We start from the raw sequence: 48,538 nt of genomic DNA on the forward strand, positions 1-48,538 counted from the left end.
GGAGACCGAGCTGACCGGGCACGTCGCCGGCGCCTGCGGAACCGACCTGGGCGGGCGCACCACCTTCCGCGAGCTGGCCGGGGTCCTGGCCGGTGCCGGCGCGGTCGTCGTCGGCAACACCGGGCCCGCCCACCTCGCGGCCGCCGTCGGCACGCCGGTCGTGTCGCTCTTCGCCCCGGTCGTTCCCGCGAAGCGCTGGGCGCCGCACGGTGAGCACGTGCTCCTCGGCGACCAGAACGCGCCCTGCCGTGACACCAGAGCCCGTGAATGTCCTGTGCCCGGCCACCCGTGCCTCGACCAGGTCGACCCGGCGGAGGTCGTGGCAGCGGTCGCGGAGGTGACAGCGTGAGGATTTTGCTGTGGCACGTCCACGGTTCGTGGACGCATGCGTTCGTGCAAGGAGAGCACGAGTACTTGATCCCCGGGCCACCACACGGGATCGGCCTGGCCGGCCGGCCGTGGCGGGCCACCGAGGTCGATCTGTCCGAAGTGGACGACGTCGACGTCGTGGTGGTGCAGCGGGTGGAGGAGCTCTCGCAGGTGCCGCCGGGGGTGCCGGTGATCTACCTGGAGCACAACACGCCGAAGTACCCGGCGCAGGAGCACCCGCTCGCCGACTGGGACGGCACCCTGGTCCACGTCACGCACTTCAACAGCCTGATGTGGGACTGCGGCAGCACCCGGACCGTCGTGATCGAGCACGGCGTCGTCGATCCGGGACCGCTCTACACCGGCGAGCTCCCGCGCGTGGCGGCGGTGATCAACGAACCGGTCCGGCGGGGCCGGATCGTCGGCTCCGACCTGTTGCCGCGGTTCGACCCGATCGACGTCTTCGGCATCGCCACCGAGGAGATCGGCGGGCAGGGCGACCACGAGCTCGGCCGTCTGCACCGCGAGCTGGCCCGCCGCCGCGTGTACCTGCACCCGGCGCGCTGGACCTCCCTGGGGTTGTCGTTGCTGGAGGCCATGCACCTCGGCATGCCGGTCGTCGCGCTGGCGTGCACGGAGGCGGTCAGGGCCGTGCCACCGGAGGCCGGCGCCATCTCGGCCGACGTGGACGAGCTGGTGCGGGCGGCACGGGAGCTGATCGCCGACCCCGCTCTGGCACAGGAGAAAGGACGGCGGGCCCGCGAGTTCGCGCTGGCTCACTACGGACTCGACGCGTTCCTGCGCAACTGGGACGTGCTGTTGAAGGAGGTGACCGGATGAGGATCGCGATGGTGTCGGAACACGCCAGCCCGCTCGCGGCTCTGGGAGGTGCCGACGCGGGAGGGCAGAACGTGCACGTGGCCGCGTTGGCGGCGGCACTCGTGCGCAGAGGTCATGAAGTCGCGGTGTACACGAGGCGGGACGCCCGTGGGCTCGCGGATCGCGTTGGCACCTCTGACGGCTACGAGGTCGTGCACGTGCCGGCGGGGCCCGCGGAGCAGGTGCCCAAGGACGACCTGCTGCCGCACATGAACGCGTTCTCGGACTTCCTGACGCAGGACTGGCGCGACGCGCCACCGGACGTGGTGCACAGCCACTTCTGGATGTCCGGTCTGGCCTCGGTGCAGGCCGCGCGGCAGGACCGCGTCCCGGTCGTGCACACCTACCACGCGCTCGGCACGGTGAAGCGCCGCCATCAAGGAGCGCGGGACACGAGCCCGCCCGACCGGATCGCGGTGGAACGGCTCGTCGGCAACGAGGCGGCCGCGATCGCCGCCACCTGTGAGGACGAGGTCCAGGAGCTGCTGCGCATCGGGCTGAGGAGGCAGAAGATCTCGGTGGTGCCCTGCGGCGTGGACACGAAGTTCTTCTCCGGCGTGGGTGCGGTCGCGCCGCGAACGGCGCAGCGGCGGATCGTCTCGGTCGGCAGACTGGTGCGGCGCAAGGGATTCGACGACCTGATCGCCGCGATGCCGCTGGTGCCCGACGCCGAGTTGGTGATCGCGGGAGGCCCGCCGGAGGTGGAGGACGACCCCGAGGCCCAACGGCTGCTCGCCTGTGCGCAGGCCCGTGGCGTCGCGGACCGGGTGCACCTGATCGGACAGGTGAACCGCGCCGACATGCCCGCGCTGCTCCGCTCGGCGGACGTCGTGGCGTGCGTGCCGTGGTACGAGCCGTTCGGCATCGTTCCGTTGGAGGCGATGGCATGTGGCGTGCCCGTCGTCGCGTCCGCGGTCGGCGGGCTCACCGACACCGTGGTGCACGGCGTCACCGGTCTGCTGGTGCCGCCGCGCGACCCGAGGAGCCTCGGGCGCGCGTTGCGCAAGCTGCTCGCGAACCCGTCGCGGGCCATGGCCTTCGGCATGGCGGGGCAGGACCGGGTGGACGTCCGCTACACGTGGGACGAGGTCGCCACCCGCACCGAGGCCGTCTACCGGCGGGTGCTCGCGACCAACGGCTTGGCGGTGGCGCAGTGACGGTCGAAAGCCACCTCGCCGGCCTGGCCGAGACCCTGGACGGGCTGCGCGCCCAAGCCTCGCGCGTGCACCACTGGGGCACGCTGCTCGCCCGCCTGCTGCTCAACGGCGGCAGGCTGCTCGCGGCGGGCAACGGCGGGTCCGCAGCCGAGGCCCAGCACCTCACCGCCGAGCTCGTCGGCCGCTACCGGCACGACCGGGCGCCGTTCTCCGCGCTGGCGCTGTGCTCCGAGACCTCCAGCCTCACCGCGATCGCCAACGACTACGGCTACGACCAGGTGTTCGCCCGCCAAGTGGTGGCCCACGCCCGTGCCGGCGACATCGTGGTCCTGCTGTCCACGAGCGGCAGCAGCCAGAACCTGCTGGAGGCGGCGCACGCCGCCAAGAAGGTCGGCGCGACCGTGTGGGCGCTGACCGGCCCGCTGCCGAACCCGCTGGCATCGCTGGCCGACGACACCCTCGCGCTGCCCGGCGAACCGTGCAACGTGCAGGAGGCGCAGCTCGTGGCGGTGCACGCGTTGTGCGAGGCGTTCGAGGCGGCGCTGCCCTCGGCCTTCCGGAGGGCGTCGTGAAACTGGTCGTGGTGGGTGACGCCCTGCTCGACGTCGACGTGGAGGGCACCGTCGACCGGCTCTGCCCGGACGCTCCCGCCCCTGTGCTGGACGTCGTGGCCGAGCACCCGCGGGCGGGAGGAGCGGCGCTGGCGGCGACCATGGCCGCGCGCGACGGCGTGGACGTGACGCTCGTCAGCGCGTTGTCCGACGACTCCGACGGGGAGCGGTTGCGGTCGCTGGTCGGCGTTCCCGGCGTTTTCGGCCACGTGGACTCCGTGCCGGTGAAGACCCGGTTGCGCAGCGCCGGGACGTCGTTGGCCCGCATGGACCGCGGCGGCAGCTCCACGCCGCCGCGGGTCACCGACGACATGCTCGACGTCGTGCTGTCCGCCGACGTCGTGCTGGCGTCCGACTACGGCCGCGGCCTGCTCCGCGACGAACGGCTGAGGTCCGTGCTCACGCGCGTACCGGTGGTGTGGGATCCGCATCCCCGCGGTCCGGCCCCCGTGCCGGGGGCGCGGCTCGTGACCCCGAACCTGTCCGAGGCCACGGCGTTCAGCGGCACGTCCGATCCGGACGAGGCGGCGAGGACGTTGCTGGCGAACTGGCAGGCGCGGGCCGTCGTGGTCACCATGGGCGGCGACGGCGCGGTGCTCCACTGTGGAGGGACACCGATCGCCGTGCCCGCACCGGCCGTGGCGGTCGCCGACCCGTGCGGTGCGGGGGACCGGTTCGCCGTGACGGCGGCGGTGCGGCTGGCCGGTGGCGCGGCGCCGGACGACGCGGTGGCCGACGCCGTCGCGGCGGCGGCGGAGTTCCTCGCCCGCGGCGGTGTCTCCGGCATGCGCGCCCCGCTGCCGTCCACTGTGGACGAGGTGCGCCGGCGTGGCGGGGTGGTCGTGGCCACCGGAGGGTGCTTCGACGTCCTGCACACCGGGCACGTGCGGATGCTGGCCGCCGCGCGGGCGCTGGGGGACTGCCTGGTGGTGTGCCTCAACTCCGACCAGTCGGTGCGGCGCCTGAAGGGCGAGGGACGGCCGGTCAACCGCCAGGAGGAGCGCATCGAGGTGCTGCGGGCGCTCGAGTCCGTGGACGACGTGATCGTGTTCGGGGAGGACACCCCGGAGAACGTCCTGGGCCGGTTGCGGCCGGACGTGTGGGTGAAGGGCGGGGACTACACCGCCGAACTGCTGCCGGAGAACGCCGTCGTGCGGCGCTGGGGTGGGCGGACCGTCGTGGTCCCCTACCACCGCGGGCGCTCGACGACCGAGATCCTCGCGAGGAGGGGTTGATGCTGGGCAACGTGCTGGTGACCGGAGGTGCCGCCGGACTCGGAGCGGCCGTGGCGGACGCGGTGGAGCAGGCCGGCGGGACGCCGCTGGTCCTGGACAAGTCGGCGCCGTCGCGGGGTGACTTCGAACTGGTCGACCTCGCGGACGGCCGTGCCGCCGAAGCCGCCGTCCACGAGCTGGCGAAACGGCACGGCGGTTTCAGCGCCGTGGTCACCGCCGCCGGCATGGACCGGTGCGGAACGCTCGCGGAGGTACCGGCCGAGGAGTGGGAACAGGTCGTCAAGGTGAACCTGTTCGGCACGGCGTCGGTCATCCGGGCCGCGTTGCCGCACCTCGAGAACGGGCGTGTCGTGACGGTCGCGTCGACGCTCGGCCTGCGCGCCGTGAGCGACGCGACCGCCTACTGCGCCTCGAAGTTCGGCGTCGTCGGCTTCACCCGCGCGCTGGCGGCCGAGACCGCGGGGCAGATCGGTGTCACGCTGGTCGTGCCCGGTGGGATGCGCACGAACTTCTTCGACGACCGGACCGAGCAGTACCGGCCCAAGGACTTCGACAAGCTGAACCCGCCGGACCGGGTGGCCGCGGCGATCCTGTTCGCGCTGAGCCAGCCGAAGGACTGCGAGATCAGGGAGCTCGTCATCGCCCACGGCGAGGAGCCGTCCTGGCCCTGAGCACGCGACGCACCGCGCCGCCCCGCGTTCCGCACGGGAACGCGGGGCGGCGCCGTCCTGGTGCACCGGGGTTCCGGCATCGCGGCCGGCGTGACCGCGCGTGGAGGCCTACTGTGGCTACCGATCCCGGGCGTTCTCGCGCTGTGCGGGAGGAAGAGGGCCGCGCGACGGGCGCTCACCGCCGCCGCCCTCCCCATGCCGGTCGGCCACCTGGTCAGCCTGGTCGTGCACCGGCGAAGACCGCCGGTGGCGGACATGCCCGCGCCGGGCGTTGCCGGAACACCCGGCCTCCTCGTCGTTCCCGTCCAAGCACGCGGTGACGGCCGCCGCGTTCGGCACCGCCACCGCGCTGGCTCAGGCCGGGATCGGGCGCTCGGCGCGGGCCGGGGCCGCGGTCTCGAGCTGCTCCCCGTGGATGCGCGGCCACTCGTGATCCCGCCGGTCTCGGAGCAACCGGGCGGCTTCCCCGGGGTGCGGTTCAGCACACGGCACGCGTCAGGGCTGCCTCCACCCCTCGTCGGCGAGGAGCTGGCTCGCCTGCGGGCCCATCAGGGACATCCCGCCGTCCACGACGAACGACGCCCCGGTCACGTAGGACGAGGCGGGGGAGGCGAGGAACGCGACGACGGCCGCGACCTCGTGCGCGCTGCCCGGCCGCCCGAGCGGCACGCCGGGACGGGGCTGGGTGCGCGGGTCGACGTCCTCCTGACCGGTCATCGGCGTGGAGATCTCGCCGGGCGCCACGGAGTTGACGGTGATGCCGTGTTCGGACAGCTCGAGCGCGAGCACCTCGGTCAGGGCGCCGAGACCGGCCTTCGCGGCGCAGTAGGGCGCGGCGCCCACCCGTGGCAGGTGCTCGTGGACCGAGGTGATGTTGATGATCCGGCCGCCGCGCCCGGCGGCGATCATGCGCTTGGCCGCGCGCTGGCTGCACAGGAAAGCGCCGTCCAGGTCGACCGAGAGCACCTCGCGCCAGGTGTCGAACGACATGTCCACGACCTTCTCGCTGCTGCCGGTGCCGGCGCAGTTGACCAGGACGTCGACCCCGCCCAGCTCCTCGGCCAGCTCGTCCACGACGGCGGCCGCGGCGGGCAGGCCGGTGAGGTCGAGCTGCCGCACGGCGCACCGCGCTCCGGCTGCCCGCACCTGCTCGGCCGTGTCCGCGGCTCCGTCGGCGTCCCGGTGGTAGGTGATGCCCACGTCGAGGCCACCGCCCGCCAGTGCGACGGCGATGGCCTTGCCGATGCCGGAGTCCGCTCCGGTCACGAGGGCGTGGAGAGGTGCGTTCATGAGACGCGGGTACCCGTGCGCGTCGCCTGCAAGCGGAGCGAGAAGTGGTTCAGCGTCCTCGGCAGCGGGGCGTCGACGACCCGGAACGACAGGTGCTCGCCCAGCGCGTCGAGCATGGCGCCGCCGGTGGCGAGCACCAAGTCGCGGCCGGGGCACACGCCGGGACCGCCGCTGAACGGCACGATCGCCGGGTCGAGTGGCCGGTCCCAGATCTCCGGGGCGTACCGGTCGGCGTACGGCAGCCGCTCGGGGTCGCGGTGGAAGAACGGCGAGAACACGATGAACTCGGTGTTCTTCGGCAGCCACGTGCCGTGCCAGCGCGTCGGTTCCGTGCTCTCCCGCAGGATCACCGGGGTCGTCGGCCAGAGCCGCGCGGACTCGAGCACGCCGCGCGTGCCGCGGGCGCCGATGGCCAGCGCTCGCATCGTCACGATCCCGGCGGAGTCGAACGCGAACAGCCAGTGCGGCACCTGGCCGGAGAGGTCGCCCGGCTGGGCGGCCAGGCTGCCGTCCTCACGCCGCCGCAGGTGCTCGTCCAGCCGGTGCTGGAAGCGATCCCGCAGGCCGCGCCGCTTCGGGTGCAGGAACGCCCAGTTGGCGTTCTGGCGCAGTGCTTTGAGGTCGTCGACGAGCTGGTCGTCGCCGCGGGCGCCGTCGCCGAGCACGATCCTGCGCACGATCCGCCACCAGGTCTGGGCGAAGCCGTCCCAGGTGAGTTCCCCGGTGCTCATCACGTGCCGGATGAGCAGGTCGGCCTCGTCCCGCACGACCGCCTCCACCGGCACGTTCTCCGGGCGCAGCGCGCCTTCGTTGAGCTCGCGCAGCCGACGCCGCTCCTCGCCCTCGGAGATGAGCACCCCGTGCGGCTGGAAGTGCTCGAGCGCCGACTTCTTCTCCCTGGTGGCCAACGAGAACGGTGCCGGCGACTCCGCGAGCAGCCGGCCGACGTCGGCGGGGTCGACCAGCACGGCCACGCTGCGGCCGGTGATCCGCAGCCGCACCGGTTCCGGCCCGTAGCGGTCGCGCAGGTGCCGCAGGGTGTCGATCGCGGCCGAGTCGGACCGGGTCTTCTCGGCGAGAGCCATCACGCCCGGCCGGCGGACGATGACGCCTTTGGCGAGGGTGGGCAGCAGCACCGTCGCCAGCACGCGGGCGGTGTCGAGTCGTGAAGAAATCGCCATGCCCACGGCTACCCGGTGATCCGGGTGTGAACCACCCCGGCCGAGGGTACTCGCGGGTCAGCTCGAACCAGGAGGTCGTGATGCCAGCGGGATCGAACGCCAAGCGTGAACGCCAGTACGAGCACATCAAGGACTCGGCCGGCAGCCGGGGCGCCTCGCCCGAGCGGGCGAAGGAGATCGCCGCGCGCACGGTGAACAAGAACCGCGCTCAGTCCGGGGAGTCGAAGACCGCCAGCAGGTCGTCCACGAAGGACACGTCGCCGCAGAAGCGCGGCGGTCAGCGGTCCGGCACGAACCGGCCCAAGGGCCTCACGAAGGAACAGCTCTACAACGAGGCCAAGAAGAAGAACGTCAGGGGCCGCTCGACGATGACGAAGAAGGAGCTCGCGGACGTGCTGGGACGCTGACGTGCCGGAAGTGGACAAGACCTCGGCGCTGACGATCCTCACCACCGAGCACTACACGTTGCAGATGGTGCGCACCGCGACGATCACGGACGCGGCCAGCCGGGCGGGTCACCTGCTCACCACCATCTCCGCGTCGATGATCGCGCTCGGGTTCGTCGCCCAGGTCGTGCCGCCGCGCGTGCTGCTGACGCTGACGCTGGTCATCTGCGCCGGCCTGTTCCTGATCGGGCTCGCGACGCTCTTCCGCACCGTCGAGCTCACGATCGAGGACGTGCAGGCGGGCCTGGGGATCAACCGGATCCGGCACGTCTACGGCGACCTCGAACCGTCCACGAGGGACGTGTTCGTCCGGCAGATGCACGACGACACGACCGGTGTCGAGCTCGACGCCGGGCAGACCGGCTGGCGCAAGGCCAAGCGGCCCCGGCTGATCGGCACCGCGCTGGGCGTGTCCGGTCTCGTGAACCTCGTCAACGGGCTCGTCGCCGGCGTCACCGCCGGCGCGGCGGCGGGACTGCTCGGCACCGGCGTGACCTGGTCCATCACCATCGGCGCCGTCGTCGCCCTCGCTGTGATCAGCGGGTTCGGCGTGGCGCTCGCCCGCATCGGACGGCGCGGCCTCGCACCCATCACCACGCGCTACCCGAGGAACAACCCGAACTGAAGGAGAACCACCACCGTGAAGTACGACGTCGTTGACCTGATCATGCAGGACCACCGCGAGGTCGAGCGCCTGTTCGACGAGCTGACGAACCACCCGGAGAAGAGGCCGCTGCTGACGCCGGTCCTGTGCGGTCTGCTCGTCGCCCACAGCCGGGCGGAGGAGTCCGAGGTCTACCCGGCCGCGAAGCAGGAGGCCGACGAGTCCGACGAGGTCGAGCACAGCCAGGAAGAGCACGCCGAGGCCGAGCGCCTGCTCGCCGAGCTGCTCGACTGCGAGTACGACTCCCCGCAGTACGACGCCAAGCTGCGCGAGGTCGTCGAGGCGGTCACGCACCACGTCGAGGAGGAGGAGCAGAGCGTCCTGCCGGGCATGCGGACCCGCCTGAGCGACGAGCGCCGCCACGAGCTCGGCGAGAAGTTCGCGCACGTCCGCGCCGACCACCTCGGCGACATCCCCGGCCAGGCGAGCCGCGAGGAGCTGCTGACGCAGGCCCGCAACCTCGGCCTGGAGAACGCCTCCTCGATGACGAAGGCGCAGCTTCAGCGGGAGCTGCAGAAGGCCGGCTCCTAGGAGACCTCAGGCATCGTCGGTGCGGACCGTCTGGATGTGGACGGTCCGCACTCCTGTGTGCGCGTCCCTGCCGTGCCAGCAGCGGTAGTTGTCGAGCACCAGGACGTCCCCTTCGCCGAGGCTGAACCTCGGCACCGTCTCCTGCACCGCGGCCACCTCGTCGTCGAACCGGGCCAGCATCGCGATGACGTGCTCGCTGTCCGGGTCGCGGTGCAGGGGCGCGGCGCCGTCCGTGCGGCGGGTGATGCGCCTGCCGGTCCGCGTGTGCTCGATGTGCCTGCCCACCCGCGGCGCCGCAGGCAGCCCGCGGGTTCCCGCCCACCGCCCGTAGAGGTCGACGTCGGACCCGGCGAGGAACTCCCGCAGGTCCGGGGCGAGCGAGTCGGTGAAGGCGTGCGCGTCCAGCACGAACGACTCGCCGCCGCCCGGCGCCGCCGCGGCGAGCAGCACCAGGACGTAGTCCTCGTCGGGGTGCCTGCGCCGCACCGGTTTGCCCGCGATGTCGACGACGACGTCGAAGCTGTCCGCGTGCAGTCCCACCACGCCGCCGTCGACGGAGCGGCGGGTCCGGTACGGGTACAGCTCCCGCAACGACGTGCCGAAGAGCGACGCCGCGGCGACCGGGAGCGAACCGGGGGAGTTCGGCAGCCCGGTCAGGACCACCGCACCCGTCCCGGTGAGCGCCTCGCGTGCGGCGGGGTCGAAAGCGGGTACGCGCGCCACGGTCATCGGCGCGGCCCGAAGTCGCGGGACGACGGCACCACCGCGGCCAACGCCGGTGCGGCGAAGCAGATCACCGCGCAGGAGGCCAGCACCGCGGTCGCGCCGAACGCCGAGATCGCCGGGGCGATCAACGCCAGGCCGACCGGCGCCAGGCCGTACGACAGCAGGAAGTCCAAAGAGGACACCCGAGCCAGCTTCGAGGGCTCGACCTCGCGCTGCGTCGCGGTGAACCACGGCACGTTGAAGAGCTCGATCCCCAGTCCCGCGACGGCGTAGGCGGCGATCACGATGAACGGGTGCACCGGCAGCAGCAGGCTCAGCGGCGCGAACCCGTACAGGGCGAGGCCGAAGAGCGCGGTCCACCCGGCGGCGCGCGGCCGCCACCGCGCGATCAGCAGCGCGCCGGCCAGCGCGCCGAGCGTGTAGGCCGTCAGCGCGCCCGCGAGCACGGCCTCGGTGCCGTAGCGGTCGCGGCTCACGAGGGGCAGCACCACCCCGGTCGCCGAGTAGCCGGTGGCGATCACCGCGGTCAGCGCGCCCAGCCCGGCCAGGAACCACGGGTGCCGGCGGGCTTCGCGGACCCCCTCCCAGAAGTCGGCCACGAAGCCGGAGCCGCCGCCGGGCGCCGTGAGACCCGTCCCCGCGGGCGGCACGAGAGCGGCCACGAGCCACAGCACGCCGATGCCCAGCAGGAGGGCCCTGGTGTCGGCCACCATCGCGAGCAGCGCCGTCAGGCCTGGTGCGACCAGCGTGGTGACGCGCACCGAGAGGGTCATCGCGGCGTTGGCCTGCTGGCGCTGGCCGCCATCGACCACCTCGGCCGTCAGCGCCTGGAACGCGGGACGGCACGCGCCCTGGCCCGCGCCCATCGCCACCGCGGCGAGCGCCGCCACCACGAGCGAGCCGCCGACGAACGCGGCGAGGACGGGGGCGGCGAGGGCCGAGGTCAGGCCGGACCACAGGACGACCTGGCGGCGGGCGTAGCGGTCGGCCAGGACGCCGCTGACGGGCACGGCGGCGAGGAACCCGGCGGTGCGCGCGGCGAGCAGGACGCCCAGCTCCACGGCGGTGATCGACCGGGACAGCACCGCGAGACCGAGGACGAACGGCAGCGCCCAGGTCGCCATGCCGGAGGCGGTCGTCGCCGCCCACAGCCGGAGGAACACCGGGCTGCGCAACACCGATCGCGGCTTCGCGTCCGGGCGGACCGTGTCGTGGACCACGCTCGTCACCTTCCAAGAAGGGCTTGATTTGAAAATGGTTGTCGTTACAGTAGCGGACGCCGAAGTCGTCACGCACTGGAGGATCCGATGTCACACCCCGCCCGGCTCGGTCTGGCGCTCGTCGCCGCAGCGCTCGCCGCGGGCTGCGCCGCACCGGGAGGCGCTCAGGCGCCCTCCGCCCAGACGGTGGCGGTGGACAGCTGTGGCAAGCGGCTCACGTTCGCCGGCACGCCGCAGCGGGCGGTGGCGCTGGACCAGAACTCCACGGAGACGATGCTGGCCCTGGGACTGCAGGACCGGATGGTGGGCACGGCGAACCTGAAGACCAAGGTGGCGCCCGAATACGCGGCGGCCTACGCGAAGGTCCCGGTGCTCTCGCCGAAGGTCCTCACCTCGGAGCCGTTGCGCGCGGCGAACCCGGACGTGGTGGTGTCGAGCTTCCGCGAGCACTTCACGCCGGACCGCGCCGGGACGCGCGACGAGCTGGAATCCCTCGGCGTGCCCACGTTCGTGAGCGCGGTGAACTGCCCGGACGGCACGACACCGCCGTTCGAGCGGCTCTTCCGCGACTACGAGAACCTCGGCAAGATCTTCGGCGCGACCGACAGGGCGGACCGGCTCGCCGCCGAGCAGCGCGCGGCCGTCAAGGAGGTCGAGGCCACCAAGCGCGAGCCCGTCGAGGTCGTGTGGATCTACTCGGTCTTCAAGGGCGTCCCGTACGTGGCCGGCCGCGACGGCATGCCCAGCCAGATGAGCAAGATCGCCGGCGCCGTCAACGTCTTCGACGACCTCGGCCAGGAGTGGCCGGAGGCGTCGTGGGAGGAGATCGCCCGCCGCGACCCCGACGTCATCGTCATCGGTGACCTCTCCGAACGCGGCAACCCCGGCGACAAGGCGAGCGAGAAGCTCGCCATGATGCGCGAGCACCCCGTCGTCTCGCAGCTCACGGCGTTGCGGGAGAACAAGGTGATCGAGCTGCCCGGTATCGAGATGGACCCGTCGGTGCGCACCGTCAACGCGCTGCGCTCGTTCGGTGCCGGTCTCGACAAGATCGCCGGCCGTGGCTGAGTCGGCCCTCCTCGACCCCGTCGCGCTCGAAGCTCCGCCGCCCCGCCGCCGCGGCAGGAACGCGCTCGTCGTCACGGTGAGCCTCGTCGTCCTCGTGGTGTCGCTGGTGGTCGCCGTCCGCATCGGCGTCGGCGCGACCTGGGCGGAGATCGGCAGGGCCGCGGGTGCGCGGCTCGGGTTGCCGGTGGTTCCGCTGCCGCGGCTGCTCGACTCGCTGATCTGGAACCTGCGGCTGCCGCGGGTGCTGCTCGCGGCACTCGTCGGTGCCGCGCTGGCGGTGTGCGGTGCGGCGCTGCAGAGCGTCACCCGCAACTCGCTCGCGGACCCCTACCTGCTCGGGGTGTCGAGCGGTGCCTCGACCGGCGCGGTGGTCGTCGTGGTGCTCGGGTTCGCCGGTTCGCAGCTCGGCGTGACCGGCGGGGCGCTCGCCGGCGCGCTGGCCGCGTTCGGGTTGCTGATGCTGCTGTTGCGGCGCACCGGCTTGGACTCCATGCGGATCGTGCTCACCGGTGTGGTCGTGGGGCAGCTGTTCGCTGCACTCACGTCGTTGATCCTGCTGTCGTCCGGGGACGCGGACAGCATCCGCGCGCTCACGCACTGGCTGCTGGGATCGCTCGCGTCCGCCCGGTGGACGTCCGTGGTGGTGTGCGCGGTGGTGCTGGCGGCGGGTCTGCTCGTGGTGTGGCTGTGCTCGTCCGCGCTGGACGGGTTCGCCTTCGGCGCCGACACCGCGTCCTCGCTCGGCATCGACGTCCGCACGACGAGGGCCGTCCTGCTCGTGACGACGTCGGTGCTGACCGCCGTGGCGGTGGCCGCGGTGGGAGCGGTCGGGTTCGTCGGGCTGATCGTCCCGCACGGCGTGAGGTTCCTCGTAGGACCGTTGCACCGCAGGCTGTTGCCGCTCTCGGCCGTGGTCGGCGCGGTGTTCCTGGTGTGGACCGACGCCCTCACCAGGGTGGTCTTCGCGCCGCTGGAGGTGCCGGTGGGCGTGTTCACCGCGCTGCTCGGCGTGCCGCTCTTCCTCCTGGTGCTGCGCAGGAGGGGAGAGCTGTGAGGATCCAGGTGGAGCACCTGAGCTGGGGCGTGCCGGGCAAGACCATCGTCAACGGCGTGGACCTGGTGGTCGGCGACGGTGAGACCGTCGGGCTGATCGGGCCGAACGGCTCCGGCAAGTCGTCGCTGCTGCGGTGCATCGCCGGTCTGCGCACGCCGACCGGTGGCGTGGTGCGCTACGACGGCGCGGACATCGCGTCCTGGTCCGCTCGCGAGAAGGCGCGCCAACTCGCGTTCGTCGAGCAGACCGCCGACACCGACAGCGATCTGCGGGTGTCGGAGGTGGTGATGCTCGGCCGCACGGCCCACCGGTCGCGGTGGCGTGGCCCGGACGCCGCCGACCACGAGGTCGTGGCGGCCGCGCTCGACAGGCTCGGCCTCACCGCGCTGGCGGACCGGCCGTGGAAGCAGTTGTCGGGTGGTGAGCGCCAGCGCACCCACCTCGCCCGCGCCCTGGCGCAACGCACGTCCGCGCTGCTGCTGGACGAGCCGACGAACCACCTGGACGTGCGGCACCAACTGGAACTGATGGAACTGGCGAGCAGCACGCCGCAGACGGTCGTGGTCGCGCTGCACGACCTGGCGCTGGCCGCGCGGTACTGCGACCGGCTGGTCCTGATGCACGGCGGAACCGTCGTCGCCGACGGACCGGCCGCCGACGTGCTGACCGCGCCGCTGCTGCGCGCCGTGTTCGACGTGGAAGCCGAGATCGGTCGCGACAGCCTCGGCCACCTGGCCGTCGGCTACCGCGAGCCGGTCCGCTGAGAAGGGGGATTTCGTGACCACTGTGGACGACCTGATAGCCGAGGTGCTGGCGGGACGGCACGGACCCGACCCGCGGACCGTGCCCGCCACCAGCGTCTTCTGGGTGCACCACGGCACCCGGCTGGCCGGTGGCGGCACCACCTACCGCAACCAGTACGTGCTGGCCCGCACCGGGACCGCGTTCGGCGCGTGCGCGTTCGCGGAAGGCGAGGCCGACGCGGCGGTCTGCGCCGAGTACTCCGGAGCACCGATCGCCCGCCTGCTCACCGAGGCCCCCGCGCCGGTGCGGGTGGCGGCACTCGACGCCTACCTCGGCCACGTCCGTCCACATCGGACGGCCGAGGCCGAGCGCGTCGTGCTGCCGACGGGGACGCCGGAGGAACGGGCGCGAGCCCGCGACGCCGCGGTCGCCGGCCTGCTCGACGTCGCGCCCGGTGCGAAGGTCGCGCTGATCGGTGTGGTGAACCCCCTGGTGGCCGCCATCCGCGAGCGCGGCGCCGAGTGCCTGCCCTGTGACCTGTCGCTGCGCACCACCCAGTGGGGCGACCCGGTGACGCCGGACATGCGCGACGTCCTCGACGTCGCGGACGCCGTCGTCGCCACCGGCATGACGATCGGCAACGGCACGTTCGACGAAATCCTGCGCACGTGCCGTGAACGCGGTATCGGGCTGGTCGTCTACGCCCAGACCGCCGCCGCTGTCGCCCGCCACTTCCTCGGTGCGGGAGTCACCGCGCTGTCCGCGGAACCGTTCCCGTTCTCGCAGTTCAGCGCCGACGAGACAGCGCTGTACCGCTACCGGGCCCGAGCATGAGAGAAGACGTGGACCACCACATCGCCGACGCCCTCAGCCGACCAGCCCTGGTGCGCCTCGACTCCCGCACCGTCTGCCTGCGCTTCGAGACCATGAAGGTCGCCTCCGCCCTCGAAGCCGTCCGGTACCTCCTCGAACGCGGCACCATCGCGCACGGGGACACGCTGGTCGACAGCTCCAGCGGCATCTACGCCCACGCGTTGGCGCTGGCCTGCCACCGCTACGGCCTGCACTGCCACATCGTGGCCTCCACGACCGTCGACACGACGCTGCGCACGCAGTTGGAGATCCTCGGCGCGACCGTGGAACCGATGCCGCCGTCCGCGAGCCTGAAGCTCGACCAGAGCCGCCGGGTGGCGCGGGTGCGGGAGATCCTGCGCGACCACCCGCGGCACCACTGGATGCGGCAGTACCACGACGACGTCCACTACCGGGGCTACCGGCCGATCGCGGACATGGTGCGCGAGCACGTCGGCTGCGACCGGCTCAGCGTGGTCGGCGGCGTCGGCACCGGTGCGTCGACCGGCGCGCTGACGACGTTCCTGCGCGAGACCGACCCGAGCGTGGAGCTGGTCGGCGTGCAACCGTTCGACAGCGTCACGTTCGGTAGCGAGCACGTGCACGACCCGGAGATCATCATCGCCGGGATCGGCAGCTCCATCCCGTTCGGCAACGTCGACCACACGCTCTACGACACGGTGCACTGGTTCGGCTTCGACGCGGCGCTGAGCGGCAGCGTGGCGCTGTTGCGCGAGCACGCGATCTTCGCGGGGCTGTCGGCGGGAGCGGCCTACCTGGCGGCCCGCTGGGAGCAGCGGCTGGACCCCGACCGGCACGTGGTGGTGCTGGCGCCGGACACGGGGCACCGGTACGTCGACGCGGCCTACGCCCGGCACGCGCAGGCCCCGGCGCCGGAAGACCTGCGGCCACGCCAGATCAGCAGGCTCGCGGACATGGACCTGCCGTGGTCGCGCATGCGCTGGAACCGCGCGGAAGCGCCACCGAAGGCGGTGGTGACCCAACCGGTCCCGGTGGCGTCCTGAGGGGTCAGGGCGGCGGTTCGGTCCCGGTGGTCATGCCGCCGTGGTCCGGCTCGCCGCCCTGCTCGCCCGTCACGTCGGTGCTCTCGTGTTCGCTCGCGAGGTCGGCGTCCTGCTCCTCGCTCTCCGCGGTGACGGGGTCGATCTTCGGATCAGGCATCACGGCTCCTCGACACGTGCAGGCAGGCGGCGACGGTGAGCGCCAGCACCCCGGCGAGGGCGAAGGTCGTGCTCACCAGCAGAACGCCGAGACCGACGAGCAACGCCCCGGCCATCGCGCTCACGACGGCGGCCTCGTGCCGCCGCCGGGCGCCGTGCACCCGCGGCCCCTCGCGCAGCGCGCTGGCGAGGTCGGGCTCGGCGGCGTGGAACCGCCGCTCGATGTCGGCGAGCCGCTGCTGTTCCTCACGACTGAGCATGGGCAGCTCCCAGGTCGGTCCGGCTGTCGCCAGCGGCGAGTACCCGCCGTGGCACGCGCGCAAACGGCCGGTCGTCGCAGGTCTGGAGGGGTCAGAGCGGGTCAGGGCCGGGGCCGGGAGGCTGCGGTTGGTTCGGGTGGGGCTGGTTCGGACCGGGGGTCGGCGGGAGCAGATCGGGGTCCGGGCCGGGTGGCCTGGGCTGGTCGGGGCCAGGGGTGGTCGGCACGGGATCCGGTGGGGGTACTGGCTGGCTCATGCCTGCGGGGTACCCGCTGGTCGGTCCCGGCTCACCACGGTCTGTGGGCCGTCGCGTCCCCTCGGGATTCCCCGCCTCGGCTAACCCGGTCGAGCGGGGACCTCGCCTCCCGCCCGCGGTTCGCCACCGGCAGCGGGTCAGCGTTCGGCGGCGGGTCAGCGTTCGGCACCCAGCACCGGCTTGACGTCCACGACCGGTGTGCCGTCGAGGGCCTCCAGGCGGGCCACGCGCACCTTGAGCCCCTCCACGGCGAGGATCGTCACGCGGTGCACGCCGATGGGGTTCGGCCGGTCCGGTGAGCGGGTGGCGAACACGCCCGTCTCCGGCCGCCGCGGGTGCACGGCGAGCACCGACCGGTCCGCGCGGTCGAGCCAGGTGAGGACCAGGACGTCCTGGCCGGGCGCCAGCTCCCGCATCCCGCGCGCGTACTCCGGGGCGAAGACCAGCCAGGCTTCCGGCGCGCCCTCGTCGCCCTGCCGGGGCGCGGACGCGCGGTCGGTGAGGGGCGACTCGACGTGGCCGATCGGCTGCAGCTCCATCAGGTCCCGCAGAAGGTCTGGTACGTGGCGCTGAAGTCCTGCGGTGCCGGAGCCGCGTAGTGCTCCAGACCGGCACGCTCACCGTAGGGGGACGTCACGGCGTCCACCAGTCGTTCGAACGGGCCGAGGTCGCCGTCGGAGCCCGCTCGCAGGGCTTCCTCGACGAGGTGGTTGCGCGGGATGTAGACGGGGTTGACCCGGCTCATCGCGTCGGCGTCCGGGTTTTGCTCCCGCCACCGCGCGAGCCACGCGTCGATCCCGGCGAGGTCGAGGAACAGCGACCGGGCGGGCTCGGGGTCGCCGGCCGCCGCCTTGCCGAGGAGGTGGAAGAAGCTCGTGAAGTCGACGTGGTTGTCGTGCATGAGCGTGAAGAGGTCCTTGACCAGTGGCTTCACGTCACCCGACACCCCGAGCTTCGCTCGCAGGCCGTCGATCCAGGCCTGTTCGAACCGCTCCTGGAACGTGCCGAGCGCCTCCATGGCCAGTGCGACCGCCTTCTCCTCGTCGTCGGAGAACAACGGCAGGAGCGCCTCGGCGAGACGGGCGAGGTTCCACTCGGCGACGATCGGCTGGTTGCCGTAGGCGTAACGGCCGCGGTGGTCGATGGAGCTGTACTTCGTCGCCGGGTCGTAGGCCTCCATGAACGCGCAGGGGCCGTAGTCGATGGTCTCGCCGGAGATCGTCATGTTGTCCGTGTTCATGACGCCGTGGATGAACCCGACGAGCATCCAGCGGGCCACCAGGGACGCCTGCGCGGCCACGACCTCCTCGAACAGTCCCAGGTGGGTGCTGCCGGGGTGGTGGCGGGCGATGGCGTGGTCCGCGAGGCGGCGCAGCAGGTCGACGTCACCGGTGTTGCGGGCGTACTGGAAGCTGCCGACCCGCAGGTGGCTCGCGGCGACCCTGGCGAGGACGGCGCCCGCCAGCGGTTCCTCGCGGTGCACCGTCGCGCCGGTGGAGACGACGGCCAGCGAGCGCGTCGTGGGGATGCCCAGGGCGTGCATGGCCTCGCTGACGACGTACTCGCGCAGCATCGGGCCGACCGCGGCCAGCCCGTCGCCGCCGCGGGCGAACGGGGTGCGCCCGGATCCCTTGAGGTGCAGGTCGCGCAGGCGGCCCTCGGCGTCGGTCAGCTCGCCCAGCAACAGGGCCCTGCCGTCGCCGAGCCTGGGGGAGTAGCCGCCGAACTGGTGACCGGCGTAGGCCTGGGCGACGCCGGGGGCGTGGTTGCCGACGAGGAACCGCAGTCCGCCGGACCGCAGCCACGCCGGATCGAGGCCCAGTTCCTCCGCCAGCGGCTCGTTGAGGACGAGAAGCCGGGGCTCGGCGACCTCCGCCGCCTCCCACGGCACGGCCATCTCCGGGACGGCGGTGGCGAATTCGCTGCTCAGGCTGATGCTCACGCCTCCAACGGTACCGCGCGGCTCCGCGCGCCGGTGTGACCGCGCTCTCACATCGAACTCTTCTGAACCGTTTCGAGGGCTCCGCACGTGACAGGGGTGAACAGGTTGACGGAAGTCCACTCAGGAGTGAAACCCCATGCGTCGCAAGCAAGTTGGGATCGTTGCTGCCCTCATCGCGGCCGGAGCCGTTGCTCTGACCGCCTGTGGCCAGCCGGCCGCGCAGCCCGGCACCGCCACGCCGGCCCCGGAGCAGTCCCGGGTGCAGGAGACCGAGCGGGCTCCGGCCGGTGAGTCCGAAGTGGACTTCCTGCGCGGGTCGGCGAACTCCAACAACGCCGACAAGAACGCCGGTGACCGCGCCCCGGCGAACGCGGCGCCCGAGGTGAAGGTCAAGTGGGTGGAGCTGCGGGTCGCGAACGCGGGCGGCCTCGAACCCGCTGTGGTGAACGGGAAGGGGCTCAGCGTCTACTGGTTCAGCGACGACCCGGTGAACGGCGGGGTGTCCAACTGCAACGGTGACTGCGAGAAGACCTGGCCGCCGATCAAGGTCGCCAAGGGCACCAAGCTGTTCTTCCCCGGCATCAAGCGGGACAACATCGGCTTCATCAAGCGCAAGGACGGCAGCACCCAGGTCACGCTCGGCGGCCGCCCGATCTACCTGTTCTCCAAGGACGAGAAGGCGGGCGACATCAAGGGCCAGAACGTCGGCAACAAGTGGTTCGTGATCAACCCCGAGGGCAAGCGCGCCGTCGCCCCGGCCGAGGCCCCGGTCACCAAGCCCGTGGAGCCGGCCCCCGGCGTCCAGCCCGCCACCTCCGTCACCTTCTTCAGCGGCAAGAACTTCGACGACTTCAACGGCAACAACTTCTCCACCGGCGTCCGCGTCGAGGCCGCGTGCGGTGACCTGCGCGGCGGCTTCCAGTCGCTGTCCCCCGGCGGTGCGGTGAAGATCTGGTCCGAGCCGGGCTGCAAGGGCAAGTCGGCCGTCGTGAGCGACGACGTCCGCGACACGGCCGAGCTGGGCTTCCCGAACGGTGCGCGGTCCTACATCCGCCCCTGAGCCCTTCCCGTCCGACGAGCCGGGCCGCCACCGCGGCCCGGCTCGAACGCGTGCCGGAGACACCCGATCAGGTCAAAGAACCGGAACTGCCGTCACTTCGGCCGGGACGTGCCCGGTGGAGGGCTAGGGTGTCGGGACGTGCGCTACTCCGCCATCGTGCTGGCTCTCCTCCTGGCCGGGTGCGGTTCTCCGACGACGTCCGTGCCCACGATCACCCCGGTGCCCCCGTCGTCCTCCGCCTCGGTGCTGCCGGAGCTGCAACCCCGCCTCGACGCGATCGGCACGCTGCTGACGGCCTGCGTCGCCCGCCTGAGGGGCGAGCCCGTCGATCCCGCGGACAACTGCGTCCACGTCCTGCCGGACGTGGCCGGCGTGCTGGACGAGGTCGAGAAGCAGGCGGCCAAGCTGCCGCCCTCCGGCCAGGCCGCGATCGCGGACGCGCGCCGGCGGCTCACCGAGATCGCGCCCTGCGAGCCGTGGTTCGCCGCGGGCGGGGTGAGCGCCGACAGGCAGCTCGACGACCGGTGCGACAAGGCGTGGGACGGCCTCTTCCGCAGCTACAACGCCGTCCGCAACGCCGCCTAGCCGGAGGGCTCAGGCGAACCGCGCCGTCAGCTCGGCCGCGATCTCGTAGTGCCGCACCAGGAACGTGCGCTCGTCGAGCTTCTTGCGCCGCAGCCACCCGGTGACCTCGGCGTTGCACTTGCTGGCGTTGCACGACCCGCACGCGGGCACGACGTTGCCGAGCGTGTACCGGCCGCCGCGCGAGATGGCCTGGACGCAGTCCTTCTGCAACGAGGGCGCGGGAGAGCCGCAGTACGCGCAGCCGCCCCACGACGTCTTCAGCGCGTCCCACTGCGCGTCGGTGAGGTCGTGGGTGACGCGCGCCATCCGCTTCTTGCGCTTGCGGGCGGCGCGGACCTGGTTGCTACCGCCGGTCGGCACGGTGGGTGAGACTACGCGTCGCGATGGTCAACAGGTCGGAGGCCGGTCCCCGGGGTGTCCGCCCGGCCGGCCACACCGCCCGCAGCGCCCGGCGCAGGTCGAGGCCGGCGACCTCGACGCGGACCAGCGCGCGGGTGGCCAGGTCGGCCGCCACGGCGTGCACGCTGAGCACGGCGGGACCGATGCCGCCGATCGCGGCCGCCTTGATCGCCGTCGTCGACGACATCTCCAGCAGCGGCCCGGCGGACTCGGTGACCCCGGCCGCTTCCAGCGCGTGTTCCCAGGCCTGCCGCGTGCCGGAGCCGGGTTCCCGGCTGACCAGCGGAGCCGCGGCGGCTCCGGCGGCGGTGATCCGGCGGCGCCCGGCCCAGGGGTGACCGGGCGCGACCACGAGCACGAGCTCGTCCTCGGCGACGACCCGGCCGGTCAGACCGGCCGGCACGGCGGTGCTCTCGACGAACCCCAGGTCCGCCCGTCCCGCCAGCACCTGCTCGGCGACGTGCACCGAGTTGCCCGCCGTCAGCACGGTCGCGGTGTCCGGGCTGACCGCGCGCAACGCGATCAGCCACGTGGGCAGCAGGTACTCGGCCACGGTGAGGCTCGCGGCGATCTTGAGGTGGCTCTGCCGGTCGGCGCGCAGGCTGGTGATGCCGGCGTCGAGGTCCGCGGCCCGCGCCAGCACCGGGGCCGCCCACCCGGCGACGAGCTGCCCGGCCGTGGTGAGCCGCGCCCCGCGCGGGCCACGGTCGAGCAGCGGCACGCCGACGCGGGCTTCGAGGGCCCTGAGGCGTTCGCTGGCACTGGGCTGCGACATGCCGTGCGCCTTGGCGGCCCGGCCGATGCTGCCCAGCTCGGCCACGCTCAGCAGCAGGTCGAAGCTGGTCAGGTCGGTGACCCTGGACGGCAGAGGCATAGGCACAGCCTATGTGTCCATCGGTGATTGACGGCTACCGAGGTGGCGGCGGCGCGAGGATCGTCAGGTCGTGACCGCTCTCGCACCTCACCCACACCGTGCCCCCGAGGTGCGACGAGCGGCGCCCTTCGGCCCGAACCTCTTCGCGTCCGTGATGGGCACCGGGATCGTCGCCACCGCCGGGGCCTCGATGCCCGGAACGCACGTCCCCGCCACGGTCGTGTGGGCGTTGGACGCAGTGCTGCTCGCGGTCCTCGTCGTCGCCGCGGTCCGGCGCTGGACCCCGGCGACGGTCCGGGACCAGCTCGCGGACCCGGTGATGGCCCAGTTCTGGGGCGCGCCGCCGATGGCGCTGATGACCGTCGGCACCGGTGCGTTGCTGCTCGGCTCCGACTGGATCGGGCTGCCCGCCGCGCTGGCGGTCGACTGGACGCTGTGGACCCTCGGAACCGTGCTCGGGCTGGTGACCTCGGTGCTGGTGCCGGTGCGGATGATCGGCAGCGGGGAACAGGCGGCCAGCGCCTGGCTGATGCCGGTGGTGCCGCCGATGGTGTCGGCCGCGTCCGGCGCGCTGCTGGCACACCACCTGCCGGACGGGCCGTGGCGCCAGGCGATGGTGCTCGGGTGCTACGCGCTCTTCGGCGTCAGCCTGTTCGCGACGATGGTGATCGTGCCGCAGATCTGGCAGCGGCTCGTCCGGCACGGGCCGGGCGCGGCCTCCGCCGTGCCGGCGCTGTGGATCGTGCTCGGGCCGCTGGGCCAGTCGATCACCGCCGCCAACCTGCTCGCGGGCGTGCCGGTGCTGCCGGGACAGACCGCGTTCGGCGTCCTCTTCGGCACGATCACGTGGGGCTTCGCCCTGCTGTGGGCGGCGATCGCGGTGGTCGTCACCGTGCGGACCGCCCGGGGCGGCCTGCCGTTCGCGCTGACGTGGTGGAGCTTCGTGTTCCCCCTCGGCACCCTGGTGACCGGAACGAGCGCGCTCGCGGCCCGCGTTCCGTCGGCCGTGTTCACCGGCGTCGCGGTCGTGCTCTACGGCGTGCTCGTGCCGGCCTGGCTGACCGTGGCCATGCGGACGTTGCGGTTGTGGCGGTAGCACCGCCGCTGTCCTCGTGAACCGGTGGCCGATTGCGCAAGTGACCGATCTACGCAACGACCACCGACGCAGGGTCCCGCCACCCGGCGCGAAGGTGGTGGCGTGACAACACGGACCGACCACCGAGAACGGCCAGGGCGGTGGTCCTGGCATCGGCCACCCTGACGATCATGGCGGCGGCGGTCATCGCCCCGAGCCTGCCCGCGGTGGGCGGGGGTGTGCGGCGAACAGTACGTCACCCGATCGGCCCACAACCACAGGCGGATGCGTAGTCGCCGTGAGGCTGATGCGGCCGTGCGGAGACCTCCCTAGCCTGGCGCCCACGCGATCACGAGGGGGAACTTGTGAGAATCCGTGTCGCCGGCACCTGCGTGCTGGCCTTGACAAGCGTGGTCTTCGCCGGGGTGCCGGCCGTCGCGGCGCCGGGAGCGGTGCTCCTCGCCGACACCAGCAGGAACGGCACCGTCGACTGGGCCGACCAGGCGGGCAAGAACAGGTGGACGCCGCAGCGCGGCGCGATCTTCCTGCCGAACCTCGATGACGACGCCCGGCGCTGCGAAGTCACCGAGGAGGACCTCAAGGACCGGGCGATCGCCGTCGACGAACGGCTCGCGGCGTGCAACGACGCCCAAGATGAGGTCGTCAACGGGCCGCGGGACGCGGCGGACTTCGCGCCGCTGCGCACGATGCCGCGCGCCGTGAGCCAGGACGGCACGGTGTCGCTCGGCGCGGGTGAGGGCCGCTACGCCCGGCTGTGGGTCGAGCGCGGCGGCGCCTGGACGGCCCTGGGGGACAGCGGCACGCTCACCGCGGCCGAGCTGCGCGCGGGCGCCCGGCTGGCGCTCGAGGGCAGGGACGTCATCCGGGACAGGGCGGTCTGGAACGGCACGGTCACCGTGACGCTGAAGGCGGGCGGCACGGACTCGGTGCAGTTGCGCGTGGCGCCGCTGGTGCTGCAGAACGACCTGAAGGCGCCGAAGCAGGTCGTGACGTCCAAGCCGACGCGCCCCGAGTGGAGCGCCGGGTACGACGTGTTCGTCGCCGGTCTGCGCGGCGCCATGACCGCGGCGGGCCTGCCGGAGTCCGCGCTGACGGCGATCTCCAACGACGACCGGTGGTTCCAGGACATCTTCGAGCCCACGACGGCGGGCATGCCCGGACCCGGCGGCACGACGCAGGTCATGCACGTGCTGTTGCGCAGCGCCAACTACCGGGCCGGCACGGAGACCGCGCCGCCCGCGCTGAGGCAGGCCGGCCGCGTGGCGTTCAGCGCGTTGCGCGGCCCTGACGTCGGTGTCGTGCAGCAGTTCACCGACCAGCGGAGCCCGGCGGTCGACGACAGCCTGAACTCCACGGGCAACTACGAGAGCCTGCCGCCCCACCGTGGTCACGGCCTCGGCAGGCCGCTGTACGGCAGCACGCCCGAGCGCATGCCCGACCCGACGTTCACCACGCTGATCGGCTCGCAGTACGCGGACCCGGTCGTCATCGACACGTCCTGGCTCATCGTCGGCCACTCCGACGAGACCGTGCACGCGATCCCGGCACGCAACTCCCGCGGCTGGACGCTGATGGTCGCCGACCCGCGGCTCGCGCTCGACGTGCTGCGCCAGGCCGCGCGGGACGGGCACGGCGCCGCGGTGCTGTTCGAGGGCACCAGCGCTACCGAGAAGCCGACCGTCGACCAGGCGCTCGCCGACGCGGCGTTCCTGGAGCGCAACGAGAAGGCCGCCCGGCACATCGACACCCAGCTCGCCGTGCTCACCGCGGAGACCGGTCTCGCCGGCCACGAACTCGTCCGGGTTCCGGTGCTGTTCGAGGAGTTCACCTGGCGGCAGCTCGACGCGGCCACCGACCGGCTCACCGCGTCCGGGCAGCTCACCCGCGAGATGGTGGCTGACCTGCGCGACCGCATGAAGGCGGGAGCAGCGCCCGAGAGCCTGATGGTCGCGCAGTCGGCGGGCATCCCGAACGGCATCTCGCTCGGCGGCGGCGTCTTCGGCGCACCCGACCCGCACGGGCCGAAGGCCGGCGGCGTCGACCTGTTCAAGCGCACGACCGAGCAGGCGCTCGCCGGGACACCGGTCGAGGTGCGGTGGATCGAGGACTGGGACTTCCTGCACATGGGCGCCGGTGAGGTGCACTGCGGCACGAACACGTTGCGGGACCCGGCCCGTGCCGACTGGTGGCGTGCGTGACGGGCCACGTCGGCGGAAGTGGATCCAGGGAGGTGGAGCGACGATGGATCGGCGACTCGCGGGACGGGTGCGCGGCTGACGTGCGCGGCGCGCAAGGCCGCGCACCCGTGCGGCGGCTGAGCTGTCAGTCCGGCTGAGTGGTCAGTCCGGCGGCTCGCTCGGGTCCTGCGGGGTGTCGCCGACCGGCACCTCGGGTTCCGGGGTGTCCAGGTCGTCCAGGTCCGGCGTGCCGGGGGAGTGCGGTGCTTCGGGGTTCTGCGGATCGGTCATGCCGGGCGGGTTACCCCTCCTGCCCGGCCTCAAGCACCTGACCGCCGCGAAAGGAGGTGGCCGGTGCCCGCCCGGCACCGGCCATCCCCCCACTCACGCGGGTGCGGTCCACCTCTGGTTGGCGCCACCCGTGCAGGACCAGATCTGCAGCTTCGCGCCGTCAGCGGTGTTGCTGCCTATGACGTCGAGGCACTTGTTGCTGCCGGCGTTGACCAACGTGCCGTTGGTCGCGGTCCACCGCTGGTTCCCGCCACCGAAGCAGTCCCAGAGCTGGACCGGCGTGCCGTCCGCGGTGCCGTTGCCGGTGACGTCCAGGCACTTGCCGAGCCCGCGCACGGTCCCGTCGGACGCGAGCGTCCACGTCTGGTTCGGGCCGGGGTGGCAGGTCCAGAGCTGCGGCCGGTTGCCGTTGGCGGCCGAGCCGTCGGTGACGTCCAGGCACTTGCCGCCCAGGCCGGTGATGGCGCCGGTGCGCCCGGCGGGCTGGCCGGGGTCGAGCGTGCCGGGCCAGGTGAACGTCGCCATCGCGCCCGCGGGCAGGGAGTAGCCGAACGTCTGGCCGCCGTAGGAGACCCGGAACTCCTGCTGACCGCCGGTGTTCAGGGCCACCAGCACGATCCGGCCGTCCGGGTTGCGGAACGCGACGTTCTGGACGCCGCCCTCGCCGTAACCGGTGGAGTCGATCCGGACCGCGCCGGGCTGCACGAACTTCGACAGGTGGCCGAGGACGTAGTACTCGGCGTTGTACGTGACGTCGTTGCCGTTGGTCCTGACGACGCCCGTGCAGTTGGTGCAGCTGCCGATGACCGGTCCGTTGTTCTGGTCCAGGGCCATGTTCCACAGCGCCACGGTCCGCGCGTGGTTGCGGGTCGCGCCGATCGCGAGGTTCATGCCCTGCCAGCGCAACGTGTCGCGGAAGGTCGACGCGTCGTCGGCGGACCGCGTGCCGGAGCACTCGGTGAAGAAGATGTCCTTGCCCGGCTGGTTGTTCTTCACGACGGACTGGCCGCTCGGGTTGCCGCCGTAGCAGTGCCACGCCGAGCCGATCACGTTGGCGCCCGCGCCGTTGTTCACGGTCTGCGGGTAGGTCGTGTCGTCCCAGTTGTGGTCGTAGCCGAGCAGGCGGGCCTGCTGGCCCGCCGCGCGCAGCTTCGGCACCACCGTGTTGATGACCGCGACCTGCTGCTGCGCCGGCATCCTCATGCCGGGGTAGCCGGGCGGCTCGAAGTTCGGCTCGTTCTGCACGCTCAGGTAGTCGATCGGCGCGCCGGCCGCCTGGTAGGCCTGCGTGAACTTGACCAGGTAGTCGGCGTACACCCCGATCCGGCTGTCGTTCAACGAGCCCTGGATGAGGCTGTTGTTGTTCTTCATCCACGCCGGTGCGCTCCACGGCGTCGCCATGATCGACAGTTGCGGGTTGAGCTGCTTCGCCTGGCGGATCAGCGGCAGGATGTAAGCGTCGTCGTGCGCGGTGGAGAACCGCGAGAGCGTCGGGTCCGCCGCGCCGTCGTTGTAGGTGTAGAAGCTGCGCGAGAAGTCCGAGGCGCCGATCGGCTGGCGGAGGAAGCTCAACCCGATGCCGCTGGTCCGGTTGAACAGGTTCGTCATGATCTCGTCACGCCGCGGCGAGGTGAAGATGTTCCACGCCGCCGAGTCCGTGAAGGACGCGCCGAAACCGACCATCGACTGGTACGTCTGGTTCGGGTTGACGGTGATCGTCGAGCCACTGCCGCCCGAGCCGAACGCCACGTCGGCCTGCTGCCGCAGGAGGTTCGAGCGGTCGGCGGTCGTGAGCCACACGCTCGCGTTGGTCGCCGCGGTGGCGGCGGGGGACACCAGGATGCCTCCCGCCGCCACGACGGCCGCCGCGATCGCGATGCCGCGCAGGCGGTTCGTCGTCATTGACATCAGCGCTCCTTGCAGGGGTTGGGCGCATATCAGCTGATTTTCAGTTGTACAAGCGGAAATCTGCGATGCTCCACCAGTTGCTCGCGGCACCGGTGGACGTGATGCGCACGTACCGCGCGCTGGTGCGGCGGATGTCGATGGTCGTCAGCTGGCCGGTCCCGGCTCCACTCGCGACAGTGCGCCAGCCCTCGCCGTCATCGCTGACCGAGAGCGCCCAGTTGCGGACGTGGTCACCGAGGTAGCCGCCGGAGTCGACCGCGACGCGGCGGAACTCCTCGCGGCGGCCCAGGTCCACCAGGAGGTGGTGGCCGGCCGCCTGGGGCGCGCCGCTGGACCACCGGGTCGAGGCGTCGTCGTCGATCGCCGGTGCGCCGCCGGGGGAGGCGGTGGCGCCGGTCAGCGGCACGAGGTCCAGCCCGTCGCGGTGGCGGGTGGTCCAGGTGAACGTCGCCAGCGCGCCACCGGGCAGGGTGTGCTCGAACGTGCGCTCTCCGAGGTTGACCGCGAACGTGCGCGGGTCGTCGTTCTGGTTGTGCACCACCAGGGCCGTGGAACCGTCGGGGTTGCGGAACGCGGCGTCCATGATCTGGCCGTTCCAGCCCGTGGTGCCGAACGACGTGCTGGCGATCCTGCGTGCGCCGGGCTTCACGAACTTCGAGAGGTGTCCGATCGTGTAGTACTCGGCATCGGTCCGCACCGACCCGTCCGGCTGCGCGGTCACGAGGCCGGTGCACGTGCCGCAGCCGCCGAGGTGCGGGCCGCCGGTGCTGTCGAGGGCGATGTTCCAGTTCACCGCGCTGCGCGCCCAGTTGCGGGTGGTGCCGAGGACGACGTTGCGGGCGTGCCAGCGCAGGGTGTCGCCGAAGACCTTGGCCGGCGGGTCGGTGGCGCCCTTGGAGCCGGAGCACTCGGTGAACCAGATCCCCTTGTCCGGGAAGGCGTCGTGCAACGCGGTCTGCGCGCTCGGGTCGCCGTAGTAGCAGTGGAAGGCCGTGCCGGCGATCCACCTGGCCGCCCTGTCGCGCAGGACCTGGAACGGGTAGTCGGTCTCCACGTCGCCGTCGTTCGGGTGCGTGGCCCAGTTGTGGTCGTAGCCGAGGATCCTGGTGCGCGGGCTGGCCGCCTTCAGCCGCGGGCCGAGCGCCTCGATCACCTTCAGCTGCTGCGCCACCGGCATGTCCGTGCCGGGGTAGGCGTCGGGCTTCCGGTTCTGCGGCTCGTTCTGCACGGACAGGAAGTCGATCGGCACGCCGGCCCTCGTGTAGGCCTGGACGAACTTGACGAGGTAGCGCGCGTACGCGTCGTAGATCCTCGGGTCGTCCTTGAGCTGACCGCCGACGAGCGAGTCGTTGGTCTTCATCCACGCCGGCGGGCTCCACGGCGTGGCCATGACCTTCAGGCGCGGGTTGAGGCGCTTCGCCTCGCGCAGCAGCGGGAGGATCTTCGCCTCGTCGTGGCGGACGCTGAAGTGCCGCAGGGCGAAGTCGGTCTGCCCGGCCGGCACGTCGTCGTAGGTGTAGTGCTCCTCGGCCGCCGTGAAGTCGGAGGAGCCGACCGGCTGGCGCAGGAAGCTGACGCCGATGCCGTGCACCGGGTCGAAGAGCTTGCGCAGGGTGCCGGCGCGGACGGCGGGGGCGAGGCCCGCGAGCACCTCGGCCGAGGAGTCGGTGATGGACGCGCCGAACCCGTCGACCTCCTGGTAGCGGCGGTCCGGGTCGACCACGATCGTCGGGTGCGCCGACGCCTTCGTGCCGAACGCGATGGGCTCGCGTTCGTGCAGGAGTTCCGCGCGGTCGGGCGTGGTGACCCACACGCGCACCTGTGGCCCGTGCGGCTTCGTTGCAGCGTCGGCGGCAGGTACGGCGGTGAGGCCGAGCACCAGGGCCACGATCGCGGTTGTTCTCATCGCCGTCCTTCGGGATGTAACAGTGCTTCATCACTGTGAAAAGTCAGCTTTCAGAATGAAACACCCCGTTGTCGCCACCGTCAATGGCGCAGGACAGTTCCGGTACAGTGACCTGGTGGAACGCCAGGCCGAGAACGTGAAACAGCGGGCCAGCCTCCGGGACATCGCGGCGGAGACCGGCGTCTCGATCGCGACCGTCTCCCGGGTGCTCAACGACCACGTGAACGTGGCGCCCCGGACCCGTGACCTGGTCCTCCAGGCCGTCGAGCGGCGCAGGCGGGAGACGCCGGCCCGCACCCGCACGGTCCACCTCCGCTGCCCGTACGTGCTCACCGACTACTTCGGCCTGATCGTCTCCTCGATCGCCGAGACGCTGAAGCTGCACGGTCTGCGCCTGCTGCTGGACGCGGGGGAGTCCGGCCAGCACTCCGACGTGCTGCGCGGCCTGCCCGGCGGGGACGTCGACGCGGCGATCCTGATCCTGCCGCCGGAGGAGGGCGACGAGCTGGTCGCGCTGTCCCGGGCGGGTTTCCCGTTCGTGGTGGTCGATCCGCGCACCCCGCCGCCACCGGACATCGCGTCGGTCTCGGCCGCGCACTCCGCGGGGGCGCGAGCGGTGGCGGACCACCTGATCGGCCTCGGTCACCGCGACATCGCCGTGATCGCCGGTCCCGAGGAGTGGCTGGCGGGCGACGCGCGCCTCGCCGGGCACCGCGCCGCCCTCGCCAAGGCCGGTGTCCTGCTGACCCCGGACCGGGTGCGGCACGTCGAACCCACCACCGCGCAGGGCAGGAGCGCGGCGGGGGAGCTGCTCGGCCTGGGGCCCCGCCCGACCGCGATCGTCTGCTTCAACGACAAGGTCGCGGTCGGCACGGTGCAGGCGGCGCGCGAACGCGGGCTGAGGGTGCCCGACGACCTGTCGGTGGCCGGGTTCGACGACATCGACCTGGCCGAAGCCACCTACCCGCGGCTGACGACCGTGCGGCAACCGTTGCAGGAGATGGGGCGGATGGCCGTCACGCAGTTGATGCGCGTGCTGGACGGTCATCAGCCGGAGGCGTTGCACATAGAGCTCGCGACGACGTTGGTGGTGCGGGACTCGACTGCCGCTCCTCGGGTGGGCTGAGCGCTCGCCGCACCGCGCCGCGGTCCCTCGCACGCTGGGTTCCGTTGCGCATGGGCGCTGTTTCCACCGCCGCGGTCACGGGTAGGCAGTCGGCATGAGCGATGTGCGGTCCGAGAAGACCGAGGTGACGCTGCGGTCCAAGACGATGCACCTGGACTTCGCGGGTTCGGGTGAGGTGGAGCGGGACGGGAACGCGGTGCGGCTCACCGGCCTGCGGCTCGTGGCGGAGCTGCCGGACGCGGGCGGGCCGGAGGACGGCGGCACCGTGGTGCTGGAGCAGGCCGGTGACTCGGCGCAGGTGGGCGGCGAGGTGGCGGTCCCGCTGGCGGCGGTGGTCGAGCAGCCGGGTGCCAGCGTCCGGTTGCGGACGCTGGAGGACGTCCGGTGGACCGCGGGCGCGGGCGGAGACCTCGAGCCGGCGGACGACGAGGTGGGTTTCGTGCTCGTCGAGGCGCCGGAGTCGACGGTCCTCACCGTCCGCGGCCTGGCACTGCGGACCGGATCCTCCTGAGCGGTGTTTGGCCGACACCCGGGCGGGGTATTCGCGCGGGGCACACCCAGGGTGTTCGGCCGACGGAGGCTATGCAGGCATGGACCGCGAAATGCCCATCGAACTCGCCATCGATCTCGACACGGACATCGACTTCGACGTGGACTTCGACGACTCGGCCGCGCGCCGGGCACGTGGCTACGTCAGCGAGGTCGTCGTGGGTCTCGGGTTGCGTGGCGACAGCTCGTTCGTCGAGACGGAACCGCGCGCCGGCGCCTACGTGGCGCTGGAGGGCCGGTTGCCCGACTTCCCGCACCACGACGTGGCCCTGCAGTGGAACGAGCTGACGGGGTGGTCGGTGGCGGTGGAGGACCGGCTGGGACAACTGGTGGAGGTGGCGCGGCTGAGCGGCGACGCCTGGCCCGAGCCCTCCGCGGTGGCGCGCTGGGTCGGGAGCGTCCTGCGCCACGAGCGCGCGCACGAGCAGACCAACCGCGACTTCGCCGCGTTCGTGCCGTCGCAGCGCTCCAACGTCCTGTCCTGAGCACGCCGTCCTGGGTCAACCGGTCTGCGTGCCCTGACCTCCGTGCGGCCGGAGCTGTTCCTCGGCGTCCGTGGGGACCCGGTGCAGGAGGCCGTCGCGCTTTTCGCCGTACTGGCCCGTCTGCACCAGTGGCGGCGAATAGGCGTGGATGGTCACCGTGGGTCCGGCGCCTGGTTCGTGGCGCATGCGGTGGATGAAGGTGTTGTCGAAGCAGAACGACCCGCCGTCGCCCACCGCGGCACCGGCAGGGCGCTCACCGAGCCGCAGGTGCTCGTGGCGGATGCAGCCGCGGACGACGTGCACCGCGCCGCAGGACCTGTCGTGGTCGTGGAACCCCGTGTCGTGGTCGTCGGCCATCCACGAGATCGCCCACACGCCGAGGTGGTCGTTCGTGAACACCTCGGTGTACGTGCGGTCCTCCGTCGTCTGCGCCAGTCCGTCCTCCCAGAGCGCGGGCCGGTCCGCCACCGCTTTCGCGATGACGGCGAGCTCGTCGGGCGTCAGGCGGTCTCGCGGCGCTTCGAAGGGAAGTTCTGCCGGCATGCCGCTGGATTACCTCGCTCCGGCGGGATAAACGTGTTCACCGCGGCGCCACCCGGGTAGCCGATCGGCATGAGCACATCACCGCGGCAGGATTCCGAGCAGGAGTACGACGACGCGAGCCGCGTCTCGCTGGAGGAGTCGAGCGAGACCGACGACGCGGACACCGTTCCGGGGCGCAGCGGCTCCGGTTCCGCACACCCCGAACCGAACCCGACCGGGAACGTCGGGATCTCCGACTACTCGGTCTCCGACGACCCCGACCGGGGCTGAGTCAGGACGCCCGACTCGCGGATGGCGGCGAGGGACAACGTCTTGTAGCCGACGTCCTCGAACAGCACCATCATCCGGTCGTCCTCCTCCTGCACGACCGTTCCGCGGCCCCACTTCTCGTGGTGCACCGGGGTGTCCGGCGCGTACTCCGGCACCGGGCCGTCATCGGGCCGGACACCCTCGTCGCACCGGTCGCAGTTGCCGCACGGCTCGTCGAGCCGCTCACCGAAGTAGCCGAGCAGGAACCTCCTGCGGCAGCCGCGTGTGGCCCCGTACTCGCGCATGACCTCGACCCGCGACCGGTCGCGGCGCACCTGGCGTTCGGCCTCCTCGCTCGCCGCCTCGACCGCGTCCGCCGGCGGGGGAGCGTTCCGCACGTACCGCACGCCCTTCTGCGAGGTGCGCAGGATTCCGGCACTCTCCAGCAGGTTCACCACACCGGTGATCTTCCTGCGGGAACGGCCCAGCCGCTCCGCCAGGTCCGCGGTGGTGGTGGCGGACTCGTGCACCGCTTCCGCGACCGCGCGCACGCACTCGCGGTCGATCCTGCGGCCGGTCAGGAACCGGTGCAGCGCCTGGTCCTCCGGCCGGTGGAAGAGGATCACCTCCGCCGGGTCGCCGTCGCGACCGGCCCGGCCGACCTCCTGGTAGTAGGCGTCGAGCGAGCCCGGCGCCGCCGCGTGCGCCACGAACCGCACGTCCGGCTTGTCGATGCCCATGCCGAACGCGGAGGTGGCGGCCACGACGTCGACGCCGCCCCGCATGAACTCGTCCTGCACCCGCCGCCGCTCCGCCGCCCTCATCCCCGCGTGGAACGGCTTCGCCCGCACGCCCCGCGCCGCCAGGTCGGCGGCGTAGCGCTCGGCGTCCTTGCGCGTCGCCACGTAGAGCAGCCCCGGGCCGGTCCGTTCCGCGACCCACTCGACGACGGCACGGCCGCGGTCGTCCTCGTCGGTGCCCTGCCGCACGGTCAGGTGCAGGTTCGGCCGGTCGAACCCGGCGACGACGACCACCGGATCGCGCAGGCCCAGGTGCTCGCCTATGTCGGCGCGGACCGGTCCGCTCGCGGTGGCGGTCAGCGCGAGCACCGGCGGACGGCCCAGTTCGGCGACGACGTGCCGCAGCCGCAGGTAGTCCGGCCGGAAGTCGTGGCCCCAGGCCGACACGCAGTGCGCCTCGTCGACCACGAACAGCGACGGCTTCCCCGCGCGCAGCCGGTCGACGGCCTCGGGGTTCGCGAGCTGTTCGGGGGAGAGGAAGAGGTACTCGGTCCTCGCCTCGGCGAAGGCCTGCCACGCCTGGTCGTTCGCCTCGGCCGGCTGCGCGGAGTTCACGGCGGCCGCCGGTGGCGCGTCGCTGGCGCGCAGCGAGGTGACCTGGTCGCGTTGCAGCGCGATGAGCGGCGACACCACCACGGTCGGGCCGTCGAGCAGGATCGCGGGAACCTGGTAGATCGCGGACTTCCCGGCCCCGGTCGGCATCACGACCAGCACGTCCCTGCCGTCGAGCAGGTGCCGCATGGCGAGCAGCTGCTCCTCGCGCAGCTCGGTCCAGCCGAACACCTCCTCGGCCGTGCGGACCAGGTCGCGGGTGCTCATCCGGTGGGCCGCAGGTCGTAGCGGGCCGCCGCCCACTCGGCGAGCCTGGGCCGCAGCGCCAGGTAGACGTCCGGGTCGAGACCCATGCCGGTGTGCGTGCTGTGCACCTCCACGCACTCGGCCCACGGGTCGAGGCTCAACCGCCAGGGCACGATGCCGTCCGCCTTGGAGTACACCGACACCGCCGGGAGGCCGTCGGGCAGCGGAGCGGTGGCCGCCCGGACGTTGACCTCGTAGCAGTCGCCCTCGAAGCACTCGACGTCCATGAGGCCGGGGATCCCGAGGGCGGAGAGCCGGGCCAGCGCCTTGGCCGCCAGCAGCACGTGGGGGTGGGCGCCCAGCGGGTCGAGCAGGGGACTGCCCAGCATCACCAGGCCGCTCACCAGGTCCGGCCGGCGGATGGCGGCCAGCCGGGCGAGCCCGCCGCCGCGGCTCTGCCCGAGCAGCACGACCGGCCCGCCGGTGGCCTCCGCGTGCTCCTCCAGCCGCCGTTCGACGCGGTCCACCAGCTTCGACGTGCAGCCCACGTTGAACCCGACACCCGCGGAGGCGGGCACGTAACCGCGGTCGCGCAACCAGGTCGTGGCGAAGGTGAGACTGAAGTCGCCCGCGCCGAACCCCGGCACCAGCACCACACCGAGACCCGCGCCCTCGTCGGGGTTCGCGTCGCGCCACACCCGGTGCCGCAGCAGGCGGGGGATCGTGAAGGCCGCCACGGCGACGTGTTCCTTCGCCAACGATCGCAGCTCGCCGACAGTGCTCATCGTCGTGTCTCCGCTCAGTTCGTCCGAGTGCCGGGGAATTGACCCGCCGGCGCGGGAGCAAACCGCAAGCAGCGTCACACCTCCCGCGGCGCCTGCCACCGGTGCACACCGCCGCCCTGGGCGTAGGAGAGGTGACCACCGAGTGCGCCGCCCGCGCCGACCGCGGCCAGTCCCGCGAGGCTGAGCACCTTCCCCGCGCCGGGCCGGCCTCGCCGGCGCAGCGCGTAGGACGCGGCGAAGCACGACACGGCGGCGGTGTTGGCGAGGGCGTGCACGACACCGACCCTGCGCTGCCGCCGGTCGAGCCGGCTGTAGTCCGCGAGTCCCAGCAGGATCGTCGGCACCGCGGCGACGAGCCCCAGCGCGGTGAGCTCACGGGCCGCGTCCTCGCCGCCGGGGCGCGCGTCGAACACGGCGGCGGACGTCCACGCCCCGATGGGCACGGTGACCATCAAGGGGTGCAGCGGATGCCCCAGCCACGAGCCGCGCACCGCCCTGTCGACGCGCGGCGACCTCAGCGTCCGCCGCACCGCCTTCGCGAGGGAGTCCGCCGGCCGGTCGGCCGCGCGGAGGTCCTCGACCGCCCGCAACACATCGTGAACGCTCATGGCCCCGGTTACCCGGAGCCCGCTCGCCTACTCGGGCCCGCTCGTCGTCGCCCGGATTCGTTGCAATCGGACAGAGGTCTGGGCCCGGGCGCCGCGAATATTCCGACCGCGCCGCCGCTCTTCTGAAGAGGAACATCGTTGGTGCGCAACGGTTTCTCGAACTCGGCGGCCGTTCGGCGGTGTGCGTGGGGCGAAGATGGCCGTTTGCGGAGGATTTCGCCGGGTAGCTCGTAGTCCAGGACACGACAACGAGCTGAGGAGTCAGCCGTGACCGAAAACCAGATGGGTGGAGTGCGCACGGCGGCCCGGGACGAGAGCTCCGAGGTCGCCAAGCACGCCAAGGAGGCTGCCGGTCAGGTGCGCGAAACCGTCGCCGACCAGGCAGCACACGTGACGCGCGAGACGAAGGACCAGGCCCGTCACGTCGTCAACGACGTGCGGCAGCGCGTCGCCGCGGAAGCGGAGCAGCAGGCGCAGCGGGTCTCGCAGCAGCTCGGCCGCATCGCCGACGAGCTGGGTGAGATGGCCGGGTCCGCGCCGTCGGACTCGATGTCCGCTGGAGCGATCCAGAGCGCCGCCGACACCAGCAGGCAGGTGGCCCGGTTCCTGGACGACCGGGGCGCGCAGGGCCTGCTCGACTCGGCGCGGGACTACGCCAGGCGCAAGCCCGGCACGTTCCTGCTGGGCGCCGCGGTGGCGGGTTTCCTGATCGGCCGCGTCGCGAAGAGCGCCACGGGCGGGGACCAGGGCCCCGCGCAGGGCGGGCAGCCGGACCTCCCGCAGGGCGGGGGCCAGGCTTTCGCGCAGGGCGGGGGCCAGGGTCTCGCGCAGAGCGGGGCCGCGCCGGTGGCGGCGCCCCGTCCCGACCTGACGCCGCAGTACGGCGCACCGCTGACGCCGAGCGCGTCGCCCGCTGTCCCCGCGGCGGGGGTGCCGCATGTCGAGCCCTGAGATGCCGGCACCGTCGCGAGTGGACACCCAGGGCGAGTCGCTCGGTGACCTGGTCAGCGACCTGACCAAGGACCTGTCCACGCTGATGCGGCAGGAGCTGGAACTGGCCAAGGCCGAGCTGCGGCAGGAGGCCTCCAAGGCGGGCAAGGCCACCGGGATGCTGGCGGCCGCCGGGTTCGCCGGGTACCTCACCACCGTGCTGCTCAGCTTCGCGCTGGTGTTCGCGCTCGGCGCGGTCATGCCGCTGGGCTGGGCCGCGCTGATCGTCGCCGCGCTGTGGGGCATCGCCGGTGCGGTGCTCTACACCTCCGGCCGCGCGAAGCTGCGGACCGTCAACCCCAAACCCGAGCGCACCGTCGAAACCTTGAAGGAGGACGCGGAATGGGCGAAACACCCGACCAAATAAGGCGTGAGATCGAAATGACCCGTGCGGAGCTGCGGGCCGACGCCAACCGGATCGTGGACCACACGAGTCCGCGCAGAATCGCCCAGCGCCGCGTCAGCGGTGTGCGACAGGGACTGGTCGCGATGAGGGAGCGAGTGATGGGAACCGCCACGCAGGCCGCCACGGCCGTGCGGGAGCAGAGCGCGCAGGCCGCGTCGACCGTGCGCGAACAAGGACAGGGTGCCGGTAGCGCTGTCGCCGAACGGGCGGAGCAGGCCGCGCAGGCGGTGCAGGAAGCGCCGCGCCGCGTCGCCCAGCAGACCCAGGGCAGCCCGCTCGCGGCCGGCCTCATCGCGTTCGGCGGTGGCCTGCTGCTGGCCGCCCTGCTGCCGCGCACCGATGCCGAACAGCAGGCGGTGCAGCAGCTCTCCGAGAGCTTCAGCGATGTGGTGGAGCCCGCCAGGGAAGCGCTGACCGAGTCGGCGCAGCACCTCAAGGAGGACGTGCAGTCCTCGGTGAGCGACGCCGCGAGCGAGGTCAAGCAGGTGGCGTCGGACGCGGCGCAGACCGCGGCCCAGCACACCAAGGAAGCGGCCCAGGACGTCGGCGGGCACGCCCGCGAGTCCGGCCAGCGGGTCTCCAACGAGGCCACCGGTCCGTGAGATGACGGGGTCGTTGCACTTCGTGGGCAACGCCACAACGGTGCTCCGGCTCGGGCCGTTCACGCTGCTGACCGATCCCAACTTCCTCCACAGAGGACAGTGGACGCACATCGGTCAGGGCGTGGTCTCGCGCAGGTTGCGGGACCCGGCGATCGAGATCGCCGATCTGCCCGAGCTGGACGCCGTGGTGCTGTCCCACCTGCACGGCGACCACTTCGACCGGGTGGCGAGCCGCGAGCTCGCCCGCGACCTGCCGGTGTTCACCACGCCGCACGCGGCGAAGAGGTTGTCCCGCAGGGGTTTCCAGGAAGCCGCCCCGCTGCGGACGTGGGAGACCGTCTCGCTGTCCCGCGGCGCGGCGAAGCTGACGGTCACCTCGTTGCCGGGCAGGCACGCGCTGGGACCGGTGGGCCGCCTGCTGCCTCCCGTCATGGGCACCATGCTCGAGTACCGGGAGGCGGCGGGCGCGCTCCCGTTCCGCGTCTACCTCAGCGGCGACACCCTGGTCCACCCGGCGCTGCGCGAGATCCGCGACCGCTTCGGCAGCATCGACCTCGCGGTGCTGCACCTCGGCGGCACGAAGGTGCTCGGCGTGCTGCTCACCATGGACGGCGAGCAGGGCGCCGACCTGGCCGAGCTGCTCGCCCCGCGCAGGACGATGCCGGTGCACTACGAGGAGTACGGCGTCATGAAGTCACCGCTGTCCGACTTCACCGCGGAAGCCTCGCGGCGCGGCCTCGACATCCAGGTGGTCGCACGCGGGGACACGCTGGCGCTGTGACGGTTCGGCGGTGCGGCGCGGGGTATGTCTCAAGTCCCGCAAGGAAAGGAGAACGCTGTGACCGAGCCTGAACACGACCACGTGGAGCGCGGTGCGGCCGAGGAGCAGAGCGGCACTCCGCTGACGCCCACGGAGGAGGAGGCGGAGAAGCACCCCGCGAGCGATCCCTCCTCGGGTCCCGGCGCCGGCCTCGACGGCGGCGGCCGCTACGGCGACGACGGCTGATCGTCATGGCCGTTCCGGTGGAGGACCTCAAATCACTGCTCCAGTCGACCCGCCCGGAAGCGACCCTCGTGCACGTCGCGGGCAGCTACGTGGTGGCGGGGGCCCCCGAGCTCGCCACGAAAGCACTGAGCGGCGCGCTGCCCGTGGTGACGAGGGACGAGCTGCTGGAGCACGTCGGCGGCTGGCCGGTGACGGACAGCGACCTCGAACGGGTGGCCGCGATGCTGAGCGCCGCGGTGGACAACCGGGGAGGCTGACCGTGCCCGCCACACCCGCGGTGGCCGCGTCGAGCACCTGGCGCGACGACGAGGGGATCCGGCTGCCGTCCGGCGACGTCCACGCGTGGTGGCCGGGTCAGAACCAGACGTTGTGCGGCGTGCCGCTCAGCCGCGCCAGGCTCGCCCGGTTCCCGCACGTGCTCTGGATCGACGCGCAGTGGCTCGACGACACCGCCGACACACCCGTGATGGAACTGTGCCGCCGCTGCACCGCCGCGACCCGTCCGAAGAAAAAGCGCTCGCCGCGTTTCGCGGCCAGGAGGCCCGGGTAGCCCGGACCGGCGTCAAGCAGCCGGCGCCTTGAGTCCCCACTCGTCCTCAAGGCGGCGACCATGCTGAAGCACCCTTCCCTCGACCAGGCGATCTGCGACGCGCTGGCCCTCATCCGCGTCACCGCGGGAACGGACCTCGCGCTGCAGGCCGAGCAGGCGCGCAAGTGCCTGACGAAGGCGATGATGGAGGCCCCGGACGCGCCCCAGCAGGCGCTGGCGCATGTCGCGGCCGCCGACGAGCACCTCGAGTACGGGGAGCTGATGGAGGCGCGGATGCTGCTGACCGCGGCGCGCGGGTTCCTGCCCGGACGACGTGCCGCGGTCGCTGCTCGCGCCTGAACGCGACGACGTCAGCCGGTCCGCGTGATGCGGGCCGGTTTTGTCGTGCGCGTCCTGCGGATCCACGCGTTGTGGTCAGCGGTTCCGCCGTGCCCGTCTCATCGGGACGGGTGGGCGATCTCATCAGTGCGGCTGGTAGGTCCGTGCCGGTGCACGCCGGCGGACCCCCACGGGCCCGCCGGCGCGCACGTCCAACCCGGACTCAGGTCCGATCCATCGCGCCCCGGCCCCCGTACAGCCACTCCTCCTGCCAGTCGTGGTGCGTGCGGTAGGCGTCGGCCAGCAGCCGCAGCGTCGCCTCGTCCTCCGTCTGACCCACCTCGGCCCTCAGCAGGGCGAGCTTCTCCCCGAACGGCACCCGGTCCTGCTCGGTCTCGGTCGGGCCCGGCAGCAGGAGCAGGCCCGCGCCGTCGTCCGAGCGCGCGATGCGCAGCTTGCCCTTGCTCTCGGCGTCGTCGAGCAGCGGCAGCTCGCCGGCGGCCAGGCGGCGCTCGTCCTCGTCGAGGCGGTCGATCACGAATCGGCGGAGCTCTTCGGTGTTCATGACACAGGGGTATCCGCTGCGGGGCTGGGTACGCCTGAGGCAGCCGCCCTTGGGAAAAGGAGTCCTCCATGCGCAGTCGCGTCCGTGCCGCGGGCCACGCCGTCCACCCCATCCTGATCGTGTTCCCGCTGGGCCTGCTGACCACGTCGGTCGGCTTCGACGTGCTGCACCTGATCACGGATCGGGTGAGCTTCGCCTTCACCGCCGCCCACCTCGTCGCCGCGGGTGTGCTGCTCGGGGTCGTCACCGCGGTGACCGGCTGGCTGGACTGGTGGCTCGTCGTCCCGCCCGGCACGCGCGCCCGCCGGATCGGGTTGCTGCACGGGCTCGTCAACGCCGCCGTGCTGGTGCTGTTCGCGCTCAGCTGGGTGCTGCGGCTCAGCGCGGACGAGTGGAACCCGACCTGGCCCGCGCTCATCGCGTCGTGGCTCGGTCTGCTCGCGGGCGGCCTCGGCGGCTGGCTCGGTGGCGAGCTGGTCGAACGGCTCGGCATCAGCGTCGAGGAGGACGCGCACCCGGACGCTTCGAGCTCGCTGAGCTCGTCCCGCCGATAACCGCGCCCGTCAGGACGACAGGCGCGACCCGTACCGCCTCGCCGCGCGGACGATCGCCGTCGAGGCCGGGGCGAGCACGACGTCGAGCACCCGGCTCACCGGGGAGAGGGAGCCGAGCCGCGCGATCTCCCACCAGCGCGGCACGGCCACGGTGCGGGACCTGCGCGCGGTCAGGCACTTCTCGACCTCGCGGGCGACGTGCTCCGGGGTCGCGCCCGCGGACAGCCGGTGCCGCGCCGAGCGCTCGGCCGGCCTGCCGGTCAGCTCGCGGGTCAGCCACTCGGTGCGGATCGGGCCGGGGCACACCGCGTGCACCCGCACCCCGCGCGGCACCTCGCGCCGCAGCCCGAGGGCGAGGCTCAGCACACCGGCTTTCGTGGCCGAGTACAGCGACAACGGTGGCGTCGGCACCCACGCTCCGATCGACGACATCATCACGACGTGCCCGCCGCGCGTGCCGAACAGCGGCAGCACCAGCCGCGTCAGCTCGGCGACCGCGGTGAAGTTGACCGCGACGAGGCTCTCCACCTGCTCCGAGCTGAGGTCGGCGAGCTTGCCCACCCGGCCCTGCCCGGCGTTGTTGACCAGTGCGTCGATCCGGCCGAACCGCTCCGTGACGGCACTGACGAGCAACGAGCGGTCGGCCGGATCCGTCACGTCGCAGCACATGCCCCACGCGCCGGGCAGCTCGTGCAACGCGGCGTCGAGCCGTTCCTGGTCACGGCCGCAGATCGCGACCTGCGCGCCCTGCCGGGCGAGCCGGCGGGCGGTGATCCGGCCGATGCCGGCCGAACCCCCGGTGATGAGCACAACCGAACCTGCCAGAGATCGCATGGTCACCTCGCGCGCAACAGCGTGATGTAGAGGGTCAGGCCAGGGCCGAACGCCATGGCCACCACCGGGTCGCCCGGCCGCAGCGCGACGCGGTCCAGCAGCTCGTCGAGCACCATCAGCACGGTCGGCGACGAGCAGTTGCCGTGCTCGCGCAGCACGTGCCGGGACGCCTCCAACGCCTCGGCCGGCAGCCCGAGCTCGTGGCCAACCGTGTCGACGATGCGCGGCCCACCGGGGTGCACCGCCCAGCCGCACACCTCGGGCACGGTCAGGCCGTGGTCGGCCAGCAGCCGTTCGACGGCGTCCCGGACGTGCTTGCCGAGCACGTCCGGCACCCGGGACGACAGCGTCATCCGGAAGCCGTGGTCGGTCACCAGCCAGGTCATGAGGTCCGCGGCGGAGGGGTCCGTGACGGCGCCGGTGGCGACGACCTCCAGCCCGCCCCGGTCCGGCAGCACGACCAGCGCGGTGGCGGCATCGCTGAACAGGGCGTGCGACACGACCTGCTCGGCGTCCGGTGTGGACGGCTGGACGTGCAGCGACGGAAGCTCCAGGCACAACAGCACAGCGGGCTTCCGGTGGACGGTGACGAAGTCCGCCACGGTCGACAACGCGGGTAACGCCGCGTAGCACCCCATGTGCCCGATGAGGAGTCGTTGCGCGTCGGGAGCGAGTTCCAGCGAGGAGGCCAGTTGCACGTCCAATCCCGGCGCCGTGTACCCGGTGCACGACACGACGGTGAGCTGGCCGACGTCGGCGGGGCCGAGACCGGCGGAGGCGAGGGCTTTCGTCACCGCCTCGTGCCCCAGGGGCAGCGCGTGCTCGTCGTACATGCGCATCCGCTCGCCGGTCGTGCACGAGGACACGTCGTGGTCCAGCGGGCTGACGACGGCGTGCCTGCGCTCCACGCCGGCACCGGCGAAGATCCGGCCCGCCACCCTGCTCCCGTGCAGGCGGTCGCGGAAGTGGCCGTCCCACAACGCGCTCTGCTCGACCACCGGGGGCAGCGCGGTGCCGATGGCGGCGATGCGCGCGGTCACCAGCGTGCCGTCTCGTCCGGGTTGTCGCCCAGCGCGCTCGCGCCGAGCCAGTCGGCGCACACGTCGGATGTGGCCGGTTGTAGCGCTCCGCACCGCGCGTCGCGGTAGAGCCGCTCCAGCGGATGACCCCGGCGGGTGGCCGACGCGCCCGCCGCCTCCAGCACGGAGAACGCGACGTCGGCCGCCGTGTCGCCGGCGGTCAGCTTGGCCCGCCACACCCAGCGGTTCGTCTCGGGGTTGCCGGGGTCCTCGGTCACGAGGTCCGCGGCCTTCCGCACGACCAGCTCGGCCGCGGTGACCTGGTTGTCGGCGCGGCCCATCCGGGCGCGGACCATCGGGAGGGTGTGCAGCCCGCGTTCGCGCAGGTGCTCGGCTCCGTGCCGCAGCACCGCCTGGGCCACACCGACGTAGACCGCGGCGTAGGAGGCGACCAGCCACTGCGGCATCACCTGGGCCAGCAGCAGCGCGGCGCCCTCGATGCCACCCACGAGCGCGTCCTCGCCGACCTCGGCGTCGATCCGCAGGTCGTGGCTCGCGGTGGCGCGCATCCCGAGCGAGTCCCAGGTCGGGACGACCTCCACGCCGGGACCGGCGGGCACCAGGAAGTAGGACACCTTCGGCTCCTCGGACGTGCTGTCCCTGGCGGCGACGAGGTAGGCGTCGGCGTGACCCGCGCCGGAGACGAACGTCTTGGCGCCGGTGATCCGGAAGCCCGAACCGGTGCGTTCGTAGGAGGTCCGCACCTTCGACAGCCGGGACCCCGTGCCGCGCTCGCTCATCGCCACGGCGTACAGGGCGCCTTCCGCCGCGGCCGCCAGCACGCGGTCGCGGGAGGCGAAGAAGCTCTCCGGCGCGCCGAACTGCCGCACCAGCTCGTCGGGCGTGTGCGCGAGCGCGCCGGTGACGGAGGCGTGCATGTTGAAGATCAGCGCGGTCGCCCCCGCACCGCTGCCCAGCCGCATCGCCACGTCGGTGTACTCGGCGAACGTGGCGCCGGAGCCGCCGAGCCGGCGCGGCACCATCAGGCCGAGCAGGCCCAGCTCGCGCAGGTCGGCGAAGTCCTCCTCGGGGAACTTCCCGGAAGCGTCGTACTCCGGCGCGCGGCCGGACATGCGGTCGGTCAGGGAGTGGAGGTCCACAGATCATCCGTTCTTGCGGCCGGCGCCCTGGAAGAGCACCGCGGTCGTCGAGGTGGGCACCATGCGGACCGGGCGTCCGCGTCGCACCGACCACGCGAGCAGGTCGGTCAACGACGGACGGATACCCCTCAACGCCACCCGCACACCGTGCCGGGCGCATTCCTCCAGCAAGACCCCGCGGTCGACGAACAGCGCGGGGTCGTGCACACCCCGTGGCGCCAGACCGGCCACGCGCTCCGCGATCCCGATCGCGACCAGGCGGCACAACGCGGTGTCGGCCAGCGTGTCCAGCACCAGCAGGCCGCCGGGCCGCAGCAGCCGGCACGCCTCGGCGACGGCTCCCCGCAGGTCGTGGACGTGCTCGAGGATCTCGCCCGCGACGACGACGTCGGCGCACTCGTCCGGCAGCGGCACCGCGAGCACGTCGCCGCGGACGGGGTGCACGCCGTGCTCCCGCGCCTGGCGCAGGGCTTCCTGCGAGAAGTCGACGCCGATGTGGTGGTAGCCCTCGACGTGCGGGGCGAGCAGCCCCGCACCGCAGCCGAGGTCGACGAGGACCGCGCCGGGACGTCCGCGCGGGATCAGCCGGGCGCGGGCGGCGGCGAGCCAGTGCAGCATGACGAACGGGCCGCGCGGCTCCCACCACTGGTCGGCGAGCCGCTCGTAGAGCGCGGGGTCGTTCGGTTCAAGATCGTTCTGCGGACCCCGTCCCGCCTGGCAGACTGGTGATCCATGGGCCGCATCGAAGCTCTCGCGCGTTCCTGTCATCCGCTGCCTTCCCTCGCGGTCACCGTCGTGGCCGTCGCGCTGGCCGCCATCACCGGCAGGTCACCGGGCGGTCTGGTGGCCGTGGCGGCGGCGGTGCTGGCGGGCCAGCTCTCGGTCGGGTGGCTCAACGACCTGCTGGACGCGGGCCGCGACGCGAGCGTGGGCCGCCAGGACAAACCCGTCGCCGCCGGAGCCGTGCCGAGAACGCTGGTGGCCGCCGCGACGATCGCCGCCGCGGTGGCGGCGGTGCTGCTGTCCCTGCTGTCCGGTGTGGACGCGACGCTGCTGCACGTCGTGATGCTCTGCTCGGCGTGGGCGTACGACCTGGGGCTGAAGGCCACCGCGTTCTCCGTTGCGCCGTACGCGTTGTCGTTCGGGCTGCTGCCCGCCTTCATCTCGCTGGGCGGGCCCGGCCAGCAGTGGCCACCGGTGTGGCTCATGGTGGCGGCGGCGACGCTGGGCAGTGCCGCGCACTTCGCCAACGTGCTCCCGGACCTGGCGGACGACGCCGCGACGGGGGTGCGCGGGTTGCCGCACCGCCTCGGCGAGAGCGCCAGCGCGGGCACGGCGGCCGCGCTGGCGCTGCTCACCGGAGTGGTCCTCGCGGTCGGCCCGCCCGGTCCCGTCACGACGGCGGGACTGGTGGCGGTGCCCGCATCCGCGGTGATCCTCGTGATCGGCAGGGTGCGCGGGCGCCGGCCGGGCTCGCGGGCGAACTTCAACGCCCTGCTCGCGGTGGCCGTCGTCGACGTCGTGCTGCTGATCATCACCGGGGGAGTGGAGCTGTAGGCCGGAGCCGTCAGACCCGGCGCGAACCCGCGTTGCGGCCGAGGGCGAACCCGAGGCCCATCATGCCGATGCCCAGCAGCAGGTGCAGCCAGTTGTCGGCGGTGTTGAGCGGCACGAAGTTGGCGGCGCTGTCGTGGTCGATCACCAGGCCGTAGAGCCACAGCAGCAGGTACACGATGCCGCCGCCGACGAGGTACCAGTAGGCCCCGTGGGCGGTGCGGGACATCAGGAACCCGACGACGCCGAACGCCAGGTGTACGAGGTTGTGCAGGATCGACACCATGAAGATGCCGAGCAGCATCGCCCGCGACTCGTGACCGGCGAACATCATGGTGTCGTAGTTGGTCGTGAGACCCGGGATGAAGCCGGCGATGCCGACGAGTGCGAACACGGCGCTGACGGCCAGTGCTGCCTTCTGCACGGGCGTGCGCACCGCTACGGGGGTGTGGGACATGACCACTCCAGGTGGGCAGGGGAACTCGCTTCGGTCGCGCCCCGGCTACCCGCGGCTTCGGCGGGCAAACAGGGCGCAACCTGGAGTTTCCGCCAGTGGCGTGGCCGCGGGAACGCCGACGGGTGGATGCTCGGCAGGACGGGCACGTCACGGCACCGCCCCCGCGTCCTCGTACCGACTCGTACGGGGTGCGGGGGCGGTGCCGCGAGGCGCACTGCCGGGAGTGGGTCACCCGGCCGGTGTCCTGGTCCGGCTCATTAGCTGACCGCGGGTCCCGACTCGCTCGAACCCGACAGCTCCTTCAGGAACTCGTGGCACTGCTTCGCGCGGGCGGAGTCCTCCTCCATGACCCTCCGGAAGAAGTCCGCGATGTCCTGGCGACCCGCGTTGTCGGCGTCACGGACGTACTGGCCGTAGTCGTGACCTGCCTTGAGCGCGTGGTACTGCACGGAAACCAGGTCGTAGGTGACGTCGTCGAAGCCGGTCTCACCGGTGGCCATCGTTACCTCCTCGTTCGGTTGTCAGCAGGGAGGTACCCATCCGGATCAAGTCGAATCCGCCTGTCCGGTTGTTCCCCTGGAACGCGGGTACTCCTGGCACTCCTGATACCCAGGGAAGGCCGAAAACATGAACACTGCGGGAAAAGCGATTCTCGCCGCGGGTGTCGCGGGCGCGGCCGCGATGGCGAGGCGGCGCGCACGCGGCTCGGCTGCCGCGGGTGAGGAGGCATCGGATCGCTGGCTGACCGTCACGGTGTACCGCGCGCCGGAAGAGGTCCAGCCGCTGCCGGACGAACTGGCGCGGTGGCGTGAGGAGATCGAGATCCGCGTCCAGCCGGCGGCGGGGGACAAGGGCACCGAGCTGATGGTGCGGCCGATCGGTGAGGTGTCGCGGCACGAGCTGAGGCTCGCGCTGCGCCGGGCGAAGTCGGTGCTGGAGGCGGGCGAGGTGGTCAAGCCGGACACGGCCCCGACCCACCCCGGCCCGATGGGCAAGGCGTTGCGACTGGTGACGAACCGAGCGGGAGGCGGTGGCCGGCTGTGAAGGCGTTGTGCTGGGAGGGGATCAACGACGTGCGCGTGCAGGACGTGCCCGATCCCCAGTTGCTGAACGACCAGGACATGATCGTCAAGGTCCGGCTGAGCACCGTGTGCGGCTCGGACCTGCACCTGCTCACCGGGCACATCCCGTTCATGCAGGCGGGTGACGTCATCGGGCACGAGTTCATGGGCGAGGTGGTCGAGGTCGGCCCCGGCGTCACCAAGCACCGGCCCGGCGACCGCGTGGTCGTGTGCTCGTTCATCGCCTGCGGCCGCTGCTACTACTGCAAGAACGAGCTGTACTCGTTGTGCGACAACACCAACACCAACCCGGCCATCACCCAGAAGCTGTGGGGCGCCGACCCCGGCGGCATCTTCGGCTACTCGCACGCGATGGGCGGTTTCCGCGGCAGCCACGCGGAGTACGTGCGGGTGCCGTTCGCCGACCACACCGCCATCCGGATTCCCGAGGCGGTGGACGACATGAGCGCGGTGTTCGCCTCGGACTCGGCGCCGACGGGCTGGATGGGCGCGGATCTCGGCGGCGTGAAGCCGGGTGACGTGGTCGCCGTGTGGGGCAGCGGCGCGGTGGGGCAGATGGCCGCCCGCGCGGCCCAGCTCCTCGGCGCGGAACGCGTCATCGTGATCGACCGGTTCGACTACCGCCTGCGGCAGGCGGAGCTGGCGTTCGGCGTCGAGACGATCAACTACGCGGACACCTCGGTCGGGGAGACCCTGCTGGAGGCCACGGGTGGGCGCGGCCCGGACGTGTGCATCGAGGCGGTCGGCTGCGAAGCGCACTCCACCGGCCCGCAGTACGCGTACGACCAGGTGAAGAGCAAGCTGAAGCTGGAGATGGACCGCCCGATCGCGGTGCGCGAGGCGATCTACAACTGCCGCAAGGGCGGATCGGTGTTCGTCCTGGGCGTGTTCACCGGGCTCGTGGACAAGTTCCCGCTGGGCGCCATGATGAACAAGGGCCTGACGGTGCGGGGCGCGCAGCAGCACGGGCAGCGTTACATCCCGATGCTGCTGGACCGCATCGCGTCCGGCGAGCTCGTCACGAGCCACTTGGCCACGCACGTCATGCCGTTGAGCGAAGGCGCGCGGGGGTACGAGCTGTTCAAGAAGAAGGAAGACGACTGCTTGCGGTCCGTCTTCACGCTGTAGCGGTTCACGCCGACGAACTCGTGCGTCCCCGGTGATACGCGTTCGAAGTCGAAGACCCGGTGTTCGACAGGCACGCGAGTGTCCTCAGTGGACAGACGGGTGGAGTTCCCGAACCGCGAACGTCAGGGGACCACGAGCACCGGCCAGTGCCCCGACCTGATGAGCCGGTTCGCGACGGACCCGGCGAAGCGGTGCCCGGCCCGCTGGGACGCACCGACCACCACCACGTCCGCCTGGCACCGGTCGGCGGCGTCCCGCAGGGTTGTGAAGGAGTCGCCGAACGCCTTCACGAACGTCACCGGCACGTCGAGCTCCTCCGCCGTCGCGCGGATCTGGTCGCTGAGCTCGGCGTGCAGGTGCGCGGCCGTCTCGTGTTCGAGCACCGACGCCGCGGCCGGGCTGAACGCCGCCAGGGAGGAGCGGCACGCCACGAACGTGACGACGAGCCGGGCTCCCTGGCGGCGGGCCATGCCGAACGCGAACGCCGCCGCGCGCATCGCGGTGTCCGAGCCGTCGACGCCCGCCAGGATGGTCCGCGCGGAGGGCGGGGGAGCAGGACCGAAGGAGTCCGCTGTGGACTCGAAGGCGGTGGGCCCGTCGTTCACGACTCCCCCTCGGCTAGCTGTACTGACCTGAAAGGTTCGGAACGCGGCTGGCGGGTGGCTGGCCTTTGAGTGCGGTGTGACCGCGGTGGTGATTGTAGGTGTGAAGCCACCGCGGGAACGCCTCGCGGCGCTCGGTTTCGGTGCGGTAGGGGCGGGCGTAAGCCCATTCGTCGAGCAGGGTGCGGTTGAAGCGCTCCACCTTGCCGTTGGTCTGGGGACGGTAGGGACGGGTGCGTTTGTGCGTGATCCCGGCGTCGGCCAGGGTGTCGCGCCAGAGCAGGGAGCGGTAGCACGACCCGTTGTCGGTGAGCACCCGCTCGACGGTGATTCCGCTGGCGTGGAAGAAGGTCTGCGCTCGCTGCCAGAACGCGACGGCGGTTTCCTTGGTCTCGTCGGGCAGGATTTCGCTGTAGGCGAGGCGGGAGTGGTCGTCCACGGCGTTGTGCAGGTAGCTGTAGCCGAGGTTGGGCCGGCCGCCGACCTTGCGGCGCCGGGCGGGGTCGCGGTGTGCGGAGCTGTTGCGCTGGCCGGCTTGCCTGCCGTGGATCTTGTGGCCGCCGCCGTCGGGGATGTTGCCCAGCTTCTTGATGTCGACGTGGACGAGCTCGCCCGGCGTGGCGCGTTCGTAGCGGCGCACCGGCTGCCCGGTGGCGCGGTCCACGTGGCGGAGCCGGGCCAGGCCGTAGCGGGTCAGCACCCGGTGCACGGTCGAGGGCACCAGCCCGAGCAGATACGCGATCCGCGCAGGTCCCCACCGCCGCGCCAGGCGGACCTTGATGATCCGCCGTTCGGTGCGCGTCGGGGTCCGGCGCGGGCACGCCAGCGGGCGGGAGGACCGGTCGGCCATGCCCGCCGTGCCGAGTTCGCGGTAGCGGCCGGCCCACCGCTGCGCCGTGCTGACCGACACCTGGAATCGCTCAGCGGCCCGCCGAACAGGCCATTCATCCTCGACGACACACCGGGCAAGACGTAGCCTGCCCAGCTCGGTCAGCGGTGCGTTAGCGTGAGTAATCGAGGGCCTCCTGGCTAGCCGGTGCAGATGTCGCAATCCACACCGAACCCGGAGGCCCTCCCTCATGCCAAGATCATCCGATCACGTGTCGGACCGTTCGCAACCTCGCTGGGCAGTACA

60 protein-coding genes (1 of these 60 running past the window's edge) are annotated in these 48,538 nt (G+C 72.3%); 34 read left to right on the plus strand and 26 right to left on the minus strand.

The window, feature by feature from the left end:
* The 6 genes in view from BMW88_RS35935 to BMW88_RS35960 are tightly spaced (each overlapping or abutting the next) and all read left to right on the plus strand, a layout consistent with a single transcriptional unit that may run on beyond the window.
* Positions 1-349, plus strand: the end of a protein-coding gene (locus BMW88_RS35935) for a glycosyltransferase family 9 protein (RefSeq protein ID WP_089959962.1). Its footprint begins 635 nt before the window's first position; the window shows 349 of its 984 coding nt (coding positions 636-984); the start codon falls outside the window, past its left edge; its stop codon occupies positions 347-349.
* The gene (locus tag BMW88_RS35940; RefSeq protein WP_089959966.1) at positions 346-1,209 is read left to right on the plus strand and encodes a glycosyltransferase; all 864 of its coding nucleotides are present in this window, start codon (positions 346-348) and stop codon (positions 1,207-1,209) included. Before BMW88_RS35935 ends, BMW88_RS35940 begins: the two co-directional genes overlap by 4 nt.
* Positions 1,206-2,405 (plus strand): glycosyltransferase, encoded by a 1,200-nt coding sequence (locus BMW88_RS35945; RefSeq protein ID WP_089959968.1) that lies wholly within the window; start codon positions 1,206-1,208, stop codon positions 2,403-2,405. Before BMW88_RS35940 ends, BMW88_RS35945 begins: the two co-directional genes overlap by 4 nt.
* A complete protein-coding gene (locus tag BMW88_RS35950) occupies positions 2,402-2,977 on the plus strand; it encodes a D-sedoheptulose-7-phosphate isomerase (RefSeq protein WP_177221579.1) in 576 nt (191 codons plus the stop codon). Before BMW88_RS35945 ends, BMW88_RS35950 begins: the two co-directional genes overlap by 4 nt.
* A complete protein-coding gene (rfaE2, locus tag BMW88_RS35955; protein ID WP_089959974.1) occupies positions 2,974-4,251 on the plus strand; it encodes a D-glycero-beta-D-manno-heptose 1-phosphate adenylyltransferase in 1,278 nt (425 codons plus the stop codon). Before BMW88_RS35950 ends, rfaE2 begins: the two co-directional genes overlap by 4 nt.
* The gene (locus tag BMW88_RS35960; RefSeq protein ID WP_089959976.1) at positions 4,251-4,922 is read left to right on the plus strand and encodes an SDR family oxidoreductase; all 672 of its coding nucleotides are present in this window, start codon (positions 4,251-4,253) and stop codon (positions 4,920-4,922) included. Before rfaE2 ends, BMW88_RS35960 begins: the two co-directional genes overlap by 1 nt.
* 495 nt (positions 4,923-5,417) lie before the next feature.
* On the opposite strand, the gene BMW88_RS35965 is transcribed toward BMW88_RS35960, so the two are convergent.
* Positions 5,418-6,212 (minus strand): SDR family oxidoreductase, encoded by a 795-nt coding sequence (locus BMW88_RS35965; protein ID WP_089959979.1) that lies wholly within the window; start codon positions 6,210-6,212, stop codon positions 5,418-5,420.
* Positions 6,209-7,393: a cytochrome P450 gene (locus tag BMW88_RS35970; protein ID WP_089959982.1), complete on the minus strand. Its 1,185-nt coding sequence runs from the start codon at positions 7,391-7,393 to the stop codon at positions 6,209-6,211. The genes BMW88_RS35965 and BMW88_RS35970 overlap by 4 nt, the downstream gene beginning before the upstream one ends.
* An 80-nt stretch (positions 7,394-7,473) precedes the next feature.
* On the opposite strand from BMW88_RS35970, the gene BMW88_RS35975 reads away from it, so the two are divergent.
* Genes BMW88_RS35975 through BMW88_RS35985 form a run of 3 tightly spaced genes read left to right on the plus strand, consistent with a single transcriptional unit; the run spans position 7,474 to position 9,034 of the window.
* Positions 7,474-7,800, plus strand: a complete 327-nt coding sequence (locus BMW88_RS35975; RefSeq protein ID WP_089960130.1) for a plasmid stabilization protein — start codon at positions 7,474-7,476, stop codon at positions 7,798-7,800.
* A 1-nt stretch (position 7,801) separates the two neighbouring features.
* Positions 7,802-8,464: a hypothetical protein gene (locus tag BMW88_RS35980; protein ID WP_089959985.1), complete on the plus strand. Its 663-nt coding sequence runs from the start codon at positions 7,802-7,804 to the stop codon at positions 8,462-8,464.
* Positions 8,465-8,479: 15 nt separating this feature from the next.
* Positions 8,480-9,034 (plus strand): hemerythrin domain-containing protein, encoded by a 555-nt coding sequence (locus tag BMW88_RS35985; protein ID WP_089959987.1) that lies wholly within the window; start codon positions 8,480-8,482, stop codon positions 9,032-9,034.
* A 6-nt stretch (positions 9,035-9,040) separates the two neighbouring features.
* Here the strand turns inward: BMW88_RS35985 and BMW88_RS35990 are convergent, their stop codons facing one another.
* Positions 9,041-9,763, minus strand: coding sequence for a TauD/TfdA family dioxygenase (locus tag BMW88_RS35990; RefSeq protein ID WP_089959990.1), 723 nt, complete (start codon positions 9,761-9,763; stop codon positions 9,041-9,043).
* The gene (locus tag BMW88_RS35995) at positions 9,760-10,938 is read right to left on the minus strand and encodes an MFS transporter (RefSeq protein ID WP_089960132.1); all 1,179 of its coding nucleotides are present in this window, start codon (positions 10,936-10,938) and stop codon (positions 9,760-9,762) included. Before BMW88_RS35995 ends, BMW88_RS35990 begins: the two co-directional genes overlap by 4 nt.
* A 129-nt stretch (positions 10,939-11,067) precedes the next feature.
* Here BMW88_RS35995 and BMW88_RS36000 point away from each other — a divergent pair, with 129 nt between their 5' ends.
* The 5 genes from BMW88_RS36000 to BMW88_RS36020 are packed head-to-tail and all read left to right on the plus strand — an operon-like array spanning position 11,068 to position 15,723.
* On the plus strand, positions 11,068-12,048 hold the full coding sequence (locus tag BMW88_RS36000; protein WP_089959994.1) for an ABC transporter substrate-binding protein: 981 nt from the start codon (positions 11,068-11,070) through the stop codon (positions 12,046-12,048).
* Entirely contained in the window at positions 12,041-13,102 is a 1,062-nt protein-coding gene (locus tag BMW88_RS36005) for a FecCD family ABC transporter permease (protein ID WP_245778290.1), read from the plus strand. Before BMW88_RS36000 ends, BMW88_RS36005 begins: the two co-directional genes overlap by 8 nt.
* Positions 13,099-13,866 carry an ABC transporter ATP-binding protein gene (locus BMW88_RS36010; protein ID WP_089959997.1) on the plus strand — a complete coding sequence of 256 codons (768 nt, stop codon included), beginning with the start codon at positions 13,099-13,101 and terminating at the stop codon, positions 13,864-13,866. Before BMW88_RS36005 ends, BMW88_RS36010 begins: the two co-directional genes overlap by 4 nt.
* Before the next feature lie 13 nt (positions 13,867-13,879).
* Positions 13,880-14,680, plus strand: coding sequence for a Rossmann-like domain-containing protein (locus tag BMW88_RS36015; RefSeq protein WP_089960001.1), 801 nt, complete (start codon positions 13,880-13,882; stop codon positions 14,678-14,680).
* The gene (locus BMW88_RS36020) at positions 14,677-15,723 is read left to right on the plus strand and encodes a pyridoxal-phosphate dependent enzyme (RefSeq protein ID WP_245778291.1); all 1,047 of its coding nucleotides are present in this window, start codon (positions 14,677-14,679) and stop codon (positions 15,721-15,723) included. Before BMW88_RS36015 ends, BMW88_RS36020 begins: the two co-directional genes overlap by 4 nt.
* A gap of 4 nt (positions 15,724-15,727) precedes the next feature.
* On the opposite strand, the gene BMW88_RS42460 is transcribed toward BMW88_RS36020, so the two are convergent.
* The 4 genes from BMW88_RS42460 to BMW88_RS36035 all read right to left on the minus strand — a co-directional run bounded on the left by BMW88_RS42460 (position 15,728) and on the right by BMW88_RS36035 (position 18,337).
* Positions 15,728-15,880, minus strand: a complete 153-nt coding sequence (locus tag BMW88_RS42460; RefSeq protein ID WP_177221581.1) for a hypothetical protein — start codon at positions 15,878-15,880, stop codon at positions 15,728-15,730.
* Positions 15,873-16,139: a DUF3040 domain-containing protein gene (locus BMW88_RS36025; protein WP_143116419.1), complete on the minus strand. Its 267-nt coding sequence runs from the start codon at positions 16,137-16,139 to the stop codon at positions 15,873-15,875. Before BMW88_RS36025 ends, BMW88_RS42460 begins: the two co-directional genes overlap by 8 nt.
* Positions 16,140-16,550: 411 nt before the next feature.
* Positions 16,551-16,934 carry a tRNA (N6-threonylcarbamoyladenosine(37)-N6)-methyltransferase TrmO gene (tsaA, locus tag BMW88_RS36030; protein WP_089960009.1) on the minus strand — a complete coding sequence of 128 codons (384 nt, stop codon included), beginning with the start codon at positions 16,932-16,934 and terminating at the stop codon, positions 16,551-16,553.
* Positions 16,934-18,337, minus strand: a complete 1,404-nt coding sequence (locus BMW88_RS36035) for a protein adenylyltransferase SelO (protein WP_245778292.1) — start codon at positions 18,335-18,337, stop codon at positions 16,934-16,936. Before BMW88_RS36035 ends, tsaA begins: the two co-directional genes overlap by 1 nt.
* Positions 18,338-18,473: 136 nt before the next feature.
* On the opposite strand from BMW88_RS36035, the gene BMW88_RS36040 reads away from it, so the two are divergent.
* Positions 18,474-19,397, plus strand: coding sequence for a COG4315 family predicted lipoprotein (locus BMW88_RS36040; RefSeq protein ID WP_089960012.1), 924 nt, complete (start codon positions 18,474-18,476; stop codon positions 19,395-19,397).
* 138 nt (positions 19,398-19,535) lie between these two features.
* Entirely contained in the window at positions 19,536-19,982 is a 447-nt protein-coding gene (locus BMW88_RS36045) for a hypothetical protein (protein WP_089960016.1), read from the plus strand.
* A gap of 9 nt (positions 19,983-19,991) precedes the next feature.
* Here BMW88_RS36045 and BMW88_RS36050 read toward each other — a convergent pair whose 3' ends face one another.
* Positions 19,992-20,342, minus strand: a complete 351-nt coding sequence (locus BMW88_RS36050) for an HNH endonuclease (protein WP_218148339.1) — start codon at positions 20,340-20,342, stop codon at positions 19,992-19,994.
* A complete protein-coding gene (locus BMW88_RS36055) occupies positions 20,326-21,255 on the minus strand; it encodes a LysR family transcriptional regulator (protein ID WP_089960018.1) in 930 nt (309 codons plus the stop codon). Before BMW88_RS36055 ends, BMW88_RS36050 begins: the two co-directional genes overlap by 17 nt.
* A gap of 109 nt (positions 21,256-21,364) precedes the next feature.
* Here BMW88_RS36055 and BMW88_RS36060 point away from each other — a divergent pair, with 109 nt between their 5' ends.
* Together BMW88_RS36060 and BMW88_RS36065 are read left to right on the plus strand one after the other, a co-directional pair.
* Complete coding sequence (locus BMW88_RS36060) at positions 21,365-22,351, plus strand: TDT family transporter (RefSeq protein ID WP_245778293.1); 987 nt, start codon at positions 21,365-21,367, stop codon at positions 22,349-22,351.
* Between the two features lie 344 nt (positions 22,352-22,695).
* Complete coding sequence (locus BMW88_RS36065; protein ID WP_143116420.1) at positions 22,696-24,549, plus strand: protein-arginine deiminase family protein; 1,854 nt, start codon at positions 22,696-22,698, stop codon at positions 24,547-24,549.
* Positions 24,550-24,690: 141 nt separating this feature from the next.
* On the opposite strand, the gene BMW88_RS44190 is transcribed toward BMW88_RS36065, so the two are convergent.
* From BMW88_RS44190 to BMW88_RS36075, 3 genes are all read right to left on the minus strand, one after another.
* Positions 24,691-24,819: a hypothetical protein gene (locus BMW88_RS44190; protein WP_281249499.1), complete on the minus strand. Its 129-nt coding sequence runs from the start codon at positions 24,817-24,819 to the stop codon at positions 24,691-24,693.
* Positions 24,820-24,912: 93 nt separating this feature from the next.
* Positions 24,913-26,727, minus strand: coding sequence for a ricin-type beta-trefoil lectin domain protein (locus BMW88_RS36070; RefSeq protein ID WP_089960026.1), 1,815 nt, complete (start codon positions 26,725-26,727; stop codon positions 24,913-24,915).
* Positions 26,728-26,767: 40 nt separating this feature from the next.
* Positions 26,768-28,633: a discoidin domain-containing protein gene (locus tag BMW88_RS36075; protein WP_089960028.1), complete on the minus strand. Its 1,866-nt coding sequence runs from the start codon at positions 28,631-28,633 to the stop codon at positions 26,768-26,770.
* Between the two features lie 115 nt (positions 28,634-28,748).
* On the opposite strand from BMW88_RS36075, the gene BMW88_RS36080 reads away from it, so the two are divergent.
* The 3 genes from BMW88_RS36080 to BMW88_RS36090 all read left to right on the plus strand — a co-directional run bounded on the left by BMW88_RS36080 (position 28,749) and on the right by BMW88_RS36090 (position 30,793).
* Positions 28,749-29,759: a LacI family DNA-binding transcriptional regulator gene (locus BMW88_RS36080; protein WP_218148340.1), complete on the plus strand. Its 1,011-nt coding sequence runs from the start codon at positions 28,749-28,751 to the stop codon at positions 29,757-29,759.
* Between the two features lie 94 nt (positions 29,760-29,853).
* Positions 29,854-30,270: a hypothetical protein gene (locus BMW88_RS36085; RefSeq protein ID WP_143116421.1), complete on the plus strand. Its 417-nt coding sequence runs from the start codon at positions 29,854-29,856 to the stop codon at positions 30,268-30,270.
* A gap of 91 nt (positions 30,271-30,361) precedes the next feature.
* On the plus strand, positions 30,362-30,793 hold the full coding sequence (locus tag BMW88_RS36090; protein WP_143116422.1) for a DUF6292 family protein: 432 nt from the start codon (positions 30,362-30,364) through the stop codon (positions 30,791-30,793).
* A 15-nt stretch (positions 30,794-30,808) separates the two neighbouring features.
* Here the strand turns inward: BMW88_RS36090 and BMW88_RS36095 are convergent, their stop codons facing one another.
* On the minus strand, positions 30,809-31,336 hold the full coding sequence (locus tag BMW88_RS36095) for a cupin domain-containing protein (RefSeq protein WP_089960042.1): 528 nt from the start codon (positions 31,334-31,336) through the stop codon (positions 30,809-30,811).
* A 69-nt stretch (positions 31,337-31,405) separates the two neighbouring features.
* Here BMW88_RS36095 and BMW88_RS36100 point away from each other — a divergent pair, with 69 nt between their 5' ends.
* The gene (locus BMW88_RS36100; protein WP_089960044.1) at positions 31,406-31,606 is read left to right on the plus strand and encodes a hypothetical protein; all 201 of its coding nucleotides are present in this window, start codon (positions 31,406-31,408) and stop codon (positions 31,604-31,606) included.
* Here the strand turns inward: BMW88_RS36100 and BMW88_RS36105 are convergent.
* From BMW88_RS36105 to BMW88_RS36115, 3 genes are all read right to left on the minus strand, one after another.
* Positions 31,573-33,204, minus strand: coding sequence for a RecQ family ATP-dependent DNA helicase (locus BMW88_RS36105; RefSeq protein ID WP_089960048.1), 1,632 nt, complete (start codon positions 33,202-33,204; stop codon positions 31,573-31,575). The two genes, BMW88_RS36100 and BMW88_RS36105, sit on opposite strands and share 34 nt — an antisense overlap.
* Positions 33,201-33,968 carry an esterase/lipase family protein gene (locus tag BMW88_RS36110; protein ID WP_089960051.1) on the minus strand — a complete coding sequence of 256 codons (768 nt, stop codon included), beginning with the start codon at positions 33,966-33,968 and terminating at the stop codon, positions 33,201-33,203. The genes BMW88_RS36105 and BMW88_RS36110 overlap by 4 nt, the downstream gene beginning before the upstream one ends.
* A gap of 74 nt (positions 33,969-34,042) precedes the next feature.
* Positions 34,043-34,576, minus strand: coding sequence for a DUF2231 domain-containing protein (locus BMW88_RS36115; protein ID WP_089960054.1), 534 nt, complete (start codon positions 34,574-34,576; stop codon positions 34,043-34,045).
* A gap of 267 nt (positions 34,577-34,843) precedes the next feature.
* Between BMW88_RS36115 and BMW88_RS36120 the strand changes: the two genes are divergently transcribed.
* From BMW88_RS36120 to BMW88_RS36150, 8 genes are read left to right on the plus strand one after another with little or no spacing between them, the layout of a single operon-like run.
* Positions 34,844-35,527: a hypothetical protein gene (locus BMW88_RS36120; RefSeq protein WP_089960057.1), complete on the plus strand. Its 684-nt coding sequence runs from the start codon at positions 34,844-34,846 to the stop codon at positions 35,525-35,527.
* Entirely contained in the window at positions 35,514-35,933 is a 420-nt protein-coding gene (locus BMW88_RS36125; RefSeq protein ID WP_089960060.1) for a phage holin family protein, read from the plus strand. Before BMW88_RS36120 ends, BMW88_RS36125 begins: the two co-directional genes overlap by 14 nt.
* Positions 35,934-35,947: 14 nt before the next feature.
* The gene (locus tag BMW88_RS36130) at positions 35,948-36,574 is read left to right on the plus strand and encodes a hypothetical protein (protein WP_177221582.1); all 627 of its coding nucleotides are present in this window, start codon (positions 35,948-35,950) and stop codon (positions 36,572-36,574) included.
* A 1-nt stretch (position 36,575) separates the two neighbouring features.
* The gene (locus BMW88_RS36135; protein WP_089960066.1) at positions 36,576-37,355 is read left to right on the plus strand and encodes an MBL fold metallo-hydrolase; all 780 of its coding nucleotides are present in this window, start codon (positions 36,576-36,578) and stop codon (positions 37,353-37,355) included.
* 57 nt (positions 37,356-37,412) lie between these two features.
* Complete coding sequence (locus BMW88_RS42465) at positions 37,413-37,580, plus strand: hypothetical protein (RefSeq protein WP_177221583.1); 168 nt, start codon at positions 37,413-37,415, stop codon at positions 37,578-37,580.
* A 5-nt stretch (positions 37,581-37,585) separates the two neighbouring features.
* On the plus strand, positions 37,586-37,837 hold the full coding sequence (locus tag BMW88_RS36140) for a hypothetical protein (RefSeq protein WP_089960069.1): 252 nt from the start codon (positions 37,586-37,588) through the stop codon (positions 37,835-37,837).
* A gap of 2 nt (positions 37,838-37,839) precedes the next feature.
* On the plus strand, positions 37,840-38,130 hold the full coding sequence (locus tag BMW88_RS36145) for a hypothetical protein (RefSeq protein ID WP_245778294.1): 291 nt from the start codon (positions 37,840-37,842) through the stop codon (positions 38,128-38,130).
* A 60-nt stretch (positions 38,131-38,190) separates the two neighbouring features.
* Complete coding sequence (locus tag BMW88_RS36150) at positions 38,191-38,469, plus strand: hypothetical protein (protein WP_089960075.1); 279 nt, start codon at positions 38,191-38,193, stop codon at positions 38,467-38,469.
* 202 nt (positions 38,470-38,671) lie between these two features.
* Here the strand turns inward: BMW88_RS36150 and BMW88_RS36155 are convergent, their stop codons facing one another.
* Entirely contained in the window at positions 38,672-39,013 is a 342-nt protein-coding gene (locus BMW88_RS36155) for a hypothetical protein (protein WP_089960078.1), read from the minus strand.
* Between the two features lie 68 nt (positions 39,014-39,081).
* Between BMW88_RS36155 and BMW88_RS36160 the strand changes: the two genes are divergently transcribed.
* Positions 39,082-39,567: a DUF2231 domain-containing protein gene (locus BMW88_RS36160; protein ID WP_089960080.1), complete on the plus strand. Its 486-nt coding sequence runs from the start codon at positions 39,082-39,084 to the stop codon at positions 39,565-39,567.
* A gap of 9 nt (positions 39,568-39,576) precedes the next feature.
* Here the strand turns inward: BMW88_RS36160 and BMW88_RS36165 are convergent, their stop codons facing one another.
* From BMW88_RS36165 to BMW88_RS36180, 4 genes are read right to left on the minus strand one after another with little or no spacing between them, the layout of a single operon-like run.
* Positions 39,577-40,377 carry an SDR family NAD(P)-dependent oxidoreductase gene (locus BMW88_RS36165; protein WP_218148341.1) on the minus strand — a complete coding sequence of 267 codons (801 nt, stop codon included), beginning with the start codon at positions 40,375-40,377 and terminating at the stop codon, positions 39,577-39,579.
* A gap of 26 nt (positions 40,378-40,403) precedes the next feature.
* On the minus strand, positions 40,404-41,441 hold the full coding sequence (locus BMW88_RS36170) for a type III polyketide synthase (RefSeq protein ID WP_089960085.1): 1,038 nt from the start codon (positions 41,439-41,441) through the stop codon (positions 40,404-40,406).
* Positions 41,438-42,580, minus strand: coding sequence for an acyl-CoA dehydrogenase family protein (locus BMW88_RS36175; RefSeq protein ID WP_245778295.1), 1,143 nt, complete (start codon positions 42,578-42,580; stop codon positions 41,438-41,440). Before BMW88_RS36175 ends, BMW88_RS36170 begins: the two co-directional genes overlap by 4 nt.
* A 3-nt stretch (positions 42,581-42,583) precedes the next feature.
* Complete coding sequence (locus BMW88_RS36180) at positions 42,584-43,348, minus strand: methyltransferase domain-containing protein (protein WP_089960147.1); 765 nt, start codon at positions 43,346-43,348, stop codon at positions 42,584-42,586.
* Between BMW88_RS36180 and BMW88_RS36185 the strand changes: the two genes are divergently transcribed.
* Entirely contained in the window at positions 43,313-44,137 is an 825-nt protein-coding gene (locus BMW88_RS36185) for a UbiA family prenyltransferase (protein ID WP_089960088.1), read from the plus strand. The genes BMW88_RS36180 and BMW88_RS36185 overlap by 36 nt on opposite strands.
* A gap of 10 nt (positions 44,138-44,147) precedes the next feature.
* On the opposite strand, the gene BMW88_RS36190 is transcribed toward BMW88_RS36185, so the two are convergent.
* Both BMW88_RS36190 and BMW88_RS36195 read right to left on the minus strand, forming a co-directional pair.
* On the minus strand, positions 44,148-44,591 hold the full coding sequence (locus BMW88_RS36190; protein ID WP_089960090.1) for a DUF4383 domain-containing protein: 444 nt from the start codon (positions 44,589-44,591) through the stop codon (positions 44,148-44,150).
* 257 nt (positions 44,592-44,848) lie between these two features.
* Positions 44,849-45,091, minus strand: coding sequence for an acyl carrier protein (locus BMW88_RS36195; protein WP_089960092.1), 243 nt, complete (start codon positions 45,089-45,091; stop codon positions 44,849-44,851).
* 127 nt (positions 45,092-45,218) lie between these two features.
* Here BMW88_RS36195 and BMW88_RS36200 point away from each other — a divergent pair, with 127 nt between their 5' ends.
* Positions 45,219-45,635 carry a hypothetical protein gene (locus tag BMW88_RS36200; protein ID WP_089960095.1) on the plus strand — a complete coding sequence of 139 codons (417 nt, stop codon included), beginning with the start codon at positions 45,219-45,221 and terminating at the stop codon, positions 45,633-45,635.
* On the plus strand, positions 45,632-46,801 hold the full coding sequence (locus BMW88_RS36205; protein WP_089960097.1) for a zinc-dependent alcohol dehydrogenase: 1,170 nt from the start codon (positions 45,632-45,634) through the stop codon (positions 46,799-46,801). The genes BMW88_RS36200 and BMW88_RS36205 overlap by 4 nt, the downstream gene beginning before the upstream one ends.
* A 122-nt stretch (positions 46,802-46,923) precedes the next feature.
* Here the strand turns inward: BMW88_RS36205 and BMW88_RS36210 are convergent, their stop codons facing one another.
* Together BMW88_RS36210 and BMW88_RS36215 are read right to left on the minus strand one after the other, a co-directional pair.
* Complete coding sequence (locus BMW88_RS36210; protein WP_245778296.1) at positions 46,924-47,406, minus strand: universal stress protein; 483 nt, start codon at positions 47,404-47,406, stop codon at positions 46,924-46,926.
* 13 nt (positions 47,407-47,419) lie between these two features.
* Complete coding sequence (locus BMW88_RS36215; RefSeq protein WP_089960151.1) at positions 47,420-48,418, minus strand: IS481 family transposase; 999 nt, start codon at positions 48,416-48,418, stop codon at positions 47,420-47,422.
* Positions 48,419-48,538 lie beyond the last annotated feature (120 nt).

The sequence above is a fragment of the Lentzea xinjiangensis genome (assembly GCF_900110955.1).
Taxonomy (GTDB): domain Bacteria; phylum Actinomycetota; class Actinomycetes; order Mycobacteriales; family Pseudonocardiaceae; genus Lentzea; species Lentzea xinjiangensis.

What these genes read in the sequence shown, in the direction of transcription:
- BMW88_RS35965 (WP_089959979.1), bottom strand. Translation starts at nt 6,212, where the DNA reads ATGAACGCACCTCTCCACGCCCTCGTGACCGGAGCGGACTCCGGCATC.
- BMW88_RS42460 (WP_177221581.1), bottom strand. Translation starts at nt 15,880, where the DNA reads ATGCCTGATCCGAAGATCGACCCCGTCACCGCGGAGAGCGAGGAGCAG.
- BMW88_RS36075 (WP_089960028.1), bottom strand. Translation starts at nt 28,633, where the DNA reads ATGAGAACAACCGCGATCGTGGCCCTGGTGCTCGGCCTCACCGCCGTA.
- BMW88_RS36055 (WP_089960018.1), bottom strand. Translation starts at nt 21,255, where the DNA reads ATGCCTCTGCCGTCCAGGGTCACCGACCTGACCAGCTTCGACCTGCTG.
- BMW88_RS36090 (WP_143116422.1), top strand. Translation starts at nt 30,362, where the DNA reads ATGCCCATCGAACTCGCCATCGATCTCGACACGGACATCGACTTCGAC.
- BMW88_RS36105 (WP_089960048.1), bottom strand. Translation starts at nt 33,204, where the DNA reads ATGAGCACCCGCGACCTGGTCCGCACGGCCGAGGAGGTGTTCGGCTGG.
- BMW88_RS35970 (WP_089959982.1), bottom strand. Translation starts at nt 7,393, where the DNA reads ATGGCGATTTCTTCACGACTCGACACCGCCCGCGTGCTGGCGACGGTG.
- BMW88_RS36190 (WP_089960090.1), bottom strand. Translation starts at nt 44,591, where the DNA reads ATGTCCCACACCCCCGTAGCGGTGCGCACGCCCGTGCAGAAGGCAGCA.
- BMW88_RS36150 (WP_089960075.1), top strand. Translation starts at nt 38,191, where the DNA reads ATGCTGAAGCACCCTTCCCTCGACCAGGCGATCTGCGACGCGCTGGCC.
- BMW88_RS36195 (WP_089960092.1), bottom strand. Translation starts at nt 45,091, where the DNA reads ATGGCCACCGGTGAGACCGGCTTCGACGACGTCACCTACGACCTGGTT.
- BMW88_RS36155 (WP_089960078.1), bottom strand. Translation starts at nt 39,013, where the DNA reads ATGAACACCGAAGAGCTCCGCCGATTCGTGATCGACCGCCTCGACGAG.
- BMW88_RS36100 (WP_089960044.1), top strand. Translation starts at nt 31,406, where the DNA reads ATGAGCACATCACCGCGGCAGGATTCCGAGCAGGAGTACGACGACGCG.
- BMW88_RS36085 (WP_143116421.1), top strand. Translation starts at nt 29,854, where the DNA reads ATGAGCGATGTGCGGTCCGAGAAGACCGAGGTGACGCTGCGGTCCAAG.
- BMW88_RS36200 (WP_089960095.1), top strand. Translation starts at nt 45,219, where the DNA reads ATGAACACTGCGGGAAAAGCGATTCTCGCCGCGGGTGTCGCGGGCGCG.
- BMW88_RS35945 (WP_089959968.1), top strand. Translation starts at nt 1,206, where the DNA reads ATGAGGATCGCGATGGTGTCGGAACACGCCAGCCCGCTCGCGGCTCTG.
- BMW88_RS35975 (WP_089960130.1), top strand. Translation starts at nt 7,474, where the DNA reads ATGCCAGCGGGATCGAACGCCAAGCGTGAACGCCAGTACGAGCACATC.
- BMW88_RS36025 (WP_143116419.1), bottom strand. Translation starts at nt 16,139, where the DNA reads ATGCTCAGTCGTGAGGAACAGCAGCGGCTCGCCGACATCGAGCGGCGG.
- BMW88_RS36125 (WP_089960060.1), top strand. Translation starts at nt 35,514, where the DNA reads ATGTCGAGCCCTGAGATGCCGGCACCGTCGCGAGTGGACACCCAGGGC.
- BMW88_RS36110 (WP_089960051.1), bottom strand. Translation starts at nt 33,968, where the DNA reads ATGAGCACTGTCGGCGAGCTGCGATCGTTGGCGAAGGAACACGTCGCC.
- BMW88_RS36180 (WP_089960147.1), bottom strand. Translation starts at nt 43,348, where the DNA reads ATGACAGGAACGCGCGAGAGCTTCGATGCGGCCCATGGATCACCAGTC.
- BMW88_RS35960 (WP_089959976.1), top strand. Translation starts at nt 4,251, where the DNA reads ATGCTGGGCAACGTGCTGGTGACCGGAGGTGCCGCCGGACTCGGAGCG.
- tsaA (WP_089960009.1), bottom strand. Translation starts at nt 16,934, where the DNA reads ATGGAGCTGCAGCCGATCGGCCACGTCGAGTCGCCCCTCACCGACCGC.
- BMW88_RS36130 (WP_177221582.1), top strand. Translation starts at nt 35,948, where the DNA reads ATGACCCGTGCGGAGCTGCGGGCCGACGCCAACCGGATCGTGGACCAC.
- BMW88_RS36140 (WP_089960069.1), top strand. Translation starts at nt 37,586, where the DNA reads ATGGCCGTTCCGGTGGAGGACCTCAAATCACTGCTCCAGTCGACCCGC.
- BMW88_RS36040 (WP_089960012.1), top strand. Translation starts at nt 18,474, where the DNA reads ATGCGTCGCAAGCAAGTTGGGATCGTTGCTGCCCTCATCGCGGCCGGA.
- BMW88_RS36020 (WP_245778291.1), top strand. Translation starts at nt 14,677, where the DNA reads ATGAGAGAAGACGTGGACCACCACATCGCCGACGCCCTCAGCCGACCA.
- BMW88_RS35990 (WP_089959990.1), bottom strand. Translation starts at nt 9,763, where the DNA reads ATGACCGTGGCGCGCGTACCCGCTTTCGACCCCGCCGCACGCGAGGCG.
- BMW88_RS44190 (WP_281249499.1), bottom strand. Translation starts at nt 24,819, where the DNA reads ATGACCGATCCGCAGAACCCCGAAGCACCGCACTCCCCCGGCACGCCG.
- BMW88_RS36135 (WP_089960066.1), top strand. Translation starts at nt 36,576, where the DNA reads ATGACGGGGTCGTTGCACTTCGTGGGCAACGCCACAACGGTGCTCCGG.
- BMW88_RS36115 (WP_089960054.1), bottom strand. Translation starts at nt 34,576, where the DNA reads ATGAGCGTTCACGATGTGTTGCGGGCGGTCGAGGACCTCCGCGCGGCC.
- BMW88_RS36000 (WP_089959994.1), top strand. Translation starts at nt 11,068, where the DNA reads ATGTCACACCCCGCCCGGCTCGGTCTGGCGCTCGTCGCCGCAGCGCTC.
- BMW88_RS36095 (WP_089960042.1), bottom strand. Translation starts at nt 31,336, where the DNA reads ATGCCGGCAGAACTTCCCTTCGAAGCGCCGCGAGACCGCCTGACGCCC.
- BMW88_RS36185 (WP_089960088.1), top strand. Translation starts at nt 43,313, where the DNA reads ATGGGCCGCATCGAAGCTCTCGCGCGTTCCTGTCATCCGCTGCCTTCC.
- BMW88_RS36160 (WP_089960080.1), top strand. Translation starts at nt 39,082, where the DNA reads ATGCGCAGTCGCGTCCGTGCCGCGGGCCACGCCGTCCACCCCATCCTG.
- BMW88_RS36070 (WP_089960026.1), bottom strand. Translation starts at nt 26,727, where the DNA reads ATGTCAATGACGACGAACCGCCTGCGCGGCATCGCGATCGCGGCGGCC.